Annotated in this window: 54 protein-coding genes and 2 pseudogenes; 11 read left to right on the plus strand and 45 right to left on the minus strand. The window is 37.6% G+C overall.

What is annotated here, in order from left to right; all coding sequences use genetic code 11:
- Positions 1-5 precede the first annotated feature (5 nt).
- Positions 6-200 carry a helix-hairpin-helix domain-containing protein gene (locus KSHG_RS05405; protein ID WP_010303007.1) on the minus strand — a complete coding sequence of 65 codons (195 nt, stop codon included), beginning with the start codon at positions 198-200 and terminating at the stop codon, positions 6-8.
- A 373-nt stretch (positions 201-573) separates the two neighbouring features.
- On the opposite strand from KSHG_RS05405, the gene KSHG_RS05410 reads away from it, so the two are divergent.
- Positions 574-822 (plus strand): hypothetical protein, encoded by a 249-nt coding sequence (locus tag KSHG_RS05410; protein WP_010303010.1) that lies wholly within the window; start codon positions 574-576, stop codon positions 820-822.
- 108 nt (positions 823-930) lie between these two features.
- Here KSHG_RS05410 and KSHG_RS05415 read toward each other — a convergent pair whose 3' ends face one another.
- The 9 genes from KSHG_RS05415 to KSHG_RS05455 form a co-directional block, all read right to left on the minus strand.
- Complete coding sequence (locus KSHG_RS05415; RefSeq protein WP_010303011.1) at positions 931-1632, minus strand: hypothetical protein; 702 nt, start codon at positions 1630-1632, stop codon at positions 931-933.
- Positions 1633-1799: 167 nt separating this feature from the next.
- A complete protein-coding gene (locus KSHG_RS05420) occupies positions 1800-2090 on the minus strand; it encodes a hypothetical protein (RefSeq protein WP_010303012.1) in 291 nt (96 codons plus the stop codon).
- On the minus strand, positions 2087-3268 hold the full coding sequence (locus KSHG_RS05425; protein ID WP_010303013.1) for a hypothetical protein: 1182 nt from the start codon (positions 3266-3268) through the stop codon (positions 2087-2089). Before KSHG_RS05425 ends, KSHG_RS05420 begins: the two co-directional genes overlap by 4 nt.
- A gap of 264 nt (positions 3269-3532) precedes the next feature.
- Positions 3533-3967: a universal stress protein gene (locus KSHG_RS05430; RefSeq protein WP_010303015.1), complete on the minus strand. Its 435-nt coding sequence runs from the start codon at positions 3965-3967 to the stop codon at positions 3533-3535.
- A 312-nt stretch (positions 3968-4279) separates the two neighbouring features.
- Complete coding sequence (cysI, locus tag KSHG_RS05435; protein ID WP_010303032.1) at positions 4280-6004, minus strand: assimilatory sulfite reductase (NADPH) hemoprotein subunit; 1725 nt, start codon at positions 6002-6004, stop codon at positions 4280-4282.
- Between the two features lie 17 nt (positions 6005-6021).
- Positions 6022-7794, minus strand: coding sequence for an assimilatory sulfite reductase (NADPH) flavoprotein subunit (locus KSHG_RS05440; protein ID WP_010303036.1), 1773 nt, complete (start codon positions 7792-7794; stop codon positions 6022-6024).
- Positions 7778-8539, minus strand: coding sequence for a sirohydrochlorin chelatase (locus KSHG_RS05445; RefSeq protein WP_010303041.1), 762 nt, complete (start codon positions 8537-8539; stop codon positions 7778-7780). The genes KSHG_RS05440 and KSHG_RS05445 overlap by 17 nt, the downstream gene beginning before the upstream one ends.
- A gap of 15 nt (positions 8540-8554) precedes the next feature.
- Positions 8555-9316 carry a uroporphyrinogen-III C-methyltransferase gene (gene cobA / locus KSHG_RS05450; protein WP_010303046.1) on the minus strand — a complete coding sequence of 254 codons (762 nt, stop codon included), beginning with the start codon at positions 9314-9316 and terminating at the stop codon, positions 8555-8557.
- Between the two features lie 91 nt (positions 9317-9407).
- Positions 9408-9590, minus strand: coding sequence for a YezD family protein (locus tag KSHG_RS05455; RefSeq protein ID WP_010303051.1), 183 nt, complete (start codon positions 9588-9590; stop codon positions 9408-9410).
- 192 nt (positions 9591-9782) lie between these two features.
- On the opposite strand from KSHG_RS05455, the gene KSHG_RS05460 reads away from it, so the two are divergent.
- The 5 genes from KSHG_RS05460 to KSHG_RS05480 all read left to right on the plus strand — a co-directional run bounded on the left by KSHG_RS05460 (position 9783) and on the right by KSHG_RS05480 (position 13606).
- Positions 9783-10406, plus strand: coding sequence for an NAD(P)-dependent oxidoreductase (locus KSHG_RS05460; protein WP_010303055.1), 624 nt, complete (start codon positions 9783-9785; stop codon positions 10404-10406).
- A gap of 71 nt (positions 10407-10477) precedes the next feature.
- On the plus strand, positions 10478-11008 hold the full coding sequence (locus KSHG_RS05465) for an isochorismatase family protein (protein WP_010303059.1): 531 nt from the start codon (positions 10478-10480) through the stop codon (positions 11006-11008).
- A 130-nt stretch (positions 11009-11138) separates the two neighbouring features.
- Positions 11139-12050 (plus strand): alpha/beta hydrolase, encoded by a 912-nt coding sequence (locus KSHG_RS16210; protein WP_010303061.1) that lies wholly within the window; start codon positions 11139-11141, stop codon positions 12048-12050.
- A 104-nt stretch (positions 12051-12154) separates the two neighbouring features.
- Entirely contained in the window at positions 12155-13045 is an 891-nt protein-coding gene (locus tag KSHG_RS05475) for a ferrochelatase (RefSeq protein WP_010303063.1), read from the plus strand.
- An 84-nt stretch (positions 13046-13129) separates the two neighbouring features.
- On the plus strand, positions 13130-13606 hold the full coding sequence (locus tag KSHG_RS05480; RefSeq protein WP_010303064.1) for an S-ribosylhomocysteine lyase: 477 nt from the start codon (positions 13130-13132) through the stop codon (positions 13604-13606).
- A 78-nt stretch (positions 13607-13684) separates the two neighbouring features.
- Here the strand turns inward: KSHG_RS05480 and KSHG_RS05485 are convergent, their stop codons facing one another.
- The 5 genes from KSHG_RS05485 to KSHG_RS05505 all read right to left on the minus strand — a co-directional run bounded on the left by KSHG_RS05485 (position 13685) and on the right by KSHG_RS05505 (position 19111).
- Positions 13685-14293, minus strand: coding sequence for a flavin reductase family protein (locus tag KSHG_RS05485; RefSeq protein ID WP_010303067.1), 609 nt, complete (start codon positions 14291-14293; stop codon positions 13685-13687).
- 73 nt (positions 14294-14366) lie between these two features.
- Positions 14367-15899 (minus strand): long-chain-fatty-acid--CoA ligase, encoded by a 1533-nt coding sequence (locus tag KSHG_RS05490; RefSeq protein ID WP_010303069.1) that lies wholly within the window; start codon positions 15897-15899, stop codon positions 14367-14369.
- A gap of 156 nt (positions 15900-16055) precedes the next feature.
- Complete coding sequence (rnz, locus tag KSHG_RS05495) at positions 16056-17012, minus strand: ribonuclease Z (RefSeq protein WP_010303070.1); 957 nt, start codon at positions 17010-17012, stop codon at positions 16056-16058.
- An 8-nt stretch (positions 17013-17020) separates the two neighbouring features.
- Positions 17021-18253, minus strand: coding sequence for a DNA polymerase IV (locus KSHG_RS05500; RefSeq protein WP_042231438.1), 1233 nt, complete (start codon positions 18251-18253; stop codon positions 17021-17023).
- A gap of 21 nt (positions 18254-18274) precedes the next feature.
- A complete protein-coding gene (locus KSHG_RS05505; RefSeq protein ID WP_010303072.1) occupies positions 18275-19111 on the minus strand; it encodes a helix-turn-helix transcriptional regulator in 837 nt (278 codons plus the stop codon).
- Between the two features lie 100 nt (positions 19112-19211).
- On the opposite strand from KSHG_RS05505, the gene KSHG_RS05510 reads away from it, so the two are divergent.
- Both KSHG_RS05510 and KSHG_RS05515 read left to right on the plus strand, forming a co-directional pair.
- Positions 19212-20114 (plus strand): DMT family transporter, encoded by a 903-nt coding sequence (locus KSHG_RS05510; RefSeq protein WP_010303075.1) that lies wholly within the window; start codon positions 19212-19214, stop codon positions 20112-20114.
- Positions 20115-20173: 59 nt separating this feature from the next.
- Positions 20174-21052: a D-Ala-D-Ala carboxypeptidase VanY gene (locus KSHG_RS05515; RefSeq protein ID WP_010303079.1), complete on the plus strand. Its 879-nt coding sequence runs from the start codon at positions 20174-20176 to the stop codon at positions 21050-21052.
- Positions 21053-21248: 196 nt separating this feature from the next.
- Here the strand turns inward: KSHG_RS05515 and KSHG_RS05520 are convergent, their stop codons facing one another.
- The 6 genes from KSHG_RS05520 to mce all read right to left on the minus strand — a co-directional run bounded on the left by KSHG_RS05520 (position 21249) and on the right by mce (position 27411).
- Positions 21249-21710 carry a chemotaxis protein CheW gene (locus tag KSHG_RS05520; RefSeq protein WP_010303082.1) on the minus strand — a complete coding sequence of 154 codons (462 nt, stop codon included), beginning with the start codon at positions 21708-21710 and terminating at the stop codon, positions 21249-21251.
- Between the two features lie 34 nt (positions 21711-21744).
- Positions 21745-22863, minus strand: coding sequence for a M20/M25/M40 family metallo-hydrolase (locus KSHG_RS05525; protein ID WP_010303086.1), 1119 nt, complete (start codon positions 22861-22863; stop codon positions 21745-21747).
- Positions 22864-22974: 111 nt separating this feature from the next.
- Positions 22975-24114, minus strand: coding sequence for a hypothetical protein (locus KSHG_RS05530; protein WP_010303091.1), 1140 nt, complete (start codon positions 24112-24114; stop codon positions 22975-22977).
- A 71-nt stretch (positions 24115-24185) separates the two neighbouring features.
- Positions 24186-25376, minus strand: coding sequence for a D-serine ammonia-lyase (locus KSHG_RS05535; RefSeq protein WP_010303094.1), 1191 nt, complete (start codon positions 25374-25376; stop codon positions 24186-24188).
- A 66-nt stretch (positions 25377-25442) separates the two neighbouring features.
- Positions 25443-26990 carry an acyl-CoA carboxylase subunit beta gene (locus KSHG_RS05540; RefSeq protein WP_010303098.1) on the minus strand — a complete coding sequence of 516 codons (1548 nt, stop codon included), beginning with the start codon at positions 26988-26990 and terminating at the stop codon, positions 25443-25445.
- A gap of 22 nt (positions 26991-27012) precedes the next feature.
- The gene (gene mce / locus KSHG_RS05545) at positions 27013-27411 is read right to left on the minus strand and encodes a methylmalonyl-CoA epimerase (RefSeq protein WP_010303102.1); all 399 of its coding nucleotides are present in this window, start codon (positions 27409-27411) and stop codon (positions 27013-27015) included.
- 392 nt (positions 27412-27803) lie between these two features.
- Between mce and prli42 the strand changes: the two genes are divergently transcribed.
- Positions 27804-27899, plus strand: a complete 96-nt coding sequence (gene prli42 / locus KSHG_RS18275) for a stressosome-associated protein Prli42 (protein ID WP_154646882.1) — start codon at positions 27804-27806, stop codon at positions 27897-27899.
- 46 nt (positions 27900-27945) lie between these two features.
- On the opposite strand, the gene KSHG_RS05555 is transcribed toward prli42, so the two are convergent.
- The 3 genes from KSHG_RS05555 to KSHG_RS05565 form a co-directional block, all read right to left on the minus strand.
- Positions 27946-28935, minus strand: coding sequence for an aromatic acid exporter family protein (locus tag KSHG_RS05555; protein WP_010303105.1), 990 nt, complete (start codon positions 28933-28935; stop codon positions 27946-27948).
- Positions 28936-29006: 71 nt separating this feature from the next.
- Positions 29007-29447: a BrxA/BrxB family bacilliredoxin gene (locus tag KSHG_RS05560; protein WP_010303115.1), complete on the minus strand. Its 441-nt coding sequence runs from the start codon at positions 29445-29447 to the stop codon at positions 29007-29009.
- 77 nt (positions 29448-29524) lie between these two features.
- Entirely contained in the window at positions 29525-29722 is a 198-nt protein-coding gene (locus tag KSHG_RS05565) for a hypothetical protein (RefSeq protein WP_010303118.1), read from the minus strand.
- A 176-nt stretch (positions 29723-29898) separates the two neighbouring features.
- Between KSHG_RS05565 and KSHG_RS05570 the strand changes: the two genes are divergently transcribed.
- Positions 29899-30312, plus strand: coding sequence for a GyrI-like domain-containing protein (locus KSHG_RS05570; RefSeq protein WP_010303121.1), 414 nt, complete (start codon positions 29899-29901; stop codon positions 30310-30312).
- 341 nt (positions 30313-30653) lie between these two features.
- On the opposite strand, the gene meaB is transcribed toward KSHG_RS05570, so the two are convergent.
- The 21 genes and pseudogenes from meaB to aroQ all read right to left on the minus strand — a co-directional run bounded on the left by meaB (position 30654) and on the right by aroQ (position 53524).
- A complete protein-coding gene (gene meaB, locus KSHG_RS05575; RefSeq protein WP_010303125.1) occupies positions 30654-31736 on the minus strand; it encodes a methylmalonyl Co-A mutase-associated GTPase MeaB in 1083 nt (360 codons plus the stop codon).
- A complete protein-coding gene (scpA, locus tag KSHG_RS05580; protein WP_010303128.1) occupies positions 31736-33880 on the minus strand; it encodes a methylmalonyl-CoA mutase in 2145 nt (714 codons plus the stop codon). Before scpA ends, meaB begins: the two co-directional genes overlap by 1 nt.
- Positions 33877-35523: a methylmalonyl-CoA mutase family protein gene (locus KSHG_RS05585; protein ID WP_010303131.1), complete on the minus strand. Its 1647-nt coding sequence runs from the start codon at positions 35521-35523 to the stop codon at positions 33877-33879. Before KSHG_RS05585 ends, scpA begins: the two co-directional genes overlap by 4 nt.
- Before the next feature lie 265 nt (positions 35524-35788).
- Positions 35789-36499: a glycerophosphodiester phosphodiesterase gene (locus KSHG_RS05590; protein WP_010303134.1), complete on the minus strand. Its 711-nt coding sequence runs from the start codon at positions 36497-36499 to the stop codon at positions 35789-35791.
- A complete protein-coding gene (locus KSHG_RS05595; RefSeq protein WP_010303136.1) occupies positions 36492-38063 on the minus strand; it encodes a DUF342 domain-containing protein in 1572 nt (523 codons plus the stop codon). Before KSHG_RS05595 ends, KSHG_RS05590 begins: the two co-directional genes overlap by 8 nt.
- Before the next feature lie 371 nt (positions 38064-38434).
- Entirely contained in the window at positions 38435-39244 is an 810-nt protein-coding gene (gene spo0A, locus KSHG_RS05605) for a sporulation transcription factor Spo0A (RefSeq protein ID WP_010303139.1), read from the minus strand.
- A 231-nt stretch (positions 39245-39475) separates the two neighbouring features.
- Positions 39476-41168, minus strand: a pseudogene (gene recN, locus KSHG_RS16215) (DNA repair protein RecN).
- A gap of 21 nt (positions 41169-41189) precedes the next feature.
- Complete coding sequence (ahrC, locus tag KSHG_RS05615) at positions 41190-41639, minus strand: transcriptional regulator AhrC/ArgR (protein ID WP_010303145.1); 450 nt, start codon at positions 41637-41639, stop codon at positions 41190-41192.
- Between the two features lie 103 nt (positions 41640-41742).
- On the minus strand, positions 41743-42564 hold the full coding sequence (locus KSHG_RS05620; protein ID WP_010303147.1) for a TlyA family RNA methyltransferase: 822 nt from the start codon (positions 42562-42564) through the stop codon (positions 41743-41745).
- Positions 42564-44468 carry a 1-deoxy-D-xylulose-5-phosphate synthase gene (gene dxs, locus KSHG_RS05625; RefSeq protein ID WP_010303150.1) on the minus strand — a complete coding sequence of 635 codons (1905 nt, stop codon included), beginning with the start codon at positions 44466-44468 and terminating at the stop codon, positions 42564-42566. Before dxs ends, KSHG_RS05620 begins: the two co-directional genes overlap by 1 nt.
- Before the next feature lie 205 nt (positions 44469-44673).
- The gene (locus KSHG_RS05630; RefSeq protein WP_010303153.1) at positions 44674-45555 is read right to left on the minus strand and encodes a polyprenyl synthetase family protein; all 882 of its coding nucleotides are present in this window, start codon (positions 45553-45555) and stop codon (positions 44674-44676) included.
- A gap of 1 nt (position 45556) precedes the next feature.
- On the minus strand, positions 45557-45787 hold the full coding sequence (locus KSHG_RS05635) for an exodeoxyribonuclease VII small subunit (protein ID WP_010303155.1): 231 nt from the start codon (positions 45785-45787) through the stop codon (positions 45557-45559).
- A gap of 14 nt (positions 45788-45801) precedes the next feature.
- Complete coding sequence (gene xseA / locus KSHG_RS05640) at positions 45802-47136, minus strand: exodeoxyribonuclease VII large subunit (protein WP_010303157.1); 1335 nt, start codon at positions 47134-47136, stop codon at positions 45802-45804.
- A gap of 114 nt (positions 47137-47250) precedes the next feature.
- On the minus strand, positions 47251-48102 hold the full coding sequence (gene folD / locus KSHG_RS05645; protein WP_010303158.1) for a bifunctional methylenetetrahydrofolate dehydrogenase/methenyltetrahydrofolate cyclohydrolase FolD: 852 nt from the start codon (positions 48100-48102) through the stop codon (positions 47251-47253).
- 69 nt (positions 48103-48171) lie between these two features.
- On the minus strand, positions 48172-48552 hold the full coding sequence (gene nusB, locus KSHG_RS05650; RefSeq protein WP_010303159.1) for a transcription antitermination factor NusB: 381 nt from the start codon (positions 48550-48552) through the stop codon (positions 48172-48174).
- Positions 48553-48794: 242 nt separating this feature from the next.
- Positions 48795-49199 carry an Asp23/Gls24 family envelope stress response protein gene (locus KSHG_RS05655; protein WP_010303161.1) on the minus strand — a complete coding sequence of 135 codons (405 nt, stop codon included), beginning with the start codon at positions 49197-49199 and terminating at the stop codon, positions 48795-48797.
- A 20-nt stretch (positions 49200-49219) separates the two neighbouring features.
- On the minus strand, positions 49220-50572 hold the full coding sequence (gene accC / locus KSHG_RS05660) for an acetyl-CoA carboxylase biotin carboxylase subunit (protein ID WP_010303165.1): 1353 nt from the start codon (positions 50570-50572) through the stop codon (positions 49220-49222).
- A 14-nt stretch (positions 50573-50586) separates the two neighbouring features.
- Positions 50587-51101, minus strand: a pseudogene (accB, locus tag KSHG_RS16220) (acetyl-CoA carboxylase biotin carboxyl carrier protein).
- Between the two features lie 332 nt (positions 51102-51433).
- The gene (gene efp / locus KSHG_RS05670; RefSeq protein ID WP_010303169.1) at positions 51434-51991 is read right to left on the minus strand and encodes an elongation factor P; all 558 of its coding nucleotides are present in this window, start codon (positions 51989-51991) and stop codon (positions 51434-51436) included.
- A gap of 26 nt (positions 51992-52017) precedes the next feature.
- Positions 52018-53076, minus strand: coding sequence for a M24 family metallopeptidase (locus KSHG_RS05675; RefSeq protein ID WP_010303173.1), 1059 nt, complete (start codon positions 53074-53076; stop codon positions 52018-52020).
- Positions 53077-53092: 16 nt separating this feature from the next.
- Entirely contained in the window at positions 53093-53524 is a 432-nt protein-coding gene (aroQ, locus tag KSHG_RS05680; RefSeq protein ID WP_010303175.1) for a type II 3-dehydroquinate dehydratase, read from the minus strand.
- Between the two features lie 146 nt (positions 53525-53670).
- Here aroQ and KSHG_RS05685 point away from each other — a divergent pair, with 146 nt between their 5' ends.
- Positions 53671-54621, plus strand: coding sequence for a DUF1385 domain-containing protein (locus KSHG_RS05685; RefSeq protein WP_010303186.1), 951 nt, complete (start codon positions 53671-53673; stop codon positions 54619-54621).
- Positions 54622-54644: the final 23 nt, after the last annotated feature.

Consider the following 54644-nt stretch of genomic DNA (forward strand, 5'->3'; position numbering starts at 1 on the left):
TTTATTTATGCTTCTTCTACGAAACGGTATCCTTTTTCATCCATAGCAGATTTAAGTGTTTTAAATGCTTTCGGACCAATACCATGAAGACGTTGTAGATGAGTTGCACTAATTCGTTGCAAATCTTCTAAACAGTATAGTTCAGCAGTATGTAGCGCACGGATTGCTGGGCGTGCTACACCTTCTGGCCAGTGATTCATTATGAAAGTTACCTCCTTTAAAACAAAACACTACGTATAAACAGCTCATTACCTCGTTTTTACCATGCAAAAATAACGACTTCTTAAATTAAAGCCGCCCAATTTATTTAAAGTTGGTGCATCTCTGAATTTCATTCATTGTAGGAAAATCTATGAGGGTTACATAACGTCCTGTCTTACGACGGTTATATAATTTTTTCGGTGTAGTATAACAAAATGCTTCTTACAAGTTCAATATTTTATCATACTTTCTCACTTTTTTATGAAAGTTTTGCATTTTTTAATTTTATATTAAAATTGTCATGCACTGTTCAATATTTATTGATTGACAGGAATATATTTAATTTATTTTATAGGTGAAAGGAAGTTACATATGAATATTTTTTGGTATATCAACATCTTCTCGATGATTTTATACGTTATTTTATTTTACGTTCGTTTCAAAAAACCACATGTTATCTCACAAAATAGTTTATTTGCACTTTTACTCGTTGCCATCGTAACCTACTTTTTAAACGATGGCCCTTATCCACTCGCTCGGGCAATCGCCTTTTTCTTCTTATTACTTTTTGACTTATCAATGCTTCTCGTCTTAAAATCAAACCAAAATCAAACGAAGTAAACTAACTAAAAAGGCTCGAATCTCCTTAGATTCGAGTCTTTTATTATACAAATAATTTTTTCGTTTTTGAAAAATATTTTTTTAATTCTTCTGTAAAGTACTCGCCATTTAAATAAGGAATGTGTAAATCTGCAGCTTTTTTTGTGCATCCATCGTCGCGTTGTCTGTTGCTATACAAATTGCGTCGGCACACTCAAAATAAGCACGTCCAATGGCTAATTTTTCGATATCTGTCATCGTTAGTTTAGACGCTAAGCCACCAATCATAAAAGCAAATTTGCCACTTTTGGATCGTGCGACTAATTGTATACCAAAACTCACATCCGCATCTAATTCTTCGATTTTAATGAAACCATTTTCTAGTAAAAATTTTTTCAACATTTCAATAGCTTGTTCCGTCGTGCATCCTTTTAAAGAAGATTGCATAACAAAAACAGGTGCCGTCGACGTAACTTGTAGTGTTTCAATAGACTCAATAGGTTCTGAAACGTGCAACTGTCTTTTTTTATATTTATTTTTCAGTCCATCAATGAAAAGAACAAGTGCTATACAAATAAAGGCGTAACTAACGAATGCAAGTGGTGAATACCAAACGATTGATATCGCCTCGGATAATTGAAGCATATACGTTTTTTCATCTAAAAAAAAGGCCATAATGACAGGTGTTAAAAAAATATACACTAAAATGAATGCACTCAGAAAAAGTTGCTTCCCATCCGTTTTTTGTTCTGCGAAAGAAGTGGCTACATTTGATTGATTTGAAGAATCTGTTTTGATTAGATTCTTTTTACGAATCGTTTTATTTTTCAATAACCTCATCCTCTTTACACATAGTATATGTATTATTATACAAGATATTAAGAAAGCTCTCATGTGAAAAATACCTTAATTTCACAGTTAATTTTATAGGAATTTTCACTCAATTATAAATAAATAAGAAAAATAGATAGTTTATTTTCCTTATTTTCATTTTTTATCTAAATAACTATATTTTTATCAATTTCTAGTATTATTTGTTCAGAAGTTAATTGGTTTTTAATAATACTTGGTACCGAAACGACGTGCTGATCAGTATCTACGTCCGGAATTTTATTAATGTCGATTAATAAATTTTCATAATCTAATGGCAATAGGCTCAATCGTTTCGTCACTTTTTCTAATCGTAACAACATATTATCGTCTAATAACTGATTTGAATTTTCTTGTAGTTGCACTAAAAATAGTCGTAAAAAGTCTTTCGCTTCTACAATTGAATCAAACCCTTTCAAGCGTTGGATTGCTGTGAAACGTCTTGTCTTATATATTTTTTAGATGTTTGCACTGTATTTTTTAGTTCATACTGAGCCATTTCTGCACGTATATTTTGATATAAACGTTCATTTATTTTTTCAAGATCGTGCGTTAGTTGTTTTTCTAATCGCTCAATTTTCTTTAACGTATTTTGAATATCTTCATATTTTTCTACTAATTCAGCTGTTACTCTTTCCACTTTCTTATCGAGATCTTTCGGTAAAAAAGGCAATAAAAGTTTACTTTTCATTTTACGTTGCATCGTTTCAAGTTCGATTAGTTCCTTTTGATACTCTTTTACAACAGCGCGATAACGATGGACAGCTTCTATATACTGACTACCAATCGTTGAAAAGCGAAGAACGTCTCCATCTGTAATAAATGCATGGTGACGAATAAATTGGACAAATTGATACAACGTTTGAATGGACTCGTACTGTTTAATCGTATGCATTACTTCCGTTTGTAAATCCCCGACCGGTGTTTTATTTTCTAATTCCGGATGTTTTACAATCGTCATTAGCTGCGTATACGCACCGATGTATGGTTCTCTTTTTAATAAATTACTTACTTCAATTTCAAATCGTTCCACCCATTGAATAAAACGTTCAATTGTTTTTTTCTTATGTTGCCTTTGAAACGTTTTCGTGTCTAACAATTCCAAATAAAGCGCTGTATCCTCTTTCTCATTTAAACAATTTCGAAATAAATTAGACGAAATCGTCGTTTGTTCATTTTGTGTAATAGCAAGTAGGGATAATCCCATTTGTTTCATTCGTTCAATTAAACGAATTTCACCGATTGTTAGTTCATCTTCGTCATCAATCAACCACACGACATCGTCTGCTCTCTTTAATGCACTTGGAGAGACGTACATGAATTTCTCTGACGTTTCTATCGTACCGACGTCAATCAATGTGAAATTTTGTAATAAGTGATGCTCTAAAAATATATCTAAATAATCGACACCTTGTTGTAAAATTTCAGTTCCTTCATTTAAATATGTATGAAATAAAGGAAGCTTATCTAACGTAAAATGTTCTACTTGCCCGTCTAAAAAATGACCTACGATTTCTTCTTTTTGTCCGTATTGAATAATCGATGTACTATAGGAGATCGATGGATGACTTGTTTGGAGAAGCTGCTTGCCAAACAATTGATTAACGAAATGAACTTTTCGATCATGTTTTTTGAATAAAGTAAAATCATTTTCTGTTGTTTCATGTCATCAATCAAACTTTTTAACAGTTGTGCACTTCGCTTCGTATACGTTGATTTGGAAATAATTTCATATAACTGGACAAAACGGTCTACATCTATATTTTTTACGCTTTTTGCTCAACTCTTTTTGTCATCATTTAACCTCTATTCTCACGCAGAAGAAGAAAAAAGATGAGCAGTTACACTGCCCATCTTGACGTTATTTTGCCATTAAAACTGGAATAGGTGACTGTTGCAATACTCGGTGGCTAACACTCGACATTTTTTCTTTCACACCCGTTAAGCCTCTATTCCCCATAATGAGTAAATCAATATGAGAATCTTCAATGTGCTGAATAATTGCCGTTGTGGCATCTCCATGCGCTATATGTGTTTCTATTTTATTTGGTAAATCTGAAAGTAATTGTTTTCCTTGTTGTAAAATAATTTCCCCGTCATGTTGTAGTTGCTCCATCGAGCTATCGCAAACTTGAGAAGCTCCTGCAATTTGAACGAGTGTAGAAGGTGTTTGGACGATATAAAGTAAGTCAATAATAATTTGCGCTTCATCTTGCGCTACTTTTTTCGCTAATTGCACCGCTTGATCTGCTAAATCTGTGCCATTGTAAGCAATCAAAATTTTTGTCGCTAACATATTTATCGCTTCTTTCTGTCATTTATTTAGCTTTATTATACGCCTTTTAAAAAAACTATCCTTTCATAGCCATTTTTTATTTTATTAGGGAAATAATGTTTATGAAAGAGAGGAGTATCTGAGAACTAACCTACGAAAGTGAAAAAGACACTTCTTTTAATTTGCATTTGACGGTGCTTTCCTCAAGCACGGAATGTTTCAATTTAGCCTATTAAAAAACACTTCCAAAGATTTGATCCCTTGAAAGTGTCTTTTTCTTTTTATGTTGTCTCAGATTTTTACGTCCGTTTCTCTACTCTTTTTATTTTATCGTTAAACCGTATGTGCTAATGTATGGAAGTTTGTACCATCTGTCGTCGCTTCAATAATGTTTGTACGCACGACGAAATCTCCAAAATGTTCTTTTTCAAGACGCTCTGTCGCATAGCGATGGAATAATTGTTGTAATTCCTTTAAAATAGCCGCTTCATCAATGTTTTCTAAATACAATTTACTTAATCGATCTCCGATAAAAGATGCTCCTAAATACATATTATACTTACCAGGACCTTTTCCGATAAAACCAATTTCAGCTAATGCTGCACGTGAACAGCCATTCGGACAGCCCGACATACGAATGACAATCTCTTCATTTCGCAAACCTTCTTGCTCTAATAAATCATCAATTTTCGTAATGAGCGATGGTAAGTAGCGCTCCGCTTCAGCCATCGCAAGACCGCATGTAGGAAGAGACACACACGCAATCGCATTACGACGAAGCGCCGAATACTGTTCACCATCCGTTAAATGATATGCATCAATTAATTTTTGAATCGTCCTTTTCTTTTGTGGCGTCACGTTCGCAATCATTAAATTTTGATTCGGCGTCATACGGAATTCACCCGTATGTACTTGTGCAATTTCACGTAGTCCTGTCATTAATTGATACTCTTTCGTATCTTGAATACGTCCATTTTCGATAAAAATCGTGAAATGCCAGTTGCCATCTTTCCCTTTCACCCAACCATATTCATCTCCACGCTTCGTGAAAATCGCTTCTTTGATCGGTTGTAACGCGTAGCCTAAACGTTTGTGTAGCTCTTCTTTAAACCACTCAATCCCGTATTTATCGATTGTATATTTAAACCGTGCATTTTTACGTTCCGAACGATTCCCAAAATCTCGTTGAATCGTTACAATTTTTTCCGCGACATCGACTAGCTGATCCGGCGTAACGAAGCCAATTGTACGTCCGAGTTGTGGGTATGTGGACGTTTCACCGTGCGTCATACCCATACCGCCACCGACTGCGATATTAAACCCGATTAATTGTTCTTCTTTTACGATTGCAATAATCCCAATGTCTTGTGAATACACGTCGACATCATTACTCGGTGGAACAGCTAAACCGATTTTAAATTTACGTGGTAAATAATGTTTCCCGTAAATCGGTTCGACATCAGCAACAGCTGGTGTTCCTTGCACTTTCTCACCGTCTAACCAAATCTCATGATACGCTTGTGTATGCGGTAATAAATGTTCACTAAGTTTCGTTGCCCAATCATAAATCTCTGCATGTAACTCCGATTGATTCGGATTCACGCCGTTCATAACATTTCTGTTCACGTCTCCACATGCAGCAAGTGAATCGAGTAACACGTCATTCATTTGTTGCATGAATTTTTTCACATTCCATTTCACGATGCCATGAATTTGAAATGCTTGACGTGTCGTCACTTTCAATGTGCCATTGCCAATCGTATTCGCTGCATTATCCATCATTAACCACTGTGCAGGTGTTGCTGTTCCTCCCGGTGTACGAACACGAACCATAAATTGATAAGATGGCTCTAATTTTTTCTTTTGACGTGTTAGGCGATCGTCTCGGTTATCTTGCATGTAACTACCGTGGAATTTAATCAGTTGGGTATCCATTTCTGGTATTTTGCCTGAAAGAGGTTCTTTAAACGATTGTTCAATCGTTCCGCGTAAATAATTACTTTCATCTTTGAAAATCTCATTCGCACTTCTTTTCGGTGTTTCTTCATACTTTGTCATTGCTCCATCCCCCTCAATTAATAAACGTCTCGTTGATATTGTTTTTTCTGTTGATACTGTCGGAGAATTTCATCTGCTTCTTCAGCCGTTTTTTGTCCGTACGTTATTACAATGTCACGTAATGCTTCATGAACGTCTTTTGCCATCGTTTTTTCATCGCCACAAACGTAAATGACCGCTCCTTGCTCTAGCCATTCATACACTTCTTCTCCATGTTCACGTAATTTATGTTGAACATAAATTTTCTCTTCTTGGTCGCGAGAAAAAGCAACGTCCATTTTCGTTAAATCACCTTGTTTCAACCAATCAAGCCACTCTATTTGATATAAGAAATCGAGCATGAAATGTTGTTCGCCAAAAAATAACCAACTTTTCCCTTCCGCATTCCGTTCTGCTCGTTCTTCAACAAATGAACGGAATGGCGCAATCCCAGTACCTGCACCAATCATAATAATTGGCGTCGTATCATCTACCGGCAATTTAAAGTTTTCATTCTCTTGAACGAATACAGAAACGGTATCTCCTACCTCAATCCGTTCTGCTATTTCACCAGATGCTACGCCGAGACGTTGTCGACCATTTGATTCGTATGCCACTTTCCCAATCGTCAAATGCACTTCCTCTTCATTCGCTTGTAAACTTGATGCAATGCTGTACAGTCGAGCGGGAATTGGTCTTAATACATCAATGAATTGTTGGGCTGTCCATGAGAATGGCCCAAATTGTTCTAAAACGTCTAATAAGTCTTTTCCGTATTTGTACGTAGCAAAAGGTTCTTCAATACGATCGAGAATACTTTCTTCTGCATACGCTTCTATTTTTTGAAGTAACGGTTTTGAAATAACCGTCACTTCTAATACATCCGTTAATGCCTTTTCTAACGTATAAGATACATTTTTCACTTGAACTTTCTCATTTGCATCTAGTTGAAGCAACTGAAGTAACTGTGCTACGATTTTCGGATCATTGTGTGGAATGATTCCTAAACTATCACCTGGTGCATACGTCAAATTTGAATTTTCGAGTGACAATTCAATATGGTACGTTTCTTTATTCGAGCCATCCATATTCAAATTAATTTTTTCGATTACTTCCGCTTGAAATGGATTCGATTTCGAATAGACAGACGTTTCCGTTTCTACAATGGCAGTTGTTGCTTGCGTAGTTGGTAACAATTTTTCTCGAACGTCTTGGAACCAGGCTGCAGCTGCTTCTTCATAATCTAAATCACAATCTACACGTGGAATAAGCGCTGTTGCGCCCAATTCACGTAATCTTTCATCAAAATCAATACCTGTTTGGCAGAAAAATTCATACGAACTATCACCAAGTGCTAATACGGCATAATGTAGATTCGTTAATTTTGGTGCACGCTTACTATGTAAAAATTCATGGAACGTAATCCCGTTATCAGGTGCTTCTCCTTCACCGTGTGTACTCGCAACGATTAATAAATTGCTTAATTTTTTCAGCTGTTGGGGCTTAAAACTGCTCATAGACGCTACTTGTACGTCGACATCTTGTGCAGCGAGCTGCGCCGCAAACGACTCCGCTAACTTCTGGCTATTCCCCGTTTGAGATGCATACAAAATCGTTGCTGTCGTAACTTCTTTTGCAGTAGGTATGACATACTCTGTCGTCGGTTGAATCGTCTGTTCAATTTGTTCTTCTTTGGCGCTTAAATAACCATTTAACCATAGACGTTGCTCGTAAGATAAATGTGGAATCAATTCGTTTAATAATTGGACTTGCTTTTCTGTAAATGGACTATTCTCAACTCGAAATGCCATAATTCGCCACCTCATTCTGTCTATTTAACGCACGACTTTGAGCACACTGTGTGCGTTCTACTAATACTTCTAACACTTTATCGCTATAACCTAAGCTGTTACATACGACCATATTATGTTCTTTATTTTGTGCAATCGTCTGTTCAATATGATTGCGTAGTCGCCCTTGGAATAATAAATATGGTACGACAAATACTTGTTCATGCTGTTCTTCGAAGAAATCTTCAAACTTCGGTCCATTTCCATATAAAAAACGAACGTATACTTTTCGGAAGCCGTAATAAAGTTTTAATCTCGTCGCTACTTCTCGAAATGCTTTAATCGCTGCCTCATCACTACTGCCTCTTCCAATTAAGAGAATTTCCGAGTGACTTGTGACGTTCTCGCCACTTTCTGTTAAACGCTCATTCACTTGTGTAATGAGTCGACGATCAATTCCAAACTCTCGTCCAATCGTAAATGTAACGTGTGGATATACTTTTTGACACGTTCCAATAATAGATGGAATATCTTCTTTCAAATGTTGTGCTTTAAAAAGAAGAAGTGGTACGATGACGATATTCGTAACCCCTTCTCGTACACATTCCGCAACTATTTGTTCAATTGACGGCTTCGCTATTTCTAAAAAAGCAATCTTTTGAATCGAACAGTCTACTCGTTTTATTGCACGCTGAACGAAAGCCTCCGCTTCTTTATTCCCTTCTTGAATACGCGTGCCATGTGCCACATAAATAATTGCTTGCATGAGTACTCCTCCTTTTTAAACGTAAACAGCACGTTTCGCTTCTTCAAACCAAGCTATTTTATTACGTAAAGAAACGACTTCCCCTACGACAATCATGCTCGGATTTTTAATTTCTTGCTCTTTTACGGTTTCTTCAATCGTTTCCAATGTGCCTGTAACGGTTTGTTGATGCGCATACGTACCCCAATGAATTAGTGCGACTGGCGTTTTTGGATTTTTTCCAAATTTATTTAATTGATTTAAAATATACGGTAAATTTTGAACGCCCATATAAATCGCTAACGTATCTAGCTGTGCTAGTGCTCCCCATTTCAAATCATCATCTTTTCCTTGTTGACGATGTCCTGTTACAATCGCAAAACTACTGCTCAATTCACGATGCGTTACAGGAATGCCGGCATATGCAGGCGCTGCAATGCCAGATGTGATACCTGGAACAATCTCGAACGGGATATGCGCTTTTGCTAACACTTCCGCTTCTTCCGCCCCTCTTCCGAATACGAAAGGATCGCCACCTTTTAATCGTGTAACTACTTTTCCTTCCCTTGCATACTTAAGTAATGATTCGTGAATTTGTTCTTGAATCATCGCATGCCGATTCGGTAATTTACCACAAAAAATATGTTCGGCACCTTCTTTTGAATAAGAAAGTAACTCAGGATTAATGAGACGATCATACAAAATAACATCCGCTTCCTTAATCGCACGTAATCCTTTTAGTGTAATTAATTCGATATCTCCTGGCCCTGCTCCTACGATATAAACTTTTCCTGTCATGCTTCTCACCTCTCAAAATAAAAGACACACTCATAGCAAATAGAATGATTCCACCTGCTACAAATGTGCCTCTAGTTGTCTAGTCAGCTATTTATATGTTCATTGCATATATACTTGTCATTATTTTGTTTTGTTGTTGAAACCGTTGTTTCTCAACACGATTAATTTGAACGATGACCCCATCTTGAATCGTAATTTGTACTTCTCCAAATTGAATCCCATCAATCGCTTTTTCAATCGCCTTTAAACGTTCCTCTTTTGAAATTTGCACCATTAAAAATCCCCCTCATCACATAATCCTTAGTAAACTAATCGGTATTAGTAAGATTGTTTAAATTCTAAGACTATTCAAAAAGAATGTCAATCATTTTTTTAGTATTTAAACAATTCTGACTAATACTTCCTTGTTTACATTTTTTCAAATCCATTTCATAATAGAATAGAACGAATTTGGAGGTGCATACATATGGACAAATTAATTATTTTTGGTGCAACAGGCGGTGTAGGACAACATGCCGTTCGTCAAGCACTATCAGAAGAGTATGAAGTAACGGCTTTCGTACGTTCTCCTGAAAAAGTAACAATCGAACATGAAAACTTACACATCGTACAAGGCGACGCTTTTGATAAAGAAGCGGTTGCGAATGCGATCAAAGGACAAGACATGGTTATTTCAACACTCGGTACACCGAAAGATACCGAACTTGAAAATCCTATTTCCAAAATGGTACAAAATATCGTTGATGGAATGGTCGAACACGGCGTTTCACGTATTGTTTATACAGCATCTGCTGGTGTCGATGGTGAAATTCAAGGAGAACATGGTCAACAAGTAATGAATTATTTGAAAGTATATTTAGTAGACCATAAAGCGGCAATCGATGCGATTCAAGCGGCAGGTTTAAATTATACAATCATTCGTCCGATGGGTTTAACGAACGAAGAACCCCTTCGTCGCTATGCGCTAAGTTACGATGACGTACCAGAAATCGCAAAATCAATTAGCAGAGATGACGTAGCGAATGCCGTCGTAATGGCCATTCCAAATGCAAACTTTATGAAACAATCAATCGCCATATTCAACGTATAATATTGTTCATTTAACGACCAATACTCTTTTCCATGATATAGTTATGCTATATTTTGGAAAGGAGTTTTTTTATGAATACTATTTTAGTTATTATTGATGTACAGCAAAAAATAATGGATGTTATGTACGACACAGAACGCTCCATGAACAAAATGGTACAACTTATACAAGGTGCAAAAGTAGTCGAATGGCCAATTTTTTTATTCGAACAATATCCAAAAGGGCTTGGTCCAACAGCAAAAGAGATTCAACAACTGCTTCCTAACATTCAACCAATTGCCAAAACGACGTTCAGTGCTTTTGAAAATGAAGAATTTAAACAGACGCTTCGCACATTCAAACAAAAGCCACAAATTATTTTATGTGGTATTGAAACACATATTTGTGTATATCAAACCGCCATTCAATTACTTGAAGCAGGTTATGACGTATGGTGTATTGCTGAGGCAACGAGCGCTCGAACAAGTGAAAGCCAAAATATCGGATTAGCACTCATTCAACAAGCTGGCGGAAAAATTGCGAATAATGAACTCGTCCTATTTAACGCATTAAAAGATGCCAAACATTCTAAATTTAAAGAAATTAGCCAATTAATCAAATAAATAATATCTTCTACAATAACTCAATTTTTAAAAATTGGGTTTTTATTACCTTAAAAACCAAGTTAACTTGTAGGTATTGTATATTTTATGATACACTACGAAAAAACAAAATGATCTTTGGAGGGATTTTATGCAGTTAAGTAATCGTTCTATCGCCTACATTCAAGCACATGAAGGAATTCCATATTATGAGCAATCTCCTAGCGAAGCTCGTGCCATCCGTCAATTACACCCCGACAAACTAGTACGCGTAAAAGGAATTACTTCTATTGAGGACATCATCATCCCTGTGCAAGATGGTGAAATTTCTTTGCGTATATACAAACCAAATGGCTCTGGTCCCTTCCCTGTCATTTTATATTTACACGGTGGCGGTTGGGTGTTTGGAAGTCCCGAATATGCAGACGGTGGTTGTCGCTATTTAACCGCACAGTCGAAACAAATCGTCGTCAGTGTCGATTATCGTCTCGCACCAGAATTCCCTTTTCCTACACCGTTATATGATGCTTTTGATGCGTTACAATGGGTCATTCAACACGCAGATGCTTTACACATCCAAAAAGACGCCATCACACTTAGTGGCGATAGTGCAGGTGGTAATTTAGCAGCTGCACTTGCGATTTTAGCAGCTGAACAACAAATCCCATTAAAAGCACTTGCTTTAATTTATCCCGTAGTAAATGCTTCGTTAACAGAAGAGAGCTATGAAACTTACGGTCAAAATCTCGGACTAGATGCTGCTGGTATGGCTTGGTTTTTCGATCATTACGTACCGGATTTAAAAAAACGTCACCATCCGTACGTTGCACCGCTTCATTACGAACATATGGAACGATTCCCTCCGACGCTGTTAGTCGCTGCTCAATACGACGTACTCGTTGATGAAGGCATTGCTTTTATTAAACGATTACAAGAAGCATCTGTCGTTCATAAACGCATTGAAATGCCCGGTCTCATTCATAGCTACTATAGTAAAATTGAATTTTTGAAGAAGAAACGAAACAAACTGCCATACACATTTCAAATTTCCTTAATAATTTGAAATAAATAGGAATATTCCATTCTGAACTATTTATAGTTTTTATTGATAATGATTATCAACTTCATTTATAATGAAGTGATTACACATTTTAGGAGGCTTTTTTTATGATTGGTGTTTTATTTTATTCTTACGGTGCCCCGCAATCGATTGATGATGTAGAGGCGTATTTCTCTCACATTATCGGTCGTACGCCACCAGCTCCGATGATGGAAGGCATTTTACAACAATTTAAAGACTTGCAAACAGCGGATCCGATTACGGCTTACACACCACGTATTCGCGAAGCGCTTGAATTTTTACTAAACGAGCAAAATGATGAGCAAGTAAAAGTGTATGTCGCATACAAACATACGACACCGTTTACGGATGATGCGATTGCACAAGCTTTAGCAGATGGTTGTACATCATTTATTACCGTCACTGTAAATCCAATTTTCTCTGCTTCAGGTGGTGGAAGTTTCCACGAAGAAGTAGCAGAAAAAATACTAGACTTCCCTGTGACAGCGCTTAAAAATTATTACACAGCACCACAAATCATTGATGTCTTTGCAAAAAGAGTAAAACGTGCACACGACTTCTTACCTCGTGATAGTAAGAAAAAAGTCTTCTTTACTGTACATAGTCAAATAGTAGACGAAGCACGTAACAAACCGTATGTTGAAGCATTCACGCACTTCGCTCAATTAGTAGCAACTGCAGCCGGTGTAGAACATTTTGAAGCCGTTTACCGTAGTGGTAGAAAAGGCTGGCTCGGTCCAGATGTGAAAGAAGCGATTAAAGCGGACGCAGCTAACGGTTTCAACGCATTTGCAACGTGCGAATTACTTTCAATCGTTCCAGATATGGAATCTTATTTTGAAATTGGCACACAATGTAAAGCAGTATGTGAAGAATTAAACGCCGCATTCGTTCAAACAGAATTTATCGGGGATAGCTTCGATGGTATGTATGCACTTGCACATCAAATTCAATCACTTATTCCTGTTAAAGCGTAAATATATTTTAAATTTTTAGAATATTTCGTCGTGATTAGTGCTACAATGTGAATACATTATGAAAAAGCAGAGGAGTTCTAATCTATGACAAAAGATCATACAAACGTAGAAAGTTTTGATTTAGACCATACGAAAGTAAAAGCCCCATACGTGCGACTTGCTGGTACGAAAACCGGTGCAAACGGCGATGTTGTAACGAAGTATGATGTTCGTTTTAAACAACCGAACAAAGAACATATGGATATGCCTGCTCTCCATTCTTTAGAACATTTAACAGCTGACCGTATTCGAAACCATAGCGATCAAATTATTGACTGGTCTCCGATGGGGTGTCAAACTGGATTTTATGTTTCTTTTATAAATCATAACGATTACGAAGACGTATTATCTATTTTGGAAGCAACGATGCAAGATGTGTTGCAAGCAACAAGTGTTCCTGCTTGTAACGAAGTACAATGTGGGTGGGCAGCAAGTCATAATTTAGAAGGTGCTAAGCAATTAGCACAACAATTTTTAAATAAACGTGACGAATGGTCTACTGTATTTTCTGACGAAGCGTAACATATTAAAAGTAAAAGGCAGTCATAGCTTTGAGCTATGATTGCCTTTTTTGTCTATTCAACTAATAAAACTACTGTTTTATTTCGGTCTTTCTAACGTGAAAATCTCACCTAATTTCGCATAATGGTTACCAGCTAAGCGACTGACTGCTTGCAATGCCCCTTCATCTACATGACCATTGTCTTCTGAATAGCTTTCTTCTACAATGTGGAAGCGTTCCACTTTCCCTATAAATAAATCAAAACTATTATAGTCGTCTAATGTAACATGTTTTTGCAACGTACACTCCATTCGGAATGGTGCTTCATTTATTGCTGGTACATCAATGGCTTCACTCGCTGTCAGCGTGAACGATGTACGTTCTAATTCGCTTTCATTGTATGGTAGCGCTGCTGCTGTCTGATTAATATCCTCTACATTTTGCTCATTCGTTAAATGTACGACGAACTCATTGGTCGCCAAAATATTACGTGCTGTATCTTTTAGTTCCCCACTTTTCCGTTGAACAGATACACTAATTAACGGCGGATTCGCTGAAACGATATTGAAGTAGCTAAATGGTGCCGCATTGACGATTCCTTCTTTTGATTTAGTCGTAACGAAAGCAACAGGTCTCGGAATAATAGCCCCTGTCATTAACTTATAATTTTCACGTTCTCGTTGTAATGCTGGATCAATTGATTTCATATGTATACTAACACTCCTTTTTTAAGCATAACAAAACCGTCCTCGTATTACGAGAACGGTTTCGTTTAAATTGTTATAATTTTTGCAATTCTCTACGCAAAATTTTACCTGTCGTATTTTTCGGTAAGTCTTCTAAAAAAATGACACGACGTGGCACTTTATATTTTGCCAAATGTTCTTTACTAAAGGCAATGACGTCTTCTTCCGATAATGTATCATCATTTTTCACGACATACGCTACGACGATTTCACCTTGTTCTGGATCTGGTGCACCGACCGCTGCTGCTTCCGCAATCGCAGGATGATTATACAATACTTCCTCTACTTCACGTGGATAAACATTAAAGCCGCCAACGATAATGACTTCTTTTTTACGATCGACAATGTAAAAATAGCCTTCCTCATCTTGACGTGCCAAATCGCCTGTATACAGCCACCCATCTTTCAACGTAGCCGCTGTCGCCTCTGGCATTTTATAATACCCTTGCATAACATTCGGACCTTTGACGATCAATTCCCCAACTTGACCGATTGGCACTTCTACGCCGTCTGGATCGACGACTTTATTTTTTACATTCACAATAGATAACCCAATAGAACCTGCTTTATTCGGACGATCAATTGGATTAAAACACGTTACCGGTGCAGCTTCAGATAAACCGTAGCCTTCACTAATTTTCACATCATATTTTGCTTCAAAATCGTGCAATAATGCAACTGGTAATGAAGAACCTCCAGAAATCCATAAACGAACAGATTGCATATCTTCTTTTGTCGCACCTGGATATTGATACAAGAAATTAAACATCGTCGGCACACCCGCAAACATCGTTGCCTCGTATTTCTTAATGATTCGTGTCACTTCTGCTGGGCTAAACTGTGGAATAATGAGTAATGTTCCCCCACTAATAAGCGGTGCATTCGTTGCTACCGTTAAACAAAATACGTGGAACATCGGAAGCGTCGTTACGACCCGGTCATTATTCGTAATTCCTAAATACTTTCCGACATCTCGTGCATTCGCATATAAATTATCATGTGAAAGCATCACGCCTTTTGGTTTACCCGTCGTTCCAGACGTGTACAAAATAATAGCAATATCTTCCCCTTGTGCATCCGTTTCTTCCACAGAAAAATCATTTTTCATAAAATGCATAAACGGAACGAATTTCGGCATCAACTTACTCTTTGTCCACGTTACGTCTTCTGATGTTTCACAAATAATAAATTTCTCTACTTGTAAATCGGGCGATTCGGCAACGATTTTTTCAATAACTGGTACGACTTTGTCGAGTGCCACAATTAATTTCACATCTGCATCGCGTACAATGTATGAAATCTCATCTGCCGTGTAAATTGGATTAATCGGAATAACTGTAACACCTGCTCGAAATGCACCGTATAAACCGATAATAAAATGCGGTGAATTTCCTAAAAGCAATGCGATATGATCCCCTTTTTTCAAACCGAGTTGCTGAAGTCCTGCTGCGAAACGTGTAATCTGTGCATCGAGTTCACGATACGTTGTTCCTTGATCCATGAAAATATAAGCGTCTTTGTCAGCGTATTTCACCGCTGTTTCATTAAAGCGAGTTGATAAATTCATATAATAGTCCCCCTATCAGAAAATGAATAGCCATTCACACCTTTCATTATACGCCCTACCCCCATAAAAAGGAAATGAATTTTACGTTTAAAACAGAATTTTTCTTCTTTTAAAAGAAAAAGAACGTTCCCATATAGAAAACGTTCTTTCCGACCTTTAAATTTCTTCTGTTCGTCTCACTTTTACAATTTGTCTATGCATCCATTGAAATTCCGTAAAATCATGAACGATATAGCTTTTCGCATGTATTTTTTTCGTTTCCGCTTCCATTCTTTCTATATCATGTTTTAAGAAGCGTGCACTAATATGATTCAGCAACAGCGTATCAACATTTGCCTGCTCAGCAATCGTTGCGGCATCTACGTTCGTTGAATGTCCGTATTGTGATGCGAGGTTTGCTGTGCTTGCATCAAAAGTGGCTTCGTGAATGAGTATAGTTGCATTTTGGGCCAATTCAGCTGCAGATTCACAAAAACGTGTATCGCCTAAAATCGTCACTGTAAAACCTTGGACTGGTGCACCCGTTACGTCTTCGCTATATACTGTTCGTCCGTCTTCTAATCTAACAGCTTCTCCCGCTTTCAATTGCCCGAGTAAGGGTCCTTTCGGAACGCCGAGCGAGATTGCTTTTTCGAGATCTAACGCTCCGCTAAGTGGTTTTTGTTCTACCCGATACCCGTAACATGGAATAACATGTTCTAATAATTTGGCTGTCACGCAAAATTGCTCATCTTCGAATACGACACCATCTGTTACTTCAACGAAATGGATCGGATACGTTAAATGAGTTCCTGTCAGCCTGTTCGTCATCTCTACCCACTCTTTTATTCCTGTTGGACCGTAAATCGTTAAAGGCGTATCGCCACCTAAAAATGAACGTGAACCTAGAAAACCCGGCAATCCAAAAATGTGGTCTCCGTGTAAATGAGTAATAAAGATTTTTTCAATTTTTCGAGGTCGAATCGACGTTTCGAGTATTTGATGTTGGCACGCTTCCCCACAATCAAAAAGCCAAACAGCTCCTCTCTCTTCTAATAATTTCAAAGCGAGTGAACTCGTTTTACGTAATTTGGAAGGCATTCCTGCGCCTGTCCCTAAAAATTGAATTTGCATATGTGTTCCTACTTTCTATGATCATCTAAAAAATCTTTTGAAAAACTTGTCGGTGATTCAAAATTAGATGTGTGATTTGCCATACCTCTCACGATAATTTGTTCGCCGTACTTTTCTCTTAATTCATTCATAATCGTCATGACTGGCTCGTCTTTTATATGTTCTTTAAACGTAAAAAGATCTAACTGTTCCATTCGTGTTTGACGGTTTTCTACGTGGCTAATACTAATGCCGACTAATCGTAGTGCTTCCCCGTTCCAATGTTTTCTTGCAAGTTCTTTTGCCTCTCTTGCAATATCATTTTGTTTATATAACGCATTCGTAAATGATTTACTACGCGTAATTTGTTTCCAATCCGCTGTTCTTAGTTGCAAAGATAAGGTCGTCCCTGCTAAAAATTTAGATTGCAGACGACTCGCTACTTTTGAAGCAAGAGATGAAATCGTTTCTTCTAATTTACGGAGTGAGACGATGTTTTCAGCAAGCGTCGTCGAGTTTCCGACCGATTTCGTGTCAAAAACAGATTCTGGATCAACAGCTCGGCGGTCAATACCATTCGCTCTTTCAAATAATCGAACACCGTTTTTTCCGAATTCTTTTTTCAACATCGCTTCGTCACATGTGGCTAAATCACCAATCGTTTGAATATGCAACGTCTTTAATTTTTGTGCCGTACTTTTACCAATTCCGTGCATATCAATCACAGGTAACTGCCACAAAACATGTGGTACTTCTCTTTTTCTAAGCACCGTAATACCGAGTGGCTTCTTCATATCAGAAGCTGTTTTCGCTAAAAATTTATTAGGGGCAATGCCAATCGAACAAGGAAGGTCTAATTCTTTTTGTAGTCGCTGTTGAATCACCGCTGCAAGACGAATGGCTTCTTTTCCATTCACAAGATCGCTAACATCCATATATCCTTCATCAATAGAAACCGGTTCTACGAGTGGTGTATACGAGCGAAGTATATCAAACATTTTTTTAGAAGCTTCACGATATCGCTCAAAATTAGGTTTCAAAACAATTAGTTGCGGACACATTTTTACCGCTTCTGTCACACGCATCGTCGTATAAATACCGAGTGCTCTCGCTTCATACGAACACGTAACAATGACGCCGCGTCGCTCTTTCGGGTCACCACCTACAGCGACAGGTTTCCCTTTTAGCCGTGGATTTAGTGACTGTTCAACAGATGCATAAAAACAATTCATATCAATATGGAATAAAATAGACAACTTCATCCCTCCGAACTTTTGTTCTCTTTATAGTATACGCAATTCTGTCTGTTTTTGAAATTGCTTTGGCGTCATTCCATACATTTCCTTAAATTTTTGAATGAAATAACTAACGCTAGAAAACCCTACTTCTAATGAAATCTTCGTTACACTTTGGTCCGTATATTGCAACATTTCACGACTTTTTTCCAGACGATATTTAATGACATATTGCATCGGCGCGACATTTAATTGCTTTTGAAAAAATCGAACAGCCTCCCCTTCACTTAAATATAAGCAATCGGCAATTTGACGCAATGTAATTTTTTCTTTGAAGTGATGATGTATATAAACGAGTGCTTTTTTAAATCGATCGTCACGTGGCATTCGTTGCTCATTTTTTTGTAAATTGCCGCGCAATAAAAAGGGACAAATCTTCATTAAATAAATCGCTATTTGAATCGGATCTTCTTCTTTTAAACATCGTTCCACATACGCAGACATTGCTTCATCTAATAATTGGTACGCATGATTGGAAAGCATTGGCTCCATCATCGTATAAATCGGTTTCGGCAATAAATCTGGATGGACGTTCCAACAATGATACGTCGCCCCCTCATCTACCGCATGCACTTCATGAATAATCCCGCTATTGATCCAAATACCTTGTCCTTCTTCTAAATAAAGACGTTGTCCGTTCACGATGAGTAATGCCGTTCCTTTACTCATCAATTGAAACTGCCAATCTTCATGCCAATGAAGTGGGATGTACGTCGCGACGTTTTGTTTAATAACCGTTTCATAGACGACGGATGGAAAATTCGGATTTGGATACGTAATTTGCTCCTGCCCTAATTCATTAATTGCAATTTCTTTGATTTGCATGACACACCTCAATATTATTATATTTTTCACACAAAAATCGGTATTTTTATTCGTCTTCTTTTATTATATTGTATATATCTTGATAAAAAAGGAGTTTTTTATGAAAAACCAACGAATTATAGGCATTTTACTCGCGCTCATCGGTGGGAGCTTATGGGGATTAAATGGGACGGTTTCCCAATATTTGTTTCAACATCAAGGAATCGATGTAAATTGGTTCGTAACAGCTCGCCTTATTGGTGCAGGTATTATTTTATTAGCTATTCAATGCATACGGAAAAAACCGATTTTTACCGTATGGAAAAATGCAAAATTTAGATGGCAATTACTTTTATTTAGTATCGTCGGCATGCTCGGTGTGCAATATTCGTATATGGCCTCTATTTCTTACGGTAATTCAGCCGTCGCTACGTTGCTACAATATTTAGCACCTATTTTTATCGTGTTCTATTTAATTATGACGAAACAACAACCCTTTTTAAAATTAGATGCACTCCTAATTATCGCAACATTATTCGGAAGCTGGCTGCTCTTAACAGATGGTCAAATTGGTTCTTTTTCCGTTTCTACGTCTGCCATCATTTGGGGGATTATTTCCGCATTAACGCTCGCTTTTTATACGTTATATGCGAAAACATTGCTCGCACATTTTTCTGCGCTCGTCGTCATCGGTTGGGCGATGTTAATTGCGGGTCTTGTTATGAATTTTATTCATCCAATATGGACTGTCGAGTCTTCTCTTTTTAATATAAATACAAACATAGCTTTATTCTTTACGATTTTCTTTGGAACCGCCATCGCTTTTTGGTTTTTCTTTCAAAGTGTCGGCTATTTATCTGCGAAAGAAACCGTTCTTCTCGGTACTGTTGAACCATTGATGGCCATTTTGAGTAGTGTTATTTGGTTAGCATTACCTTTTTCTTGGATTCAAGCTATCGGAGCTGCTTTTATTTTAGGTGTTGTCCTCATCATTTCATTAATTCCGAAAAAAACGACGCTTTAGACTGTTATTTCTGAAGGAATTCGCTATACTTGTATAGAATCACCTTTAGGAGGGCTATTATGAAAAAAATTGCGTTAATTTTGTTCGCAATCGTACTCGCCCTTGTTGTGTTTAATGTCTATTCCATCAATTCTGAAGAAACGGTCGAAATAAAAAAACCGACAACTGAAACGATTGATGTTTCTGCAGACCACGTAACAAAAGGAAACTTACTACTCATTAATAAAGATCACAAAGTAAACGAGGAAGCTTTACCGAATGACTTATTAACACTTGCGGACCATCCAAAAGAAGTAGTCGATTTCCAACTTGCAGATTCTTCAATTCAAATTTCAAAAAAAATGCTACAAGCTTTCCAACTCATGGTGCAAGATGCGAAAAATGATGGCGTTTCTAACTTCATCATTAATAGTAGTTATCGCTCTACTGAGCAACAAGCAAAACTGTTTAAATCCAAAGGTGAAAAATATGCACTTCCTGCTGGAAGTAGTGAACATAACTTAGGTATGTCGATGGATATCGGTTCTACCCTTGGCTTAATGGAAAATGCAAAAGAAGGTAAATGGCTTGCGAAAAATGCAGTGAAATATGGTTTCATTTTACGCTATCCGAGTGATAAAACAGCCATCACCGGAATTCAATATGAAGCATGGCACTTCCGTTATGTCGGTATCCCACATAGTTATATTATGAAAAAACACGACTGGGTATTAGAAGAATACTTAGCGTATTTAAAAACACATGATAAGCTAACAGAAACGGTGCGTGGGATTGACTATACTGTGGCCTATCATAAAGTGAATAAAACTAGTAAAACGGCGATTCAAATCCCTCTAAATCAAACGTATTTACTATCCGGGGATAATGACGAAGGTGTCATCGTCACTTACTGGGCAAAACAACAACAAGACGATCAAGATTCTAAAAAAACAAAATAAAAAGACTGATGAGCACAACGGTTCATCTTTCAAAAAAGGCACCTTTTGAATAAAGAGGTGCCTTTTTCTATGAGAGCGAATAGCTATCTCATCGTGCTCATTCACTCAATTTGTATTTTCTCACCTACTCATAAAACAAATAAGCAGCAAGCTCTATCACCAGAACTTGCTGCTTATTACGATATAGTATGAAAGATTACTCTTTTAATTTTGTTACGTACGCTTTAATTTCTTTAATTCCCTCTAACGTATCACAAAGAATTTCTGGCGCAATGATCGTAATCATTCGATTTTCAAGGTTTGCTACCGCTTTGAAATATTGTGTTTTTGCATAGTTCACTAACCCAATTTGTTTCAATGCATCTTCTTCAATGTCCAAAATTTCCTTCGCTTCATTTACGCGAAGTGCAAAGAGAAAATTCGGAACTTGAATCATGATTAATCGCGCCTCATCTTCTGTCGTTTGATGAAGTAAAATTTGTTCTAAATCAATGACAGGAACAAGTTCTCCGCGATTTTTTGTCATTCCTAACATGTAGCTTGGTAAATGCGGAACTCGATTAATACGGTCCATTTTTTCAATTGATACAATGTGATCTACAGAAATCGCATATTCCTCTTGTCCACATCGAAACACGACTACTTTTTCATTTGCCATCCTTCATCCTCCGTTACAGTCCAACTACAATTATTTAGTGATTCGCTGACACTTGAACGATTGCCACTAATAAATCAGCTAATTTTTCAAGCTCTTCTACTGGAATACGTTCTTTCGTCGTATGAATATGTTCATAACCAACTGCTAAGTTCACCGTCGGAATACCGTATCCTGCAATCACATTCGCATCACTACCGCCACCTGATTGTGCTAGTTTTGGTTCGCGACCGATTAATGTAGCGGCTTGTTGTGCGATTTGAACAACTTGATCGTCCTCTGTAAAGCGGAAACCTGGGTACATACGTTTTACTTCAACAATTGCTTCCCCGCCCATTTCAGCTGCTGCTTCTTCGAAAGCGGCTTTCATATGAGCTGCTTGGGCTTCTACTTTCGCTTCATCTAGTGAGCGACATTCTGCTAATATAGTCACTTCATCACATACGATGTTCGTTGCTTTACCGCCTTCAAATCGACCGATGTTAGCAGTCGTTTCTTCATCAAGACGACCTAATTTCATGCGAGCAATCGCTTTTGCTGCCATTGTAATCGCTGAAATCCCTTTTTCAGGTTCAACACCGGCATGAGCCGTTTTCCCTTTTAACGTAGCGAAGATTTTTGTTTGATAAGGTGCTGCAACAACAATTTCACCAATTTTACCGTCTGAATCGACCGCAAAACCATATTTTGCAAATACTTTATCGTGTTCTAAATATTTAGCACCTTCAAGGCCTGATTCTTCACCTGCAGTAATGACATATTGAATGTCACCGTGCGCAATGTTTTCTTCTTTTAAACGAAGTGCTAATTCAAGTAAAGCGGCAAGGCCTGCTTTATCATCTGCACCTAAAATCGTCGTACCATCTGAATAAATATAGCCGTCTTCTTTAATAATCGGTTTAATGCCGACACCTGGAACGACTGTATCCATATGAGAAGTGAAATAAATAGGTGTAACGCCTTCTTTATTCCCTTTTAATGTTGCAATAATATTCCCTGATGCGTGACCATTTTTACTACTTGCGTCATCTACATACACGTCAAAACCTAATTTTTCCAATAATTCTTGAAGTACAGGTGAAATTTTTTCCTCGTGGTATGTTTCAGAATCAATTTGCACTAATTCTAAAAATTGTTTTACAATTCGACTAGTCAATTAAAAGACTTCCTTTCAAAATTCCTATGGTTTAAATAAAGACGTAAAATACGTCGAAATACACTTATATCATATCATACTTACGTAGGAATATTCGCACCTCACGTACGTTTATTTATGAAGTTCAATCGCCTCTTTAATAATTTTTGAGCATTTTAACATGCCACCATTTTGTTTTGCTTTTTCTACTTTATACGTCGCAGCAAGCGTCGTTAAAAAGTGTGCCACTTTAGAAGAATCTTGCTCTTCTGTAATTTGATGATTGAAACAATATTCGTCAAAAAATAAATTGAAGAAACGTTGGTTCGCTGTATAAATAACGGGCTCCGTTGCCTCATATAACGCATCGTTTTTCTGATGTATAAACTGCATCATACCGAGCACAGTTGCCTTATCTCCTTCGTACAATGAAACGTAGCTACGTAAACTTTCGCTAATCGCCTTTTGCAAAGCGATGATACGCACATTTTGCATAACTTGGATTACTTTCGGATCTGGCACTAAAATATAGTGCAAGGCGAAAATCTCGAATATTTCATGTTGAACGATGTAACGGTTCGCATCTAATAAATCATAAACGAAACGATGCGTAAAATTCGTTTTAAAAGCAAATTGTTCTAAGTATCGTCGAACGTCCCCTTCAATATCCTCACTAATTTGTTGAAGTTCTTGTGCATACAAAAACAATTCCACGGTCGGATATTGCTGGCGCTCAATGGAAATATATTGTGGCAACATTTCAATCATTTCTTGAATGTAGCGCAATGCATTTTGACCAATTTCTTTTTCATGAAAGAAATATGTTCGTTTATTGCCTTCAAGCGTTTGTTCAATCGACATAAAATCTTGTTCCATCACCAAGCCAATCGTTGGCAATATGTGACTCGATACTTCTTCGAATACGAGCGATAAATCCGAATGTTTAAACGGACATTGTGAATCATTTAAATGTTTATAATAAAACAAAACGACGGATTGAAAAAACGCAAATGTATTTCCGAGTGGTACTTTCGTAAATTGACCAAAGAAATCAAGTGCCTTCGTATTCGCCATACGTATATCCTCTAATTGTTCTTCGTGTAATTCATTATAAAAGTGCATCGTTTCAATTAAATCAATGTATGGACGGTCAATCTCAATTTCAATAAATTGGTGGTTTACTTCTACGGCAACTGCATCCCCCTGATTGTCAAAACGTTCTTCTGTTTGAGACTGTTCAGGTAAATGTCCTTGCTTACTCCAAAATCCCATTTATTTCCCTCCCATTTCTAGAAAAATGACATCATTTTCTTTATTATACAAAATTATATGCTCTCTGCCTCTTACTTATCGGCTAAATAGTTCTTTTTTTCACTATCCGGTACTAATCCCCCACCTGTTGCCCATACTAAATGTGTGCCATTTGGCCATTTTTCTTTCCCTCGTTGTAAAGCACTGAAACCAGCTACTGCAGAAGGTTCTAAAAAGAGTTGTCGCTTCGCATGCAGCTCTTTCACCCACATCATCAATTCATCATCGCTCACTGTCGCAAAAACATCTACGAGTGGCTCAATGATACGACCGACGAATTGAGACGCCCTACCGACCGCTAAACCGTCTGCTACCGTTCGATTCGTCAAGCCAATGTCGGCTACTTCGATTTGATCGTATTGACGCGAAACGATTCCTAGAAACATACACGGGGAATCGATTGGTTCAACGATGACGCATTTCACCGCTTCCCCAAAACATTTTTTCAAGCCATAAATAACGCCACCAGGTCCACCGCCAACACCACAAGGTATGTAGACGACTAACGGATTTATCACCGTCGGTCGTTTAGGAAGTTGTCCGACAAGCCTCCTCGCTGCGACCGCATATCCGCTAAATAACCACTTTGAATTTTCATCATCAATGAAATATGACGTTGCTGTCGCACGAGCTTCTTCACGTCCTTGTGCTACTGCCTTACTATAGTCTCCTACATGTTCGATGACCGTTACACCATGTTTTTTTAGCAACTGCTTTTTCCATACTTTTGCATCGTGGGACATGTGGACGACGACTTGGAAGCCTAATGCGGCACCAATGACGCCAATTGATAAGCCTAAATTACCAGTAGAACCAACGACAATCGTATACTCTCCGAAAAGTTCCTTCCAAAATGGTTGATGAAATGCTTCATAGTTTGTCACATGCGTAAATTCTGGTTGCTGCTTTGCAATCATTTCTGCAATGACAAGCACTTCATAAATACCTCCTCTTGCTTTAATCGAACCGCTAATCGGCAGTTGATCATCTCGTTTAATATAGACGTGATTCGGTTCATAAAATGTAATCGGTGATTCGATTAATCCATCCAGCTCCTTCGTACGCTCAAATACTTTCGCAATGTACGGTGCAAAGCGTTTCAGCCTTTCTTCTGCCTCATCAATAAGCTGTTCATCAAATCGAAATGTTTTTGGCACTTGTTCCACATACGGACTTTCAAAAAACAGTTTTTTTCGCATTTTTAACATTTCTACAATCTGCATGTTCTCTCCTCCTAGTAAAAAAGACGGCAAAAGGAAATTCCTTTTGCCGTCCGGTAGTTTGAAAACTTATAACGGAATATTTCCGTGTTTTTTATCTGGACGTGATTCTTGTTTATTGCGAAGCATTTCTAACGATTGCATTAGTTTAATACGTGTATCACGTGGGTCAATTACGTCATCTACTAAACCGTAGCTTGCTGCAACATATGGATTCGCAAATTTTTCTTTGTATTCTTCAATTTTTTGTGCGCGTAATGCTTCTGGTTCTGTTGATTTTGCAATTTCACTTGCGTGAATAATATTCGCTGCACCTGCTGCACCCATAACGGCAATTTCAGCATTCGGCCAAGCGAATACCATATCTGCACCGATTGCTTTTGAATTCAATGCTACATAAGCACCACCGTATGCTTTACGAAGAATAACCGTAATTTTCGGTACCGTTGCTTCGGAATATGCATAAAGAATTTTCGCACCGTGGCGAATAATTCCGCCGTGTTCTTGTTTAACACCTGGGAAGAATCCAGATACGTCTTCAAACGTAATAATAGGTACGTTGTACGCATCACACGTACGAACAAAACGAGCCAGTTTATCAGATGAATCAATATCTAAACCGCCGGCAAGAACTTTCGGTTGATTACATACGAGACCGACTGATTCACCGTCGATACGTGCAAATCCAACGACGATATTTTTAGCAAATTCTTTTTGAACTTCCATAAATGAATCTGGATCCGCCACTTGTTCGATTACTTTACGAACGTCATATGCCTTCGTTTGATCGATTGGCACGATGTCTAATAATTCTGGACGTTCATGATCTTTTTCGTCAAAAGCAATACGCGGTGCTTTCTCTTTATTATTTTGTGGTAAATAGCTTAACAATTGTTTAATTTGATCAATGGCTTCTTGTTCACCTGGTGCACGGAAATGCGCATTCCCACTCACAGCGTTATGTACTTTTGAGCCACCTAAACCTTCAGCAGAAATTTTTTCACCTGTTACCGTCTCGATTACTTTTGGACCGGTAATGAACATTTGTGATGTTTTATCGACCATTAAAATAAAATCGGTAATGGCTGGTGAATAAACCGCACCACCAGCACACGGTCCCATAATAACCGAAATTTGTGGAATAACACCTGAGAAAACAGAATTTCGGTAAAATACTTTGCCGTATCCATCTAGTGAAAGAACACCTTCTTGAATACGCGCACCACCTGAATCGTTAATGCCGATAAACGGTGCCCCATTTTTCGCTGCTAAGTCCATAACGTTCGCAATTTTATTCGCATGCATTTCACCAAGTGCGCCACCGAAAACAGTAAAGTCTTGAGAAAATAAATAAACTGGACGGCCATTTACTTTGCCGTATCCTGTTACGACACCATCTGCAGAACCTTCTACACCTTGCATGCCGAAGTCTACTGTACGATGTTGAACGAATGGGTTGATTTCAACGAATGTCCCTTCATCTAATAATAAATCAATACGTTCACGTGCCGTTAATTTTCCTTTTGCATGTTGCTTTTCGATACGAGCGTCACCGCCACCCATTTCGATTTTACGTTTTTTATCATATAATTCATTAATTTTATCATACATATCCATAGTTACTGATTGCCCCTTTTCTTTAGCCTCGATCTACTAATTCATAAAGAACACCGAAAGATGATTTCGGGTGTATAAACACTACTTTTGCGCCACCAGCACCGATTTTCGGTTGTTCAGAAAGAAGTCGTGCACCTTCTGCACGCATTCTTTCCATTTCCGCTTCGATTCCTTTGACTTTTAATGCGATGTGATGAATTCCTTCACCACGTTTTTGAAGATAGCTATGAATAGCCGATGTTTCTGAAAGCGGTTCCAACAATTCTATGTGCGTATTGCCCCCATCTAGAAAAGCGACTTTCACTTGTTCAGACTCCACCTCTTCAATATTCAACAATTTCATGCCTAACACATCAGTATAGTACGAAACGCGTTCATCAAGATTATTGACAGCGATTCCAATGTGATCTACATTCTCCACGAGTCCCCAACTCCTTTGTTGTATAACACAATTGTAACGGAATAATTTTTAATTTTCTACGGCAATCATTTATCGATTTTGCAGAAAATTTCAAATCGTACAAATGTATACTCTTATGTTAAAGTATTTCTAAAAAAAATCTAGTTTTTCCGTAAAAAAGAGCATTTTTTGTTTTTTATGCACTAGATTACTAACCGATTCTCCCGTAGAAAACAATATATGTGCAAATTTTCAGTTATTGCTACTGTACTATAACGCTTTTTTATTGAGGTGAAGCTTTTTTCTCTCAATCCAGTCTACTTATTTTTTTCAATCGTGACTTTATCACACGCTTTACACTGTCGCCTGTATTTTGATACACTGTTCCTAATGAGAACGAAGGAGTGCACATAATGGGAAATAAAAAAGTACAACGTATCATCGTTATTACGATGGCTGTCCTTATGGTATTATCAACAGTCGTTATGGGTTTAGCCGTCATTTTATAGTCAACATAAAAAGGTGTTTCGAATACATTCGAAACACCTTTTTGTTTTACTCTTCACCAAATACAGGTTTTCCTTTTTTAATCGTTAATCCTTTAAACGTTTGCTTAATAGATAAATATTGATCCATTTCTTCAATAAACTGATACAAAGATGCCATCGCAACAAATTGTTCATGTGTTTTAGGTAAAGGTAAATCTTTAAATTCTTTTTTTACTTGCGCCAATTTCCCACGGAATTTAACTGCCGTATTCCCTGAATGTACATGTTCTGATAAATCTTCTAAAAAATCAGCGATAATATGTGCTTGTTTAACAATCGTCGGCAAATTCGTAATTTCAGGTAAAATACGTTCAATAATTTCTAACTGCTGTTCTCTTATATCAAAATAGCGATAAAATAAATTTTCTTTCCGCGTAATATGATTTTCAACGTCTTGGTAAGCAAGTGCTTTTCCTTTATTCACAGCTTGTTGTGCATCGAGTAATTCACTGCCGTTCCAATTCGTATCTCCTTCACGTAAATATTTTGCTACTTCTGCAAATATTTTACTGTACGCTTCTTCAATATCAATACGGTATGCATTTAATTCTTTTTCAATGTCTGGCATTTGCATATTTACTAAGAAGCCGATACCAAAGCCAATCAACATAATTAGTAACTCATTTTCTAACAATACTAACGTAAAATTTTGTTCATTGAAAATATGCAATAAAATAACAGAAGAAGAGACGAATCCAGGTGTTACTTTCAACGCAACTAAAATCGGTAATAGCACGAGAATTAATAAACAAAGAATAATCGGGTTATAGCCGAGAAATGTGAAAAATAAATAACTTAAAATAAGAACCGCAAAAGAGGCAACAATTCTCGTATAAATCGCATGAATGGATTTTCTTTTCGTCGTTTGAATGCTCAAAATCGTTAATATACCTGCACTTGTATAATAGTCTAAATGCAATAAACTAGCGATCCATATTGCTAAAGCGACGCCTACCGCTGTTTTCACTGTACGGAACCCAATTCTGAATTTTTTCATTCTAGACGCCTCTCTTTTCTTTTATAAATAAACAGAAAGAAAGCGCGTTCAAAACGCGCTTTCTTCGATAGTTAAATTTCGTCGCAGTAATCTTCGAAGTATCCTTGTAATTTTGTTACGACACTTACTGGATCGTGACCTTCGATTTCATGACGAGGAATTTCAGCGATTGCTTTCCCATTATTCATTAAAACGAATGATGGAGAAGATGGGATATGATCTTCACCGAAGAACATACGTGCCATTGCTGTCGCTTCTTTATCTTGACCCGCAAACACGGTTACGACATGATCTGGGCGTTTTGGATAGTTTAATGAATAAACGGCTGCTGGACGTGCAATACCGCCTGCACAACCACATACTGAGTTTATCATGAATAAAGTTGTACCTGTACGTTTTACCGCATCTTCAACTTCCTCTGCTGTTGTTAATTGTTCGTAACCATTTTCAGTTAGTTCCGAACGACATTGATTCACCATTGATTGGTATAATAAATCATATTCCATTGCCATTGTAAATTGCCCCTTTCAATATCTCTTTCTTACTATAACAGTGTATGTGATAGTTTTCAAAGGTTCTTACTCGGGTTTTACATACTTGTCATAAAACGACCGTAATGATATTTACCGACAAGAAAACTGCTCATAGTAAGGAGCAATACGATAACTAAATGATTTTGAAATCCATAAACAGAATAACTAACAATTGTACCGATTAACAGAACAATTGCCATGACAAAACAAACTTGTGCAAATGCGTAGCGATTCCTTTCGAAAAATTGTTTCATGGACTTCCCCTCCATCGTTTACTATATGCTTATTTTATCACGTGAAATCCTTATCTATAAAGTTTTTTCTGTATTTTCTAAATTGTCACTTTTTTATTCGTAATGTTATTTGAAATGTTTTATAATGTTGGATAAGGTAGCTGCTACCTATGTAATGAATGGAGAGGATGATCAAAATGCAAACGCGTGTCGAAGTAATTCCAGACGTAGTTATTCGTGGTTTGAACGTATTTGAAGGAAAAGTATCAGACATTTCAGAACAATGGTCTGAACTAGCTAATGTACTAGAAGATTATGAAGTCAATACCGATGTATTATACGGTGTTTGCATTTCCTTTGCCGATGGCGACGGCATTAATTACCTCGCAGGGGTAAAAGAAGAGAATATGCCCGAAGCAGTAAAATCTGTTGCTATTCCGATTCCTAGTGGACGATTTCTCGTCGGTACAATCCACCAACTAAACGAAATTGAACCCGCTTTCCAAACATTATTTGGCGATCAGCAATATACGCATCGTCCAGGTATTAGCTTCGAGAAATATCTCGGTCACGATTTAGAACATATCGAAATTTGGGTTCCTATTCAATAAAGAACGAAAGAGTACTTGGGACATACTGGCTCATAACGTAAATAAAAATGACGTTGCCTTATTGGCAGCGTCATTTTTATTATCCATTGATACTTGCTTTCTGATTCTGAAAGCTTTTGTTATACGTAGGATTTTGAGTTATCTATTTTGCGATTTATACTTTCTAAGACTTTCATACACAATGAACGAAACAGATAGGTAAATCTTGATGAACGCCGAGAAAAGCGTCGCCAAAAACGAAGAACCCTACAAGTGCGCATATGAAAAAAGGGGCGTCATGATGTTAAAATCATGACGCCCCTTTTTATTTGGCTAGTGTTTCCCTAGCCTTTTTTCATTGATTATTCGTCTTTTGTACGAGCGAATAGTTGTTCAATACCTTGCGCTACAGTTAAAGAACCGTTTAAAATATCTTGTTCAAGAGAAGCGACTGTTTGTTTATTCCCTGGTTTATTGTAAAAATCATCGACGAGATGGTCTAAAATCATCGTTCTAAACCATTCGGTCGTTTGTAAGTTGCGACGCTCATTCCAAACGTGATTTTCAAGACCTTGACGTTTAAATTCACGAATCGTATCAAATATAAATTCAAAGCCTGTTTTATCATACGACGATGCAAAGAGTGTTTTCGTCGTCCAGCCGGGTGTTGCTGGTTGAAGTAAATGTAGAATTTGGCGATATTCCATCGCTGTTTTTTTAGCATTACGTAAATTTTCACCGTCTGCTTTATGAACTAAAATCGCATCCGCTAATTCCATAATGCCCTTTTTCATCCCTTGCAGCTCATCACCCGCACCAGTTAAAACGAGTAACAAGAAGAAATCAACCATATTTCTCACAGCTGTTTCGCTTTGACCAACACCTACTGTTTCAATCAAAATCACATCATAGCCTGCTGCTTCACAAAGAAGCATCGTTTCTCGTGTTTTGCGATGAACACCACCGAGCGTCCCAGCCGATGGACTCGGACGAATAAAAGCATTTTTTTCTCGAGACAGTTCTTCCATACGCGTTTTATCACCTAAAATACTGCCGCCTGTAATGCTAGAGGACGGGTCAATCGCAAGTACAGCGACTTTATGACCTTGGTCACAAAGCATTTTACCGAACGTTTCGATGAACGTACTTTTCCCAGCACCTGGCACACCCGTAATGCCAATTCGTATGCTCTTTCCCGTATGAGGCAATAACCGCTTCAACAGTTCTTGTCCAAGTACTTTATGTTCACGATTGGCACTTTCTAAAAGCGTGATTGCCTTCGCTAAACGAATTTTATCCCCTTGCAATATGTCCGCAACGGCTGCTTCATAATCGAGTTGTTGTTTTTTCTTTTTAACAAATTTTCGGCGTTTCGTTGATTGCATCCCATCATGGTTAGCTGCAACTCCTGGTTGAACGAAAAGTGCCGATTTATGTTCACTCATTACGCTTCCTCGTAACCGAGTTGTTCATAAATTAATTCAATAATTTTTTGTGAAGCGATTGGCAATACTGTACCAGGACCGAAAATTGCTTTCGCACCACATTCATATAAGTACTCATAATCTTGTGCTGGAACGACACCACCAACAATGACAATAATGTCTTCACGACCTAATTTTTTAAGCTCTGCAATGAGTTCTGGCACGAGCGTTTTATGCCCTGCTGCTAATGACGATACTCCTACGACATGCACATCATTTTCAACTGCCATAATCGCTGTCTCTTCTGGTGTCATGAAAAGAGGTGAAATATCGACATCGAATCCGAAGTCTGCATAAGCGGTCGCTACAACTTTCGCCCCGCGGTCATGCCCATCTTGTCCCATTTTCGCCACTAAAATACGTGGACGACGACCTTCCGCTTCTAAAAACTCTTCCGTCATTTGTTTTACTTCTACAATAGCATCTTGATCTGAATAGTTCGTAGCGTACACCCCACTAATTGAGCGAATAACTGCTTTATGACGTCCTGAAATTTCTTCAATCGCATCTGAAATTTCACCAAGTGTTGCACGAGCACGTGCCGCATCAACAGCTACCGCTAATAAGTTTTCTTTCCCTGTTTGTGCTGCTTTTGTTAAACGAGCTAAATGTTTTTGCACTTCTGCTTCGTCACGCTCGTCTTTCATTTTATTAATACGATCAATTTGTGATTGACGTACTAACGTATTATCGATGTCTAAAATTTCAATCGGCTCTTCTTCTGTTAAACGGTATTTATTCACACCGATAATTGTTTCCGCATTCGAATCAATTTTCGCTTGGCGTTTTGCAGCTGCTTCTTCGACTTTCATTTTTGGAAGTCCTGTTTCAATCGCTTTCGCCATACCTTCTAAGCTTTCTACTTCATCGATTAACTCCCAAGCAGCTTTCGTTAGCTCGTCCGTTAATTTCTCAACGTAATATGAACCGCCCCATGGATCAATTGTTTTTGTCATCCCCGTCTCATTTTGCAAAAATAGCTGTGTATTACGTGCAATACGTGCCGAGAAGTCTGTTGGAAGCGCAATCGCTTCATCCAATGCATTCGTATGCAATGATTGCGTATGTCCCATCGTTGCCGCATTCGCTTCGATTAATGTACGCGTCACATTGTTAAATGGATCTTGTTCTGTTAATGACCAACCAGACGTTTGTGAGTGTGTACGAAGAGATTGTGTTTTCGAATTTTTCGGATTGAATTGACTCATTAATTGTGCCCAAATACGACGTGCTGCACGCATTTTAGCAATTTCCATGTAGTAGTTCATACCAATCGCCCAGAAGAATGAAAGACGTGGTGCAAATTTGTCGATATCAATGCCCGCTTTTAAACCGGTACGTACGTATTCTAAACCATCTGCTAACGTATAGCCTAATTCGATATCATTCGTTGCCCCTGCTTCTTGAATGTGATAACCCGAAATAGAAATCGAGTTAAATTTTGGCATGAATTTTGACGTATATTCAAAAATATCTGCAATAATTTTCATCGACATTTCTGGTGGATAAATGTACGTATTACGTACCATGTACTCTTTTAAAATATCGTTTTGAATCGTCCCAGATAATTTATCTGGCGAAACGCCCTGCTCTTCAGCTGTTACGATGTAAAAAGCAAGTACCGGCAGTACAGCCCCATTCATCGTCATTGATACAGACATTTGGTCAAGTGGGATTCCTGCGAAAAGAATTTTCGTATCTTCTACTGAATCAATCGCTACGCCTGCTTTCCCAACATCTCCTGTTACACGCGGATGATCCGAATCATAGCCTCGGTGAGTAGCAAGGTCAAAAGCGACAGATAACCCTTTCTGCCCCATCGCAAGGTTACGACGATAAAAAGCATTTGATTCTTCAGCTGTTGAGAAACCAGCATATTGACGAATCGTCCAAGGACGACCTACGTACATCGTCGGATACGGTCCACGTGTATTCGGTGTAATCCCCGCAACGTCTTGTAAGTGATTTAAGCCTTCTGTATCTTGTTTCGTATAGACGTGCTTCACTTCGATATCTTCATTCGTTAAAAACGTTTCTTCCTTTTGCTCATAACTTTCTTTTTTCAGTACATCTTCAATATCAATCGTTTGGAAATTTACACTCATCGTTGGACCTCCTTAAGACTTTCTTGAATACCTTCAAGCTTTTCATAAATGTTCATCCCTGCATACAACGCACCGTCTACACCTACAATGCTATCAAACTTACCCGCAACGTCTAAAATCGTACGTGCTTGTTTAGAGGACGCAATTTGAGGTAAGACATTTTCAACATCCTCATCTACACCAGAGAATACGACCACTTGTGCATCTGTTGTCTCTAAAAAGGCTTTTGCAGCTTCCACGTCTGTGAATGGTTCTGTCACTTCCGCAATAACACCTGCCGTCGCAAAAATGCCAGTTACGAAATCCGTACGCGGTTTAATTTTCTTTAATTCTCCGTATGCTAAAACAGCCACTTTCACTGGGTTTTCTTTATAATCTTGACGTAATTTTTCAAAAGGTTTCGCTAAACGATTCACATTTATAAAATCACCTGCTACTACTTCCTCAGTCGCATCTGCGAAATTGTTCGTGCCAACTAAAACCGATTTACGTGTTTCAACGTCTTTTAAGCGTTTCATCCAAACTTCATTTACGTCTGATGCAATTTTTTCTCGTGCAGCTGTATAACCACCTGCTGCTTGAATTTCTAAAAAGTATGCCCACGCATTTTTCACTAAATCATGCGTTAAAGATTCTATGAAGTAAGAACCACCTGCTGGATCTAATACTTTCGTTACGTGAGACTCTTCTTTAATTACGAGTGCTGCATTACGTGCAATACGGATGGACTGATTCGTCGGACCTGTCAGTACATTATGTGGATGGACGGTTACGACATCTGCTCCACCAATTACTGCTGAAAACGCTTCATTCCCAGCACGTAATAAATTCACGTATGCGTCTAATTTTGAAAACGTACGCAACGATGTTTCCGTTACGATTTGTACAGGCTTCGGTTGTTCTACCCCGTATGCTTGTGCAAAAGCTTTCCAAAGAACGCGGAAGGCACGAATTTTTGCAATTTCCATGAAAAACTGTGTATCGATTGCAAAAGATGCGAAAAATCGGTTTTCAAATTGTGTAAAATCATCGCCGCTAAGTTCAGCAGCTTGTGCTAATGCAATCGCCAATTCTTGTGTCGCATTCGCTCCTGCATAGTGATGCTTTTCAGTATGCGCATTGAGTGTACGCACATATTTATATTCAGGTAACATCGTCGGTTGTTCTGAAATGATAAATCCTTCAATTTCTTTATTTTGAATGTAATTAAATACAGTTAATATAGTCTCATCGTCTACATACAGTACGACTTTTTGATACTCGTCAATTAATTGTGCTAACTGGTGAAGTGCATGGTCATCCCAATCAAAAGCAACTTTTCCAACCGTTACGAATTGTGCGCCACGGTCGAAAGCATCATTTGTCTGTGCTACAAATTCTTCAATTGAAGAACCAAAAGCTTGTTGTGCTACCCCAAAGTCACCATCTGCTTTTAATGCACGTACTGTTGAAACTTGTTCCTCCAATTTTCCATCTAATGCTTCTAATAATTTTTCCTCTGTATATAAAGGCTGTAAAGTAATCCCTTCAATCGTTTTCGTTAAAAGCGATTCAAACGGTTTCCCCTTTAATTGTTTTACAGCAGCTTCTTGCCATTGATCGTAAGAAGGCTGTTCAAATGTTACTTCTTTTAAGTTTGTCATACGGTCGCGTAGACGCTTCCCCCCTTCAGTGATTCTAAAACTTATTTTACACAAACTTTTTGACGCTTAAAAGTATAAAAATTCTAACAACTATGAAAATGTCTACTATTAAAATAACTTTTCATTCAAAACTCATTATATATTCGTTTTTTGTAGAAAAATACGTATTAAATAAGCGAATAAAAATGTTACCGCTTTCATTTAAAATTTTCAGAAAAATAAAGATTTATCGTATATGTGATTAAAAAATAAAAAAACAACGAGGTTACCCTCGTTGTTTTTCGGCCACTCGTTTTGGAAAATCGGTAATCCAGCCGATAATTTCTTGCGGTACTTGCTGCAAATCTTCTTCTGTTCCGAGTACGTTATAATAGCGAATTTTTTTATTCGCTTTTTTAAGTTCATCCCAATACATTTGCTTGAAATAGTAATTTTTATTCGCATGAATCACATCAATATGGTCCAAAGTTCCGAGCGTTTGCCAATCGAATTTCTTCGTCGGAATAAATGCCGTTTCAAGCGTTGGATTGATCCATTTAACGACACGTAAAATTTCATCATGAAACGATGAAATATGTACAGATGATAACAACTCACATTTTTTCACGACTGATTCAATGGAAGCAACATCGCCAATAAATGATTCTTTTAATTCGATATTTACCGGAATGTTTTCTTTTACGAGCCATTTTAATAACGTGTCAAAACTAAGTAAATTTACCGCTTTTTGTTTAGGCTGCTTCACTTTTAATTTCCGCACTTGATTAAATGTTAAATCCGTTAATAATGCATCTTTTTTCGTTAATCGTTCTACATTTAAATCATGTGTCACAATCGCTACTTTGTCTCTCGTCAATTGCAAATCAAATTCTATTCCTGTTGCGCCTTCTTTCATCGCATCTTCAAAAGCACGCATTGAATTTTCTGGTGCATTCGTTAAAACACCTCGATGTGCGTAAATCGCTAAGTTAGACATTCAATTCCCCACCTTCAACTTTAAATCGACCACATGTTTGTTTTCGAAGCATCGTTGAATGTTTACCGATTCGAAGAACGGTTCCTGGATACGCTTGTTTCATAATTGCAATTTCTTCTTTTCCTACTTGACGAATGCTAAGTAAAATCATCTGAATGCGTTCATCTAAATGTAAGATTCGTTTTTTCAACGTCGATAATTGTTGCTTCGAATTTTCAAATGCAATACGTTGGTCTTGATTCATTTTATCAGCAAATGGCTCCAATTGTGCAACATATACTTCTTGTTTTTTAAACTCTTTTTTTAATTCCTCGGACTCTACCGCAATCGCTCTCGCTTCTGCCATTCGTTCACCTTTATCTGGAACGATTACGGACAGCTTCGTCATACGCTCATGAGCATTACCAGCGTAAGCTACTTTTATACATTGCGTCACTTCTGCCTCGCCGCCAATCACTTTCCCTTTATGCTCATCTAAATAAATATTTTTCGCATACAATTTTGAACCCATCGCATAATTACTAACATAAATATCTTCCATCGCTTCAAATGTGACGTCATTCGCATGTTTCGCATAAATATTTTTTCCTGCACGAACAACCATTGTGCCATTTCCGAACACACCACCACGAATATTAATATCTCCCGTAAGTGATTCAATAAATTCAGCCCCCGTCACACCTGTTGTCCCTTCAATGGAAAGATCACCTAGTGCACGAACGCTAAACCCAGGACAAACGGTTCCTTTAATTAAAATAGAGCCTTTAAAATCAATATTGCCGGTCTCTACACCGACGTCTCCATTAATGGTCAAATGTTGCAACAACTGAATAACTCCATTCGAAGCATCTAATACCCCATTATACTTCGCTCTAAGCACCGTATGACCTGATTCCACCGACTCATAAATCGATTTTGGATCGTATTTTAACTTAGCATCCTTTCCTGCCACCGACGAAACAACTTCTCCGAACACATTCAGTCCACTTTCACCTTCTGTAGCTGGTATTTTTTCTCCGAGCCATTGATCTTTTTCAATTTCACAAATAAAATTCATATCAAAATAATCCGCACGCCCATCTTCCCGAATGACAGGTTTTTTTATCGGATTTTTAAAATATAAAATTTCCGCATCCTTCCCTTTTTCAGGTTGAATCCCTTCTCCTACAACAATTTTTTTCTCTGTCATAGCATCTTGAATCGTCACTTTTTTCAATTCACAACGTAAGCCCATTTGGTTCGCAATGACGGAAATTTGACGATTTAGTTGTTCTTCATTTTGAATTAAATCGTCCTGTTCATCATTAATTTGCAACGATGCTAACATCCCGTCTTTGGATACACTTAACACGAGCACTGGTAACCAAATACCAATTTCTACATGCTGACTGTTTTCTCGTTCAAGCGCTGCACGTAACGCTTGAAAACTCGTTAATTTAATTCGATTTTTTTGTTTAATAATCTCATCAAAATCTTTTAATGAAAATCCTTCTTTATATACGTCTAGGAACACTTTATCATTTTCTTCATATAGCTTAAAATACTCGTTATTGTATATCTCCATTGTAAGTTTCCCCCTCACAATTTTTTATCTACTTAAATCCTATGTACTACACATTAATTTTTTACATTTCTATTTAGTTTTTCCTATATATAATTTTATACTACATATGTATATTTTCACACCAAAAATATACATATGTTTTCAATTTTCCCATTTCTATTTTATTTTTATAAGCCTTATTCATTATATCGGCATTTCTCCTATTAGTTTTCAATACATTTGAAAATGATAGAACTTAATATATTAAGAAAGTAAATGCTTACTTTTTAAAATAAAAAAGCTTCTTTTCATCCGTTTACTTAACGCATAAAAAGAAACTTATTTAGTGATTTGCACAAGATTCACTAATTATTTTATAAAATAAGCTGACACTAACTCATCATCTCGACACGTAATTTATCTGCCACCATGGCAATAAATTCCGAATTTGTTGGTTTTTGTTTCATATGATGTGAAGAATAGCCGAATAAATCGGCAATCGATTCATAATTACCACGATTCCAAGCAAGCTCAATCGCATGGCGGATTGCACGTTCCACACGCGATGGCGTCGTTTCAAACTTTTTAGCAATTTCAGGGTACAACACTTTCGTTACACTACTTAGTAAATCCACATCCAAATATACCATTTGAATTGCTTCACGTAAGTATCCATAACCTTTAATATGTGCTGGCACACCAATTTCTTTTACTAAGTTCGTAACTTGCAAATCTAAATGTTTATGATCTAAATCTGCTGGTTGCATTCCTTGTAAAATCCCTGATCCTTGAACGACTTTCGTTTGTTGAATAGCAGGACGAATATACTGTTGACCGCATTGAACAATTTTCGCTTCTAAACGAGCCATTTCAAAAGGTTTAAGCATAAAGTATGATGCTCCTAAGTCACCTGCTTGCTTCATCACGTCTTCTTGACCAAATGCTGTTAACATAATGACCTTAACTTTTTTGTACGCTTCATTACTATGGATTTCTTCTAATACAGCTAATCCATCTAAGTGCGGCATAATGACATCTAACACTAAGATGTCAGGTACTTGTTGTTGTAGCATTTCTAGACATTGTCTACCATTTGATACCGTTTGAATAACCTCAATTTGAGGATTTTTTGATAAATGGTTTTCAAGTGCCCTCACTAATTCTTTATTATCATCAGCAATTGCAACCTTTATCGTACTCATTATATAATCCCCCAGTGCCGCTAAATTTACTGTGCTTGCATCTCGGTCTAATTGTAACAAAGATTCGATAATATGAACATCCTATTTCTTACCATTCTTAAAAAGCGTATAACTTTTTTATGTAAAAAGGAATTCCCCTTAAAGCATATTTAGTGTTTTTTTACTTATAAATAAAAAAAAGTTACAAAATTAATATGTAACTTCTCAAAAAACATATATTGAACTATATTTTTAAAATGTTTTCTTTCGCTCATCTGCTATTTCAACGAGTTCTTTCGCATGTAAAAAATGTTTTTTCTGTAATTTCAGGACCAGACATCATGCGACTAAGCTCGTCAATACGTGCGTTGCCTGTAATCTCTTGAAGAGACGTAAATGTTCGTTGTCCTTGTTCTTCTTTTTGAATATGATAATGGTGATCTGCCATCGCAGCAACTTGTGGTAAATGTGAAATACATAGCACTTGTGAATGGACAGAAATCGCCGCAATTTTGTCCGCAATCGCCTGTGCAACGCGTCCACTTACGCCTGTATCTACTTCATCAAAAATAATAGATGTAATGCCCATTGTCGTTGAAAACATCGTCTTTAATGCTAACATGACGCGTGACATCTCACCACCAGATGCAATTTTCGTTAACGGTTTCGGTGGTTCCCCCACATTCGTTGAAATGTAGAAGACAATTGAATCCGCTCCGTTCTCATCAAAGCTACCTGCTGGAAGCTTTTCAAAATGAACGACAAATTGCGCTTTTTCCATATACAATTCTTTTAATTGCACCATAATGGCGGTAGATAATTTATCTGCTACATCTTTTCGAATTTCAGTTAAGCGTGAGGTTTGCTTCACGAGCTGTCGTTCTAAATCAACGAGTTGCTGTTCTTGCTGCTGCATATTCTCATCATGATTTAAAAGTTGTTGTAATTCGCTATCAATCTTATCACGATAATCTAATATTTCTTGAATAGACGTACCGTACTTACGTTTCATATTTTGAATCAATTGTAAACGTTGTTCCACTTCATTCAAACGTTCGGGATCAAATTCCAAATCATCTAAAATATTTTTAATGCCAAATCCTGCTTCTTGTAGCATGTAAAAAGCATTAGAAACGGTCTCAGCATATTCTTTAAATGCCTCGTCTACATCAATAATATGTTGTAATGAGGTCATCGCTTGTCCGATATAGTCTAATCCGTTCCCTTCTCGGATAATTGCTTCATGAGCTGAACTAGCACCTTCAAAAATTTTATTGAAATTCATTAATCGTAAACGTTCTTCTGTTAGTTCATCTTCTTCTGTCGCTCTCAATTGGCAGGCATTAATTTCTTCGAGTTGAAATTGATACAAATCAATACGCTGTGCAATTTGTTGTTCCCCTACTGCAAATGCAGCAATTTCTCTTTTCAATTGACGAAATTGTACATATTTCTCATGATAACGGCGCATTTCGATAGACAGTTTTTCTCCAGCAAATTGATCTAATAAATGAATATGAGATTTATCATCCATTAATTCTTGAGACTCATGTTGCCCATGAATATCAATAAGCAACGCACCAATTTCACGCATTTGAGATAATGTCATTAATTTTCCATTCACACGGCAAACACTTTTACCACTATCATTCAAATCTCTTTTTAAAATAATCGTACCTTCTTCAACATCTATGCCGAGATCCTCACATTTAGCAAATACAGGATGCCCTTCCGGAACCGTATATAAACCTTCTAACTCCGCTTTTTTAGCTCCGTGACGAATGAATTCTTGCGAACCACGTCCACCAGCTAATAGCTGCACAGCATCAATTATGATGGATTTACCTGCCCCTGTCTCACCTGTTAAAACGGTTAAACCATTTTGAAATGCGACAGTAAGGGATTCAATAATTGCAAAATTACGTATCGATAATTCCTTTAACAACCCGATTCACCTCAGTCTCTATTACAACATTTTTATTAAACGATCTTTCAGTTCATCGCGGTCTTGTTCTTCGCGACATAAAATTAAAATCGTATCATCACCGCAAATCGTTCCTAATATTTCTGTCCACTCTAAGTGGTCTAATAAAGAACCGATTGCATTCGCATTACCTGGTAAAGTTTTCATTACTAAAAAGTGACTTGCACCGTCAATTGATACGAATGAATCCGCTAATGCTCTATGCAGTTTTTGTAATGGATTAAAACGTTGGTCTGCTGGCAAGCTGTATTTGTAACGACCATCTTGCAATGGAACTTTAATTAAATGCAATTCTTTAATATCACGAGAAATCGTTGCTTGTGTAACGTTAAAACCTGCTTCTTTTAATAAATCTACTAATTCATCTTGTGTTTCAATATCTTTGTTTGCTATTAAATCGCGAATGCGAATATGTCTTTGACTTTTATTCAAGTTCTTTCACCTCTATGCATAATTATGCTTTCTATTTTTAAAGTACCATCATTTTCAGAAATTAACAAGAAAAAACACGGGCCTTGTAACAAGGCATCCCGTGTTATTTTAATTGGTTATGGGCTTCTTGAACGATCGCTTTTAAGTCAATTTCTTTTGACGGTTCTTCATCTGGTAATGGATTGTGTAAGTGATATAAAAATTCAATATTTCCTTCTCCACCAGTAATTGGTGAATACGACGCTTGTTTTAATACAAAACCTATTTCCATCGCAAATGCAGCAATTTTTTCAAGTACTTCAAGATGCACTTTTGCATCTCGAACGACACCTTTTTTCCCAACTTTTTCTTTTCCAGCTTCAAATTGTGGTTTAACGAGTGCAATCACATCTCCGCCTGGAACGAGTAACGTTTTAAGAACAGGTAAAATTAATTCTAAAGAAATGAAGGATACGTCGATTGTAGCAAATTCTGGTAGCCCTTCTTCTAAATCTGGTGCTGTTACGTAACGGAAATTTGTTTTCTCCATTACCGTCACTCGTTCATCTGAACGAAGTTTCCACGCAAGTTGATTAGAACCTACATCGAGTGCGTAACAATGTTTTGCACCGTTTTGCAGAGCGCAGTCTGTAAAACCACCTGTTGAAGAACCAATATCTAGCATTAATTTGCCTTCTACGGATACGTCAAAGTTTTTAAGTGCTTTTTCTAATTTCAATCCCCCACGACTAACGTAAGGAATTTGCTGTCCTTTAATACGTAACTCGACATCACGTAATAATTTCTCACCTGGTTTATCGACACGTACGTCGTTCGCAAACACAATGCCTGCCATAATCGTACGTTTTGCACGCTCACGTGTTTCACATAAACCGGATTGGACGAGTAACACGTCTGCGCGTTCTTTTGATACTTTTTCTGTCATTATGATTTTAGACCCGCTTGCTGTTTATTATTTTCAACTAAAGTCGTAACATCTTCTACAACTTGTTCAGTCGTCATATGAATATCTCTTAACAGTAAATCAACACTGCCGTGTTCAATGAATTCATCTGGAATACCCATACGTTTCACATGTGCTGTTGAATAGCCATGATCATTCGCAAATTCAAGAACCGCACTACCAAATCCACCTTGTAAAACAGCTTCTTCAATCGTTAAAATAGGTTTTCCTGATTTAAAAATTGCATGAAGCATATTTTCATCTAATGGTTTAATAAATCGTGCATTTACAATTTCTGTTTGAATGCCATTTTGAGCTAATTTCTCAGCAGCTTGTTCTGCCATTGGAATCGTCGTTCCGAACGTTAAAATCGTCGCATCTGAGCCTTCGCGAAGAGCTTCCCACGTACCAATTTCAATCGTATGAAGCGTTTCATCCATCGGTACACCTAATCCATTTCCTCTCGGATAACGCATCGCAATTGGACCGTTTTCGTAGCTAAGTGCCGTTTTCACCATATGTTGCCCTTCATTCTCATCTTTTGGCATCATAATCGTCATGTTTGGCATAGAACGTAGAAAGGCAATATCAAATACACCTTGGTGCGTTTCACCATCTGCTCCGACTAAACCTGCACGGTCAATACCGACAAATACATTTAAATTTTGACGACTAATATCGTGTAACATTTGATCGTATGCACGTTGTAAGAAAGTCGAATAAATAGATAAGAATGGTTTGCAACCATCTGCAGCCATCCCTGCAGCCATCGTTGTTGCATGCTGTTCAGCAATACCGACATCGAAGAAACGCTCAGGAAACTCCTCTGCAAAACCCGTTAATTTAGAACCGACTGGCATCGCTGGTGTAATCGTCACGACTTTCTCGTCTTCACGAGCAATTTTCGTCACGGTATCAGCAACTAATTTAGACCAACCTGGTGCTTGGTTTTTCGATTTAGGAAACTCACCTGTCTCCATTTTATAAGGGCCTGTTCCGTGCCAAGTACCGACAGTATCCGTTTCAGCAGGTGTATATCCTTTTCCTTTTTTCGTTAATACGTGAATGATGACTGGGCCATCTGTATTTTTTGCAGTAGCGAGTGTTTTTTCTAAGACGTCTAAGTCATGCCCATCAATCGGTCCAAAATACGTGAAGCCCATTTCTTCAAAGAACATACCTGACATAACTAAATATTTTAAGCTGTCTTTCACACGTTCAGCAGCACCTGCAATTTTCCCGCCGATAGCAGGGATTTTTTTCAAGAAGCTTTCAACATCGTCTTTCGCTTTATGATACGGAGGAGCTGTACGTAAACGGCCTAAAATATTATGAATGGCACCTACATTTGGTGCGATTGACATTTCATTATCGTTTAAAATAACGATCATATTCGTTTTCTCATGCCCGATATGATTCAATGCTTCCATCGCCATACCACCTGTTAAAGCACCATCCCCAATAACAGGAATAACATAATTATTTTTCTTTTGTACGTCACGTGCAGCAGCCATTCCCATAGCTGCTGACAGTGATGTTGAACTATGACCTGTTTCCCACACATCATGTTCAGATTCAATTCTTTTCGGAAATCCACATAAACCTTTATACTGACGCAACGTATCAAATTGAGAAGCTCGTCCTGTTAAAATTTTATGCACATACGCTTGGTGACCTACATCAAATAATAGTTTGTCTTCTGGGCTATTAAATGCGCGATGTAGAGCAATCGTTAATTCCACAACTCCTAAGTTCGGTCCAATATGACCACCCGTAATAGAACATTTCTCAATTAAAAACGTACGAATTTCTTCACTTAATTGTTCCAATTCTTTTTTGTTGAGTTGCTTTAAAAAGGATGGACTAGATATGTTGTTTAAATCCACCGCCATCACACACCTTTATATAATAATAATTTCTGTCAATTATTTCTGATTCACATCTACTTAAAATGAGTTAATGCTTGTCTTTACCCTTCGAAAGTGGAAAATATACATTTCGATATTGAAATAAATCCAAATGAACGTAGCAATTAACAGTTAGCTAGTTTACATTATACCAATCATTAAACGAGACACAAACGAAAAACAATTATTTATTACGTTTAACGATATATGTCGCTAATTGTTCCAATAACGTTTTTTCGCTCGGTAATTTTGAAAGAGCTTCTAACGATGCATCATAATGCATCGTTAATTTTTCTTTCGCTCCTTCTAACGTAAGAAGTGCTGGATACGTACTCTTATCACTCGCTACATCTTTACCAGCTGTTTTCCCTAGTTGTTCGGTCGTACCTTCAATGTCTAAAATATCATCTTTAATTTGGAATGCAAGCCCGATATGATACGCATAATCACGTAAAATGGCTAACTGCTCTTCCGTTGCATTCGCTAAAATAGCACCCGCTTCAATACTAAAACGTAAAATGGCACCTGTTTTATTGACATGAACATGAACTAATTCATCAATCGTTAGTTGTTTCGTTTCGCCTTCGATATCTAAAATTTGTCCTCCTACCATTCCTTCTGCTCCAGCTGTTTCACTTAACAATTGCACTAACGCAACTTTTTGTTCAGCTGTTACATTTTGCATACGTGCAATTATACCAAATGGCAATGTATTTAAAGCGTCACCCGCTAACGTCGCATACGCTTCGCCGAATACTTTATGATTCGTTAACTTCCCACGACGGTAATCATCATTGTCCATACTTGGAAGGTCGTCGTGAATAAGAGAATATGTATGAATCATCTCTACTGCCGCGCCAACGATATACGCTTCTTCTGTGATTTCTGCTAAGTGATCCATTACAGCAAGTACGAATAACGGACGAACACGTTTACCGCCTGCTTTAAGTGAATAGCTCATCGCCTCTTTTAAAATTTCTGGTGCTTGAATTGACTCAACAAGTGTCAACATTACATCTTCAATTTTTGGCATTTGTTCTGCCATAAAAGGTTTTAATTGTGTCATTTTACTTCTCTCCATCCGTTTTAAAAGGTTGTTCTGAGCCATCTTCATTCACAACAGTTACGAGTTGTTGTTCTGCTTTTTCCAGTTGCTCATGGCAGTTTTTTGATAAAACCATCCCCTTTTGATAAAGCGTAATAGCTTCTTCTAAAGAAGCATCACCTTGCTCTAATTTTTGAACGATTCCTTCTAACTCTGTCATCGACTGCTCAAAAGATTGTTTTTTTGTTGCCATTTTATTCACCTTCCTTATTTCGTACGAAGTACGGTCGCATCAATTTGACCATCTACAACTTGAATTGTTATTTGCTCTTCTGTCGCAACTTGTTGTACGGACATTACGACATCGTCTTTATTATTATATACGATGCTGAAGCCACGTTCCATGACAGAAAGTGGATTTAGTGCATTTAATGTACGAATATTCGTTTGAAACTGTTGTCTTTTTTTAGAAAGCATACGTTGCATATTCATTTGAAGTTGATACGTCGCATGTTTTTGTCTTTGTTGCTCCAACGCTAGTTTACGCATCGGCATTTGATTACGTAATCGGTTTTGTAACGATTGGAAATCTCGTATACGGTCCGTCATACTTCTTGAAGTTGCATCTTCTAACCGCTGCTCTAATCGACTCAATTGCTCTTCAAATGGGCGATACATACGCTCTGGATACACCATTGTATAAGAAGATAACGCTTTTTCTAAGCGATTTTTACGCTGATCTAATAAACGCTTTGTCGCTTGTAACATACGCACATCATTCGATTGTACACGCTGTTTTAACTCAACAACATCTGGTACAGCCATCTTCGCTGCTCCTGTTGGTGTTGGTGCTCTAAAATCAGCGACAAAGTCTGCAATCGTCGTATCGGTTTCATGTCCTACAGCACTAATAATTGGAATACGACTTTCAAAAATAGCTCTCGCAACGCTTTCTTCATTAAAAGCCCACAAATCTTCAATCGAACCGCCACCACGCCCAACAATTAATGTATCAATTTGTCCGAGTGCATTCGCTTGTCGAATCGATTGTACAATGCTCGGTGCAGCATTAGCTCCTTGCACGAGTGTTGGGAATATTTTAATGTTCGCAATCGGATAATGTCGCTTAATCGTCGTACAAATATCTCGGACTGCTGCACCAGTTGTCGCTGTAATAACACCAATCATTTGAGGGAAAGGGACGAGAGGTTGTTTAAAACGCGCATCAAACAATCCTTCTTTTTGTAACGTTTCTTTCAATTGTTCATACGCAAGAAAAAGACTTCCTAATCCGTCCGGTTCAATTTTTGATGCATATAGTTGATAACTGCCACTTTTTTCAAACACGTTCACATCACACTCAATCAAAACGTTCATGCCATTTTCAGCTGAAAATTTTAATTTTGCTGCTTGTCGTGCATACATAATGCCTTTTATTTGTGCTTTATCATCTTTTAATGTGAAGTAAATATGTCCTGAACTATGATGCTTTACATTCGATAGTTCCCCTTTAACATACACTTTTTTCAAATACGGATCGGCATCAAACTTTCGTTTAATATATTTTGTGAGTGCCTCGACCGTTAAATAATTATCATCCATCGATTTACACCCTCCTCATTAAAAAAAGAGGTGTCCACAAGTTTATTCGCATAAACTATAGGGACAGCCCCTTTTGTGTTTGTATTTATTTTATCGTAAAGAGAACACTTTGTCTTATGAAAGCTTTCGTTTTGCAGATTGTACTGTATTCACTAAAAGCATCGTAATCGTCATCGGACCAACGCCCCCTGGCACTGGTGTAATTGCTGATACTTTGTCTAATACATCTTCAAAATCGACATCTCCGCAAAGTTTACCATTTTCATCTAAATCCATTCCGACATCGATGACAACGGCTCCCTCTTTTACATGTTCTTTTTTAATCATTTTCGCGCGACCAGTTGCCACGACTAAAATGTCTGCTTGTTTCGTAATCGCTGCTAAATCTTTTGTTTTGGAATGACAATATGTAACTGTTGCATCACTTTGCAAAAGTAATTGTCCCATTGGAACACCAACGATATGACTGCGCCCTACAACAACTGCATGTTTCCCACTCGTTTCAACACCACTGTGTTGTAAAAGTTTCATCACGCCATGTGGCGTACATGGTAAAAATGTTTCTTGACCAAGCAACATTTTACCTACGCTAATCGGATGGAAGCCATCGACATCTTTCAATGGTGAGATCTTCGCAATGACTGCGTCTTCTTGAATATGTTTTGGAAGTGGTAATTGAACTAGAATGCCATCAATCGCATCATTTTTGTTCAACGCTTCAATATGATTTAATAATACGTCTTCCGTCGTATCAGAAGGTAATTTAATCAATTCTGAGTAAATGCCTAATTGAGCACATGATTTTTGCTTATTAGATACATATTTTTGTGAAGCTGGATCATCGCCTACTAAAATAACTGCTAAACCGGGTGTAATACCTTTTTCTTTTAATGCATTCACTTCTAGCTGAATTGATTGACGAATCGTCTGACCAATTTCTTTACCGTTAATTAGTTTACCTGACATGTGAAAAACACTCCCAAATTCAATTTATATATAGAAACGCAAAAAATGCGATACTATCATGATGATAAATTAGGCTGTATATTTAGAAAGAACACCGTTAACGAATTTACTTGATTGATCGTCACCGAATGTTTTTGATAATTCGATTGCTTCATTGATCACGACATTTTGAGGTGTCTCAGGCATGAATTGCAATTCGAATACTGCTAAACGTAAAATCGTACGGTCTACTTTAGCTAAGCGGCCTAAAGACCAGTTTTCTAAGTTTGTAGCAATCGAAGCGTCGATCGCTTCTTGATTTTCAATCGTACCACGTACTAGTTTTTCGAAAAAGGCATTTGAATCCCCTTCGTCCAGTGTGTAGTCCATTGCTTCTTCAATTGATAATTCAGTACCTTCTAATTGGAATAAAGTTTGTACTGCTTTTTCACGCGCTTCACGTCGCTTCATTTTATTCGTTCTCCTTTATACTACTACAATTTGTTTTCATTTTTAGCAATTCGCTAAAATGAAGCATTCTACTGCAAAATCAACAAAATTGTACAGTGTTTCATTAGTTTACATATAGCAATATATTATCACAAATAAAGCTGTATGTGCAGTGTAGAACAGAAGTTTTGCAAATTTACGTCCTACACAATATAAAAAGGGTGAATGTGACAAGTCACATTCACCCTTTTACTGGGCATAAGTTATTCAGCTTTTTGTTGCTCTTGCTCGAATTGAATACCAGTAATATGCACGTTAACTTCTTTCGTCGTTAACGCTGTCATGTTGCTAATTGCTTCGCGGATTTGGCGTTGTACTTTTGCTGCAACTTTTGCTACTTGAGCACCATATTGAATGACACAATAAACATCGACGACTAAACCTTCTGGTGTCCACTCCGTCTTAATCCCTTTACCGTGTACCTTCTTACCAAATTTTTCTGCGACACCTGAAGCAAAACTTCCGCGTGTACCGAAAATTCCTTCTACTTCAGTTGTTGCGATTCCTGCAATGACTTCAATCACTTCTGGTGCAACTTCAATACTGCCTAGTTCTTCTTTACCTTCTGGTGTATTTTGAGGTAATGATTTCACAACTTGTTCAGCCATATTAATGCCCCTTCCTTCTTCTATGAGTTCAGAACGTCATTTTCTTCTAAGAACTTCGTGTTGAATTTCCCAGATTTGAATACTTCGTTCTCCATTAATTTTTCATGGAAAGGAATTGTTGTTTGAATACCAGGACCCTCTACAGCAAATTCACCTAGCGCACGATGCATTTTTGCAATCGCTTTTTCACGCGTATCTGCATGGACGATTAGTTTTGCAACCATCGAATCGTAATAAGGTGGAATTGTATAGCCAGCATACATCGCTGAATCAATACGAACTCCATTACCACCTGGCGTTAAATACGTGTCTACTTTCCCCGCAGAAGGCATAAAGTTTTTGTATGGGTTTTCTGCGTTAATACGGCATTCAATCGCCCAACCATTCACTTTCACATCTTCTTGTTTATACACTAATTTTTCGCCAGATGCAATTCTTAGTTGCCATTCAACTAAATCAATTCCTGTAATTGCTTCTGTCACTGGGTGCTCAACTTGAATACGTGTATTCATTTCCATGAAGTAGAAACGATCTTCTTGGTAATCATAAATGAATTCACAAGTACCAGCTCCACGATAGTCACAAGCTAAAGCTGCTTTAACAGCCGCCTCACCCATTTCTTTACGACGTTCTTCAGACAATGCTGGAGAAGGCGCTTCTTCTACTAATTTTTGCATACGGCGTTGTACGGTACAATCACGTTCACCTAAATGAATCGTGTTGCCATAGTTGTCGGCTAGTACTTGAATTTCACAGTGGCGGAAATATTCAATGAATTTCTCAAGGTACACCCCTGGATTACCGAAAGCTGCTGCTGCTTCTTTTTGTGTAATCTCAATACCTTTCACTAGATCTTCTTCTGTACGTGCGACGCGGATTCCTTTACCACCACCGCCTGCTGTTGCTTTTATAATAACTGGGTATCCAATTTTTGCTGCCCATTCTTTCCCTGTTTCAATATCCGGAACGATACCAGTACCAGGAACGAGTGGAACGTTAGCTTTCGCCATCGTATCACGAGCAACATCTTTGATACCCATTACTTTGATTGAGTCAGATTTTGGACCGATGAATGTAATTCCTGCTTCTTCACAAGCGATTGCAAAATCAACGTTTTCTGCTAAGAAACCGTATCCTGGGTGAATCCCATCTGCACCAACTTTTTGCGCCACAGTAATTAATCGATCAATTCGTAAATAACTATCTTTTGATAATTTTGAACCGATGCAATACGCTTCATCAGCTAATTGTACGTGTAATGCTTCTTTATCTGCTTCTGAATAAACAGCGACAGATTCAAGACCTAATTCTTTACAAGCACGGATAATACGTACTGCAATTTCACCACGATTGGCAATTAATACTTTTTTCATCGTCGTAATCCCCCTTACGCTTCTTTAACTAGGAATAGAGGTTGACCGTATTCAACTAACTCGCCATCTTTGACAAGGATTTCTACGATTTCACCTGTTACTTCAGCTTCGATTTCGTTGAATAATTTCATCGCTTCAACGATACATACTACTGATTCTTCGCTAACTTTATCGCCAACTTTTACAAAAGCTGGTGATTCAGGGTCTGGAGATTGATAAAAAGTACCAACCATTGGAGATACGATTTTATGTAAATTCGCATCTTGTGTAGCAGCTGCTTTCGGTGCTGGTGCTGGTGCCGCTTCCACTTTTGGAGCTGGCGCTGCTTTTGGAACTTCGGCAACTTCCGCTTTCGGTGCTACTGTTGGTGCGATTGCTTGAGTGATTGCTTTTGGAGCATCAGTCACTACAACTTGACCTGCATTTTTTTAAGTTTTAATTTTGTACCATCTTCATTGAACGTGAACTCATCAATTGATGATGAATCGATTAATTTGATAATCTCGCGAATTTCTTGAATTTTTAACATAACATTACTCCCCTAACGTCTGTGTATTATAATACAAAACCTATTTTACCTTCTTTTTCGGAAAATTGTAACATTTTCACGCAATTTAGATAAAACAGTATATTACCGACAATTTTTATGTCGAAACTAACAATTTTTATTAGTAGAATTTTTTAATTTTTCATTTATCTTTATTTAAATATAAATGAAATCGTTATCATTCATACAACAACTTTATAGTTATCTAACTGTACTACCACAGTTTTTAGTACCCAATTAATATAATCAGAGTTTATAATCTGGTACTAATTTTTCTTTAAAAAATAACCTCTCCCGAAGAGAGGTTATAGAAATTAAGCACGTGAAACGTATGAACCATCCGCTGTATTAATAATTAATTTGTCGCCTTCATTTACGAAGAATGGTACGTTTACAATTAAACCTGTTTCAAGTGTAGCTGGTTTAGAACCTCCTGTAGCTGTATCACCTTTAATACCTGGTTCTGTTGCAGTAACTACTAGTTCAACTGTATTTGGTAAATCAATACCAAGAATTTCACCTTCAAAACTCATAATATAAACTTCCATGTTTTCAAGAAGATATTTCAATTCTTTTTCTAATTGATCTTCTGTAAGTTCAATTTGTTCATAAGATTCCATATCCATGAATGCGTGAACATCACCAGAAGCATATAAATATTGCATTTTACGGTTGTCGATTTGTGCTTTTTCAACTTTTTCACCAGCACGGAATGTTTTTTCTGCAACGTTGCCGTTACGTAAGTTACGTAATTTAGAACGTACGAATGCAGCACCTTTACCGGGTTTTACGTGTTGGAATTCGATAACGCGGTATAAATCGCCATCTACTAAAATTGTTAAGCCTGTTTTAAAATCGTTTACTGAAATCATTACTAAGTTTCCTCCAATTTATCTTTTTATAAGATAATTAAGTCTTTTTTGGAACGAGTAAGTACTTCGTGACCTGTTTCGGTAATTAAAACGTCGTCTTCAATACGAACGCCACCTACTCCTGGAATATAAATACCTGGTTCGCAAGTCACACACATCCCTGGTTGTAACACCGTCGAAGAACGATGAGATAACCCTGGAGCTTCATGTACTTCACGACCAATCCCGTGACCAGTTGAATGACCAAAAGCCTCTCCATAACCGTGTTTCGTAATATAATCGCGTGTTACTGCATCTGCCTCTTTCCCAGTCATACCTGGTTTAAGAGCATCAACGCCGAGGATTTGCGCATTTAAAACAATGTCGTAAATTTCCTTCAGCTGATCTGAAGGCTCCCCGACAGCAATTGTACGTGTTGTATCAGAAATATAGCCGTTATAAAGGGCCCCAAAGTCTAAAGTGACAATGTCACCTTTTTCTATTATTTTATCAGTTGCTGTGCCATGTGGCAATGCTGAACGCCAACCTGATGCGACAATCGTATCAAAAGAAGAACTTTTCGCACCTAATTTGCGCATATAGTGTTCCATTTCATTCGAAACTTGAAGTTCTGTCATACCTGGTTTAATGAACGAAAGAATGTAGTCAAAAGTTTGGTCCACAATACCACAAGCGACCTTTATTATCTTAATCTCTTCTGGAGTCTTAATCAAGCGTAATTTTTCAATCATCCCAGCAGTACCAATCATTTTTGCATCAATATATTTTTCAAATAGCTGATATGTTGCAAAAGTAACGTATTCTTTTTCAAATCCAACCGATTGAACATTCGTTTCTTTCACTTCTCGAACGACTTCTTCTAACAGCGTTGATTTACGTTCTACGAGACGAAAACCTTCCGTTTCATGTTTGACTTGTTCTGTATAGCGCGCATCTGTCAAAAAGATTGCTTCATCTTTCGTCACTAAAATGTAACTATCATCCCCTGTAAAACCGCTTAAATAAGATACGTTAATCGGATTCGTTACTAACATCGCATCGATTTGATGTTCACTAAATTGTGCACGTAATTGTTGTAATTTCATTTAATAAAAGCCCCTTTTAGTTTGATTGTAAAAACATTCTTAGCGCTGCTTCATAGCCAAATGTTCCTAACCCGGTTATTTGCCCTACACAAACAGGTGCTAAATACGAATGATGGCGAAATGCTTCGCGCTTATGAACATTCGAAATATGTACTTCCACGACAGGCGTTTCAATTCCTGCTATGCAATCTCTTAACGCAATACTCGTATGTGTATAAGCTCCTGGATTAAAAATGATTGCATCAATACCTTGATCCTCTGCCTCGTAGATCCAATCGATTAATTGCCCTTCTGTATTCGATTGTTTCATACTAACAGTCGAATCAAATTGTTTTGCTACGTGTTGTAATTGTGCTTCGATATGTTCCAATGTCTCATAACCGTAAATTTCTGGTTCTCTTTTACCGAGTCGGTTCAAATTCGGTCCATTTAAACAGAGAATTTTCATTGTGAACACCCCTTTTTCAGTTTATTCTTACATTTTAGCATATTATTTCGGAACTTGAAGCATTTCAGACGTCTTTTTGTAGTGAAAAAACCTTTTTTTTAGTACAATGAATTTGTTGAACTTACATAGATGAGAGTGGTGTAAAAATGAGTCAATCAAAAACGCCAATTTATGGCGGACAAGCGCTCGTTGAAGGCGTCATGATGGGCGGCGGCAAACATACGGTCTCGGCTATTCGTCGCAACGACGGAACCGTAGATTACTATTATGCTGAACGTAAACAAATGAAAAGCCTGCAGCGTCTGAAAAAAATTCCATTCATTAGAGGGATTGTAGCAATCATTGAATCTTCTGCGAACGGTTCTAAACATTTGCAGTTTTCAAGCGATCGATACGACGTAACACCCGGTGAAGAAGTAGTCGAACAAGAACAAGAAAAAAGTAGTAAATTGCAAATGTGGCTTGGTGTCGCAGCAATTGGCGTACTTTCATTCTTATTCGCCAAATTTGTTTTCACCTTAATTCCTGTATTTATTGCGCAAGCATTCCATTCTGTTTTTCCAGGTCATGTTGCTCAAGTGTTACTTGAGAGTGGCATCAAACTTATATTATTACTCGGCTATATTTATTTCGTGTCATTAACACCGCTTATTAAGCGAACGTTCCAATATCACGGTTCGGAGCATAAAGTCATCAATTGCTTTGAAAATAATTTACCGCTAACGGTTGAAAATGTTCAAAAGCAGTCTCGCTTGCACTATCGTTGCGGTTCAAGTTTTATTTTATTTACTGTATTTGTCGGCATGATTATTTACTTTTTCGTTCCTACAGATCCTTTTTGGTTGCGAATCGTTGACCGGATTTTATTAATTCCTGTCGTATTAGGCGTCTCTTTTGAAGTGTTACAAGCAACAAACGCTTGTCGCCATATTCCATTCCTTCGTTTTTTAGGTTATCCCGGATTATGGTTACAACTTTTAACGACGAAAGAACCTTCAGACGACCAAGTCGAAATTGCGATTGCGTCTTTCAATAAGCTACGCGAAGTCGAAGAAAACCCACAATTAATCGAAACACTTCATACAGATCAAGGATAAAAAAATAAAAAACTCGAAATCCT

The organism is Kurthia senegalensis (assembly GCF_000285595.1).
Classification (GTDB): Bacteria; Bacillota; Bacilli; order Bacillales_A; family Planococcaceae; genus Kurthia; species Kurthia senegalensis.

What these genes read in the sequence shown, in the direction of transcription:
- KSHG_RS05405 (WP_010303007.1), bottom strand. Translation starts at nt 200, where the DNA reads ATGAATCACTGGCCAGAAGGTGTAGCACGCCCAGCAATCCGTGCGCTA.
- KSHG_RS05410 (WP_010303010.1), top strand. Translation starts at nt 574, where the DNA reads ATGAATATTTTTTGGTATATCAACATCTTCTCGATGATTTTATACGTT.
- KSHG_RS05430 (WP_010303015.1), bottom strand. Translation starts at nt 3,967, where the DNA reads ATGTTAGCGACAAAAATTTTGATTGCTTACAATGGCACAGATTTAGCA.
- cysI (WP_010303032.1), bottom strand. Translation starts at nt 6,004, where the DNA reads ATGACAAAGTATGAAGAAACACCGAAAAGAAGTGCGAATGAGATTTTC.
- KSHG_RS05440 (WP_010303036.1), bottom strand. Translation starts at nt 7,794, where the DNA reads ATGGCATTTCGAGTTGAGAATAGTCCATTTACAGAAAAGCAAGTCCAA.
- KSHG_RS05445 (WP_010303041.1), bottom strand. Translation starts at nt 8,539, where the DNA reads ATGCAAGCAATTATTTATGTGGCACATGGCACGCGTATTCAAGAAGGG.
- cobA (WP_010303046.1), bottom strand. Translation starts at nt 9,316, where the DNA reads ATGACAGGAAAAGTTTATATCGTAGGAGCAGGGCCAGGAGATATCGAA.
- KSHG_RS05455 (WP_010303051.1), bottom strand. Translation starts at nt 9,590, where the DNA reads ATGGTGCAAATTTCAAAAGAGGAACGTTTAAAGGCGATTGAAAAAGCG.
- KSHG_RS05460 (WP_010303055.1), top strand. Translation starts at nt 9,783, where the DNA reads ATGGACAAATTAATTATTTTTGGTGCAACAGGCGGTGTAGGACAACAT.
- KSHG_RS05465 (WP_010303059.1), top strand. Translation starts at nt 10,478, where the DNA reads ATGAATACTATTTTAGTTATTATTGATGTACAGCAAAAAATAATGGAT.
- KSHG_RS16210 (WP_010303061.1), top strand. Translation starts at nt 11,139, where the DNA reads ATGCAGTTAAGTAATCGTTCTATCGCCTACATTCAAGCACATGAAGGA.
- KSHG_RS05475 (WP_010303063.1), top strand. Translation starts at nt 12,155, where the DNA reads ATGATTGGTGTTTTATTTTATTCTTACGGTGCCCCGCAATCGATTGAT.
- KSHG_RS05480 (WP_010303064.1), top strand. Translation starts at nt 13,130, where the DNA reads ATGACAAAAGATCATACAAACGTAGAAAGTTTTGATTTAGACCATACG.
- KSHG_RS05485 (WP_010303067.1), bottom strand. Translation starts at nt 14,293, where the DNA reads ATGAAATCAATTGATCCAGCATTACAACGAGAACGTGAAAATTATAAG.
- KSHG_RS05490 (WP_010303069.1), bottom strand. Translation starts at nt 15,899, where the DNA reads ATGAATTTATCAACTCGCTTTAATGAAACAGCGGTGAAATACGCTGAC.
- rnz (WP_010303070.1), bottom strand. Translation starts at nt 17,012, where the DNA reads ATGCAAATTCAATTTTTAGGGACAGGCGCAGGAATGCCTTCCAAATTA.
- KSHG_RS05500 (WP_042231438.1), bottom strand. Translation starts at nt 18,253, where the DNA reads ATGAAGTTGTCTATTTTATTCCATATTGATATGAATTGTTTTTATGCA.
- KSHG_RS05505 (WP_010303072.1), bottom strand. Translation starts at nt 19,111, where the DNA reads ATGCAAATCAAAGAAATTGCAATTAATGAATTAGGGCAGGAGCAAATT.
- KSHG_RS05510 (WP_010303075.1), top strand. Translation starts at nt 19,212, where the DNA reads ATGAAAAACCAACGAATTATAGGCATTTTACTCGCGCTCATCGGTGGG.
- KSHG_RS05515 (WP_010303079.1), top strand. Translation starts at nt 20,174, where the DNA reads ATGAAAAAAATTGCGTTAATTTTGTTCGCAATCGTACTCGCCCTTGTT.
- KSHG_RS05520 (WP_010303082.1), bottom strand. Translation starts at nt 21,710, where the DNA reads ATGGCAAATGAAAAAGTAGTCGTGTTTCGATGTGGACAAGAGGAATAT.
- KSHG_RS05530 (WP_010303091.1), bottom strand. Translation starts at nt 24,114, where the DNA reads ATGGGATTTTGGAGTAAGCAAGGACATTTACCTGAACAGTCTCAAACA.
- KSHG_RS05535 (WP_010303094.1), bottom strand. Translation starts at nt 25,376, where the DNA reads ATGCAGATTGTAGAAATGTTAAAAATGCGAAAAAAACTGTTTTTTGAA.
- KSHG_RS05540 (WP_010303098.1), bottom strand. Translation starts at nt 26,990, where the DNA reads ATGGATATGTATGATAAAATTAATGAATTATATGATAAAAAACGTAAA.
- prli42 (WP_154646882.1), top strand. Translation starts at nt 27,804, where the DNA reads ATGGGAAATAAAAAAGTACAACGTATCATCGTTATTACGATGGCTGTC.
- KSHG_RS05555 (WP_010303105.1), bottom strand. Translation starts at nt 28,935, where the DNA reads ATGAAAAAATTCAGAATTGGGTTCCGTACAGTGAAAACAGCGGTAGGC.
- KSHG_RS05560 (WP_010303115.1), bottom strand. Translation starts at nt 29,447, where the DNA reads ATGGCAATGGAATATGATTTATTATACCAATCAATGGTGAATCAATGT.
- KSHG_RS05565 (WP_010303118.1), bottom strand. Translation starts at nt 29,722, where the DNA reads ATGAAACAATTTTTCGAAAGGAATCGCTACGCATTTGCACAAGTTTGT.
- KSHG_RS05570 (WP_010303121.1), top strand. Translation starts at nt 29,899, where the DNA reads ATGCAAACGCGTGTCGAAGTAATTCCAGACGTAGTTATTCGTGGTTTG.
- meaB (WP_010303125.1), bottom strand. Translation starts at nt 31,736, where the DNA reads ATGAGTGAACATAAATCGGCACTTTTCGTTCAACCAGGAGTTGCAGCT.
- scpA (WP_010303128.1), bottom strand. Translation starts at nt 33,880, where the DNA reads ATGAGTGTAAATTTCCAAACGATTGATATTGAAGATGTACTGAAAAAA.
- KSHG_RS05585 (WP_010303131.1), bottom strand. Translation starts at nt 35,523, where the DNA reads ATGACAAACTTAAAAGAAGTAACATTTGAACAGCCTTCTTACGATCAA.
- KSHG_RS05590 (WP_010303134.1), bottom strand. Translation starts at nt 36,499, where the DNA reads ATGTCTAACTTAGCGATTTACGCACATCGAGGTGTTTTAACGAATGCA.
- KSHG_RS05595 (WP_010303136.1), bottom strand. Translation starts at nt 38,063, where the DNA reads ATGGAGATATACAATAACGAGTATTTTAAGCTATATGAAGAAAATGAT.
- spo0A (WP_010303139.1), bottom strand. Translation starts at nt 39,244, where the DNA reads ATGAGTACGATAAAGGTTGCAATTGCTGATGATAATAAAGAATTAGTG.
- KSHG_RS05620 (WP_010303147.1), bottom strand. Translation starts at nt 42,564, where the DNA reads ATGACAGAAAAAGTATCAAAAGAACGCGCAGACGTGTTACTCGTCCAA.
- KSHG_RS05630 (WP_010303153.1), bottom strand. Translation starts at nt 45,555, where the DNA reads ATGACACAATTAAAACCTTTTATGGCAGAACAAATGCCAAAAATTGAA.
- KSHG_RS05635 (WP_010303155.1), bottom strand. Translation starts at nt 45,787, where the DNA reads ATGGCAACAAAAAAACAATCTTTTGAGCAGTCGATGACAGAGTTAGAA.
- xseA (WP_010303157.1), bottom strand. Translation starts at nt 47,136, where the DNA reads ATGGATGATAATTATTTAACGGTCGAGGCACTCACAAAATATATTAAA.
- folD (WP_010303158.1), bottom strand. Translation starts at nt 48,102, where the DNA reads ATGTCAGGTAAACTAATTAACGGTAAAGAAATTGGTCAGACGATTCGT.
- nusB (WP_010303159.1), bottom strand. Translation starts at nt 48,552, where the DNA reads ATGAAGCGACGTGAAGCGCGTGAAAAAGCAGTACAAACTTTATTCCAA.
- KSHG_RS05655 (WP_010303161.1), bottom strand. Translation starts at nt 49,199, where the DNA reads ATGGCTGAACAAGTTGTGAAATCATTACCTCAAAATACACCAGAAGGT.
- accC (WP_010303165.1), bottom strand. Translation starts at nt 50,572, where the DNA reads ATGAAAAAAGTATTAATTGCCAATCGTGGTGAAATTGCAGTACGTATT.
- efp (WP_010303169.1), bottom strand. Translation starts at nt 51,991, where the DNA reads ATGATTTCAGTAAACGATTTTAAAACAGGCTTAACAATTTTAGTAGAT.
- KSHG_RS05675 (WP_010303173.1), bottom strand. Translation starts at nt 53,076, where the DNA reads ATGAAATTACAACAATTACGTGCACAATTTAGTGAACATCAAATCGAT.
- aroQ (WP_010303175.1), bottom strand. Translation starts at nt 53,524, where the DNA reads ATGAAAATTCTCTGTTTAAATGGACCGAATTTGAACCGACTCGGTAAA.
- KSHG_RS05685 (WP_010303186.1), top strand. Translation starts at nt 53,671, where the DNA reads ATGAGTCAATCAAAAACGCCAATTTATGGCGGACAAGCGCTCGTTGAA.